The organism is Bacillus sp. GbtcB14 (assembly GCF_019091205.1).
In the GTDB taxonomy this organism is placed as follows: domain Bacteria; phylum Bacillota; class Bacilli; order Bacillales; family Bacillaceae_G; genus Bacillus_A; species Bacillus_A cereus_AG.
Map to the genome: position 1 here is coordinate 346029 of NZ_JAGXJT010000002.1, position 57671 is coordinate 403699.

A 57671-nucleotide genomic window follows, 5' to 3' on the forward strand; every position below is an offset into this window, starting at 1 on the left:
ATTATTTATAAATTTTCACACGGTTTTCTAAAGGTTGGTATTCTTTTTCACCTGCAGTTACCACCGGTTTACCAAACGGCATTTGCGCAGTGAGATTCCAGCTTTCTGGAATCTCCCATTCTTTTCTCACTTCTTCATCAATTAATGGATTGTAATGCTGCAATGTAGCACCAAATCCTTCAATTTCTAAAGCTGTCCAAATTGCAAATTGTAACATTCCTGAAGATTGCTGAGACCAAATTGGAAAATTCTCTTTATATAATGCAAAGTTTTCTTGCAGTTCTTCCACCACTTGACTATCTTCAAAATATAAAACCGTTCCATAACCACTTTTAAATGCATTCATTTTTTCTTCAGTAGATGCAAAGTTATTTTCAGGTACAATTTTTCGTAACGTTTCTTTCGTAATATCCCATAACTTATCATGTTGTTCTCCTAGCAAAACGACAACGCGAGCGCTCTGAGAGTTAAAAGCTGAAGGTGTATGTTTTACGGCATGATAAATCACTTCTTGAATTTTCTCATCAGAAACTACTTGCTCTTTACTAATCGCATAAATAGATCTTCGGTCTTCAATTGCTGAGTAAAAATCTTTTGCCATCTTAATTCCCTCCAATTTTCATTTGAGGCTTTTTCATATGTATACATCATGTTCGCCTCTCGAAACTTATCATTAATAAGTCTCTAACTTTATACTATCAACAAACAATACTAAACTCAAATAATAACACTCACATTTTTTACCTTTTTATTTCCTAATGCTAAAAATAAAAAGACAATTTATTGTTACCTATAATAAGTAACAACAAACTGCCTTTCTTATATGATGATCTAACTCAGTATTTCACTTAATTAACTAAGCCAAATGCATAAGACATTAGCTTATTTGTCTCTGTAAAACGCTTCGTTTTACCTTTCGTACCCATTACAACTGTAATAATACGAGTATCGCCTTGTTTTGCTGTACCCGTAAAACAATACCCTGCGCTATCTGTGAATCCTGTCTTTAATCCGTCTATTCCTTCTATATATAAAGCTTTATTATTTTTGTTTAACATATCATTTGTACTTATAACATTAATATTATTAAATGCTAACTGACTTTGACGTAAATGAGTCACTTCTAATATTTCTGGATAATCTTTTATAAGATGATACGCCAAGTTTGCTACATCAGCAGCTGTCATCTTCGTCTCACTTCCATCAGGTTCTTGTAGTCCTGATGCATTTGCGAATTTAGCATACTCCGACATTTTTAACTGCTTCGCTTTTGCATTCATAAGCTGAACGAAATCTTTCTCCGTTTTTGCCATATGTTCTGCTAAAGCTACAGCCGAATTATTTGCTGATTCAATCATTAATGCATGGTACAAGTCTTTAACAGTCAATACGTCATTAACTTGGACTGGGATTCTCGCACCCTCTGTTTGTGCCGCTTTCGCACTCATTTTCACCGGATCTTCCCAGCGAACTTTCCCATTATGTACATTTTCTAATAGAAGATATGCTGTCATCATCTTAGACATACTTGCTGGCGCAAAGGCTTCATTTTCATTATGTTGATAAATAATATCTCCATTACTCGCATCGATAATCATAGCTGCTTTTGCATCAATTTCCGGTGGTATGTACTTTGGTGGCACTACTTTTTCAGTTAATCCTGTTTTAGGTAGTTCTGCCACTTGTAAAGGTTGTCCCTCTACCTTTGTTGCACTCTTTTGAGTTCCTTGGAATAAGAACCAACATATCCCTAAAATAATGACTACTAGGATCGTCAGCCTTCCCCATTTTAACCGCTTCATTTCAAAACTCCTTTAGCAAACCTTTTATACACTCACATTTAACCATAACAATAATTACTTTATATCGTCAAGGTAAAAAGCATATTTATTCATCTAATACATTTATGATACACTGAAAATATCGAAATATAAGAATATTGATTGATAAATCATCGTAAATTGACTATTTAATAGAAAGGATTCTTACAATGTTACTTCCAAAACCTTTAAAATACGGAGACACAATCGGTATCTATTCACCCTCTTCACCAGCAACCTACACTTCTCCAAAAAGATTTGAACGAGCGAAATCTTACTTACAACAGAAAGGATTTCACATATTAGAAGGTTCACTAACAGGGCGATATGATTATTATCGTTCTGGCAGTATACAAGAGCGTGCTGAGGAACTGAATGCTTTAATAAGAAATCCTAATGTAACTTGTATTATGTCAACAATTGGCGGTATGAATTCTAATTCATTATTACCCTATATTGATTATGATGCTTTTCAAAACAACCCTAAAATAATGATTGGCTATTCAGACGCAACAGCTTTATTACTAGGGATTTATGCAAAAACAGGAATCCCTACATTTTACGGTCCGGCACTCGTTCCCTCCTTTGGAGAATTTGAGCCTTTTGTAGATTATACATACAAATATTTTGCAGAGATATTACTACATGATCAAGTGCTTCCTTACAACATAAAACAACCTTTATTTTGGTCAGATGAATTTATTAATTGGGAAGAGAAAACGAGAGAAAAAGAACTTAGACCAAATAATTGGATTTCTGTAACAAATGGACAAGCTACTGGACGTATTATTGGCGGAAACTTAAATACAATGCAAGGAATTTGGGGTAGCTCTTATATGCCAAGCATTCAAGAAGGAGATATTCTATTTATTGAGGATAGCTCAAAAGATGCAGCTACTATTGAAAGGAGCTTTTCATTACTTAAGGTCAACGGTGTATTTGAAAAAGTTTCAGGTATTATTCTTGGAAAACATGAGCAATTTGATGATTGTGGTACAAATCGCAAACCTTACGAAATATTATTAGAAGTATTGCAAAATCAAAGAATTCCTTTACTAGCTGACTTTGATTGTTGTCATACCCATCCAATGATCACTATGCCTATAGGTGTTCAAGTGAACATGGATGTAACCAATAAAACAATACATATTTTAGAAAAATGGAAGATATAAAAAAACGCCTATATTATAGGAAGAAAATATTATAAACTTTCCATTAGAAAACATAAAAAAGCTCCGTTCATCACAAACGGAGCTTTTTTATTATTGTCCTAAATTTTGGACCTTGTCTTTCAATTCACGAACTTGATCTACCGTCTGCATAAGCTCAGAGTTTTTAAATTGCTCTACATCCACTTTCCCTTCTTCTATCTTTGTCATCGCCGTATCAATTAATGTATTTAACTTTTCATTATATCCGACGATTTGCTGATGAAGATCCTTCGCTACATCCGGTGGCGTTAATTCATTGAATGCGGGTATATCTTGTTTAATTTCACTAAGCTTCGTTTCTAATTCGTTTCGAGCTTCGCTATCATTAACGGCCTTTTCAGCTAATGCTGGCGCATCATTTGCAAATGCACTTATTTCATTTACATAGTCTGTCGCTTTTTGAGCATAATCTATGGAATTCTTTCCTTGTTCAACTAGTGAACATCCCATTAAACCAATTGAAACTATACATACTAATAAAATTGATTTGATTTTCATTTTAAACTCCCTTCGTCATTATACTTGTCTGTAATCTTCTTTATCATAACTTCTAGCTAAATCACCTACAACCTTTTTCAAATAGCTATTTAACCACTCACATGCCCTATTATCGTTACAACATCTATTTCTATATGTACGCTAATAATATCTTCAATTATATCCATATATCCTTGTCCTATAGCTGCTCCATAGTGTAATGTAAGCCCCTTCTTTTCATACACTGACTTTGGCACTGAAAAAATAAATCTCCTCAAGTTTCTTTCATCAGCAGGCTCCATAATTAAAACAATTCCATCCTCTTCAAACATATACACTCGCCCTCCAACTTTACATTCACTATGGCTCAGTATTGCCTTTGTCAGCTAAATTTAAAACCAAAAAATAAGTTGCACATCGCTCTATAATTAAAATAAGAAGCATTAATTTTTTTTAAAAGGTTTAATGCTTCTTCAAAACTTTGATTTAACTGTCCATAATCCGTATTATGCGAATTATTTCAATTCCCCTCAATTCTTCATTTCTGGACAATATAGAGTACATCAGTTTCAGATAAACCAAATTTCCTAGCACTTCTCATTCCTTGTTTTTCAGCTATGTTATACAATTCCACCTTAAATCCTACATTCATTAATCGGTGTATAAATCCTAATCGATTATAAATTCTTACATGTTCTTCATGACCAAAAGCTAATCTTCTCAATTTTGGCGTTACAATTAATTCATTCTCTATAATACTATCTACATTCATTACGATTGGCGCTTGAATAATTCCCCATCCATTTGTCTTTAATACTCTATATAACTCTCTCATCGCTTTTTCATCATCTTGAACGTGCTGTAATACATGACCACATAAAATCACATCAAATGTATCATTTTCATATGGAATTGTAGTAACATCAATTTCCTGCATTAATGGATCATTCGGTTCAATATCTCCACATACATATGTAATGTTTTTATATTGCCCAAGCCAGCCTCTTAATTTCTCTTCTGGTGCAATATGAAGCATAGTAGCATTTTCACCTAATAAATTTGTTTCCATTTCAATATATTCACGATATAACCTTTCACGATCCATCGAATCACATACCGGACAAATCCCCGTATCTTTATTCCACATTTCAAATTTATATTTCGGAAAATCGTAATGTGCTGGCCAAGGAGAAAATTTTTCAAATTGTTGATTGCAAAATTGACAATAACATACATCTTTCTCAAATATACGATTAACTAGCTTATTTAGTCCTTTATCTATCTTTTCATTATAAATTTGATTTAATTGTCCATTTTTTACTGCATCCTTCATTAGGAACGCTGTATTTTCCAGACAATGAATTAAGCACTCTTTATAATCTTGCTCACAATTTAAAAACCCACTATTATACGCATCTATTATTAATTCCATCCATTCTTCCATTGCTCTTAACTTACATTGCATTTCACTTTGATTTTGCCCACCATATTGTCTAAAATAACTAAGAGGTTCCTCTATATAAACTACTTTTCCTTTCTTCATCATATCTAGCCATGTGGCAATATCATGAATAGCAGAATAAGCCTTCCCCTTAAAACAACCAAAATCCCCTCCAAAAAACTTCCGATTAAACAGAACTGTTGTAGGCCCCCCAACTACATTTTTTAAACTTTTCAACATATAATTCCCTAATTCTTCCCCTTCAAAAAGTGTAGTTTCTTTGGCGATTTTCATATTCAGTGCTGACGGTGGCAATACTTCTCCATTCTCATCGATTCGTTCCCGATATGACGTCACAAATGAAATATTTTCTATTCTAAAAAAACAATTCATCATTTTTTTAATCTTTTCCGGATGAAATAAGTCATCATCTAATAAAAAATTAATATAATTTCCATTTGCAAGTTCTATACATTTATTAAAGCTCTCAATTTCTAATGAAGTTTCATTTTTAACATAAGTAATACATTCATATTCACTTAAATATGGTTGAATCATCGCGTGAACTTCACCGTTCGTACTTTCGTCAGAGATTATTATTTCAATATTTTCATATGTTTGATTCAATGCACTTTTTAGAGCTAATTCTAAGTAATGAAGTTTATTGGAGGTAGGAATAAGTATACTAACTTTCGGTAAATGAGAGTTGTTATTTCTATACTGTTTTTTCTTTTCTATATTTATTTCCTTTAGCTTAATTTTTCGATAGTAGTCTAATGTATATAATGTTGATGGTGGAACAAATTTTCTTGCATAATCTAGAAAATTTGTTATTGCTTTATATAATTCTTTTTCCGTAGATAAAAAACCATACTTTTCTCCCATTATAATACTATGTGAAAAATCTTCTAATCCATCCATAAGTTTATTGGATTCATTCAACTGTTGACCTGAATGTAATCGGAAGTAACTAAGTGTCTCCGCTATATACACTGCTTTTCCCTTACTTAATAAAGATAACCATGAGGCAATATCCACGTTGCATAAATACCTCCTGTTATCAAACATACCATACGCTTCTTTCAAATCACTCTTTCGAAATAACACCGTCGTAGGTTCTCCTATATAATTCTTTTGATTTACAATTACCCTATTTCCTAATTCTGTCCCGTCTAAAATCGTATCATTTTCAAATAGACGTATAGTTGAATAAATATGTCGTAATTCTTTTCCTTTATCATCAATTACTTGACGATGGGATGTCACAAGTTTAATTTCATTATTCAAATCATTAACATAATATTTCATCATTTTTTCAATTTTATCTACATGAAACATATCATCATCCATTAAAAAGTTAATATACGCGCCGTTTGACTCGTTAAATAACATAAGTGCATTTTCGAATTGTCCAAGGGTTGACCTATTTTTTATATAAATAATATTTGAATGATTACACATATATTTTTGTATAACCTTTTCTGTTTCGTCATTCGTACTATCATCCCCAATGATGATTTCTATATTAGAATATGTTTGTTCTAACACACTACATAATGCTTGTTCAAAGTAGCATGGACGATTATAAGTAGGAATTAATACACTTACCAACGGAATTTGATCTATCGCCTCTTCACTTTTTCCAAAACGATTTCTCATCTTATTCCTCCACCTTTTCGCATAATATTTATATACGTACGCGACACAAAGTCACATGACTAAAACCATATAGAACTTTTATGCAAGTCTGAAATAAAATATCCTACTTTTTACTCCTATATATAAACATTCAATAATACAGTCCATTGATTAGCTATTTATTATCCATATAATTACTATTATAAAATAATGTAGAGCCAAATATTTAATCAGAGGGGCTTACCATCCGCAAATGGCGGGATAAATCTATACCTTAAAAAGAATAATATATATTTCTTAACAAAAAAATAGCTACACCATTAGGCATAGCTATTTTTACAATTATTACTTATTCAAACTATATTCCTTTATCTAACTCATAAAGTTTACGATACTTTTCATTTTCTTTCAGAAGTTGTTCGTGACTACCTTGCATCACAATTTGACCACGATCAAGGAATATTACTTCATCAACATGCTCAATTCCTACAAGATGGTGCGTAATCCAAATAACAGTCTTTTCTTCTGTTGCAGAAAACATCGTTTCTATTAAAGATAATTCTGTCTTTGGATCTAAGCCGATCGTAGGTTCATCCAGTACAATAATTGGAGCCTCTTGCATTAACGTTCTAGCAAAAGCAACCCGTTGTCTTTCTCCACCAGAAAACCTTTTTCCCATTTCATGCATTTTTGTTTGCAATCCATCTGGAAGAGAAGCTATATGCGAAGCTAATTGTGCTTTCTCTAAAGCTGTCCATATCTCTTCATCCGTAGCCTCTGGTTTACCGATTCGCACATTATTTCCAATTGTCGTATCGAATAAATGCGGCTTTTGATTCAATACAGAAATATATTTTGATAAAAGATTCGTATGAGCATGTTCACCATTCAATAAAACTTCACCATGTAACGGGTTTAGCGCACCTGCTAACAATTTTAACAAAGTAGATTTTCCTGTTCCACTTCTTCCTAAAATGGCGATTTTCTTTCCTGCCTTTATTTGCAGTGATACTTCTTTCAATACAAAGTCATTACTATCTGGGTAACGATACGATACATTATTTAATTCAATGTCTATATGTTTTGATGCAACATAATCTTTATCCTCATGTAATTCCTTTTCATCCTGTAAAACATCATTACCTTCTACTTTATTTAGACGATGAGCAGATTCTACATATGATGGAATTCGATCGATAGCATCTGAAAGAGGAATAAGCGCGTTTGTGACTGATAACGTCATTAAGACGAAAGCCGCAATAACGGTAGGTGCAATCTGTTCACTTGCCGCCTCATTTCCAGTCCATATAATCATTGAAATAACCACAATTCCCACTACTAATTGAATGATACTGTCCCGAATATGATTCCAGCGTTTCATTCTTTTTTCCGTTTTTAACAACTGATTATTTTGCTCTACATACTTTTCAATGAATTCATCTTTTCTACCACTTGCTTGCCAATCAGATAATCCAAAAACAGCGTCTGTTAATTGTTGGTACAAACGGCTTCTTCCTTGTTTTAAAGTAACATGATGTCGCTTCATTAAAAGTAATGATACAAACGGAAGCAGAAAGACAATAATAGCCAACATACATGCTGCAATAAGTGCAAATACTATATCAAATGCACCGATAACAAGTACGAATATGCTATATACAACTAATGCTAATAAACTAGGAAATATTGTGCGTAAATATAGGTTTTGCAAATGCTCTATATCTTCGGATAATATACCTAACATATCGCCCGTTTGAAATCGTGAACGGAAAAATAATGCCTGCGGTTCTACTATTCTGTATAGTTTTGTTCTCATCTTTTCTAATATGCGTAGTACGACATCGTGTCCAACTAAACGCTCTAAATAATGAAATACCGCTTGTCCTATACTAAACGCACGTGTTGCAACGATAGGAACATATACAGCCATTACATTTTCTGGTCTAAGAGCAGATTTAGAGATTAAATAACCTGAAATGAAAAGTAACATCGCACCTGAACTAACTCCAAGAAGACCAAGGAAAATAGTTAAAGTCATTCTACCTTTATTTTGTTGTATATAAGGTTTAATCCAGTTACTCATCTCTATCCCCTCTCTTTCCGGTGAAAATGTAATGCCTCATTCTTTAAAAGTTCTTCATACGTTCCGCTTTCTATCATTTCCCCTTTATTTAAAATAAGAATATAATCCATCTGTTTCATCCAGTGAAGACGATGTGTTGCAAGAAATACTAGCTTACCTTCAAACAGACGTAACATCGCTTGCTTTATTTCAAATTCAGTTTCAATATCAAGATGTGCTGTAGGCTCGTCTAATAAAATAATTGGCTTTTTACTTACAAGTGCACGCGCCATAGCGACACGTTGTTCTTGCCCGCCACTAAGCATACGTCCACCTTCTCCAATTCTTTCGTACATCCCATTCGGAAGCGATGTAACGAGCGAACGAAGACCAACTTCATTAATCACTCTTTCCACTTCTTCATTAGTTGTATTTGTCTCATAGAAACAAATGTTATCTTTTAATGAAAGCGGGAAAATATAAGGTTGCTGCGGAATATAAGCAATATTCTTTTGCCAATCTTCACGAGTAGACCCGTTAATTTCCACACCATTTACGATCATCTTTCCACCCGAAGGAGTTAAAAACCCTGCTAATACGTCGATTAACGTCGATTTCCCTGCCCCACTTTCACCAATTACACCTATAGCGCCGGTGCCTTTCCAAGTAAAATCAATTCCCTCTAATATAGCTTTTTCAGATTCATCACTCTTTACTTTTACATCTTGTAATTTCAAGTTACTAGAGGAATTCCATATTAAATCTACATTTGATTCTTTTTTTCCTATTTCTTTTTGTTGCTGTAAAATCTCTTCTATTTGCTCCATTGCAAGTTGTCCATCTAGCGTAGCATGATAATTCGCTCCAACTTGTTTAATCGGCAGAAAATATTCCGGAGCTAATATTAAAATCGTAAGGGCTGGCAATAGTACAATTGTCCCATCTATTAAACGTATCCCTAATCCGACTGCCACAAATGCGATTGATAAACTCGTAAAGAAATCTAATGCAAAAGAAGAAAGAAAAGCAACTCGCAAAGTACGCATCGTTGCTTTTCTATACCTTTTACTTACTTTTTCAATCTTTCCTTCGTGCTGTTTACTTTTACCTAAATACTTTAATGTTTCTAATCCTTTTAACGTATCTACAAAGTGATTAGAAAGAACACGATATGTTTCATATTGGCTATCCGCCATTTTCTGCGCTGCTAATCCTAGTAGGATCATAAATATTATTACGATAGGAATCGTTACAACTAAAATGATTCCAGATTCAATATCTTGCGTAAAAACATATAGTACAATTAGCCCCGGTACGATACTACTTCTAATCATTTTAGGAATTGTTAATTCAATATATGTTTTAAATTTCTCAATACCTTCTATCGATAAGGTAACCAAATGACCTGTTCCAGCAGTTTGAACATACCGTGGACCTAATGTGAAATATGCCTCTATTAATTGTTTTCGCAGTAGCGATCCTGTTTTTTCAGCGAAACGTTCCACTAATATTTGTGATACTCGAACTAGCATGTGACGTACTGCAAACGCGATTCCAAAATAAATCGTTTCATTTAACACAGATTGCACAGTTTCTCCTTGAAATAAAAACGTAATAGCCCGTGCTAAAAACACTGTTTGTGCAATAATACTTAAAGCTTCTAAAATGCTAATGATTGTTAACACTACATATAAAACTCGGCTACCAGGATACGATGGAAGTCCTCTTTTTCTTTTCATTAGTACTCCAAATCTTTATCTGACTTAACAGGTTGTCTAAACACATAGAAACTCCATATTTGACTTCCCAAAACAAATGGCAATATAGCAATTGAAAAATACGTCATCAGTTTTAGTGCATAATCTCCTGATGCTGCATTATAAATTGTTAAATCGTATATTGACCCTAACGAGCTAATTAAGACACGTGGGAACATGCCGGCAAACACACTCGCACTTAGTAAAATGATTGTTAAACTCGTCATAACGAAAGCCCAACCATCTCTTCTTCTTTTATTTAATACTGTTGACACACATAATGCTACAAAAGCTCCAATCGGAACCATAATCCACTCTGTACCATGACCAGTGAAAATATCTGTTTTCCATAACCCTACACCGGCAAAAATAAGAAGTGCTATAATTGCAAGTGGTGCAATTTTCAACGCGGCAATACGTGCACGTTCTCTTAACTTACCTGTTGTACGTATAGTAAGGAATTGTAAGCCATGAACAATACATAACAGAAGGAACATAACTCCTCCAAGTAATGCAAATGGATGAAGTAAATGTAAGAATCCACCTACAGCATTTTTCGTCTCATCAATTGGAATACCTACCATAAAGTTAGCAATCGCAACTCCCCAAAGGATCGGCGGTAGCAAACTTCCTAAAAACATACCCCAATCCCAAAAACCTTTCCATTTATGATTATCTATTTTCGCACGGAATTTAAAGGAAACACCTCTAATAATTAAAGCAAGAAGCATAAATACAAACGGAATGTAAAACCCGCTAAATAAAGTTGCATACCAGTGCGGGAATGCTGCGAACATTGCTCCACCTGCACAAACAAGCCATACTTCATTCGCGTGCCAAAATGGACCAATTGTATTTAAATATATTCTTTTCTCTAAATCGTTTTCCCCTAAAAACCTTGAAACTATACCTACACCGAAATCGAAACCTTCAAGTACAAAGAAGCCTACGAATAAAACTGCAATAATGATAAACCACAACTCATTAAGAGATAACATACTCTTCCTCCTTATCAAATGGATCATGGCTTTGAGAATCCTGTTTCGTTTTCTTATTTTCATGTCCTTTAATGACACGAACGAATAAGTAAACAGTAATTCCTCCTATAATTAAATATAGTGATGTGAATGAAACTAAAGAGAATAATACTTCTCCGAACGTAACATTTGGAGATACAGCATCTTCCGTTTTCATAACACCGAAAACTACCCAAGGCTGACGTCCCATTTCAGTCATAATCCATCCTACTGTATTACCGATAAACGGTAGTGCAATTGCATACACCATTAATTTTAAATACCAAGTTTTTTCAGCTAAACGATCTTTTCTTGATAAGAACCATCCGTATGCTCCTAGAAGAAGCATAAATGTTCCACTGATTACCATCGCTCTAAAACTCCAGAACATAGTGTGTACTGGCGGTATATAATCTCCAGGCCCATATTTTTCTTCATATTGTTTTTGAATTTGATTCATTCCTTCTACTTGACCACTAAATTTATCATATGATAATAGACTTAGCATATAAGGGATTTGAATTTCAAACGAATTTTCTTGCTTCTCTGCATCAATTTTCGCAAATACTGTAAATGGCGCTGGATCTTCACTCGTATTCCATAACGCTTCAGCTGCTGCCATTTTCATTGGATGTGTCTTAATTAATTGTTGTGCTTGCGCATGACCGAAGAATAATACTAGCGCAGTTGTAAGTGTTCCAACAATGATAGAAATGCGGAACGATTTTTTAAACACTTCAGTTTCTTGAGCTTTCGTTATTTTCCATGCACTCACACCTGCAATAAAGAATGCACCAGTTGCAATCGCCGCTGTAATTGTATGCGGGAATTGTACCCATAATTGTGGATTTTGAATAATTGCTAAGAAATCATTCATTTGTGCACGTCCATCTGCTGCCATTTCATATCCTACTGGCGATTGCATAAATGCACTTGCAGTTAAAATCCAAAATGCTGATAACATTGTTCCAATTGAAAGGAGCCAAATACATAAAAGGTGAACGCGCTTCGGCAATTTATCCTCACCGAATACCCATAAACCTAGGAATGTAGACTCAATAAAAAATGCTAATAAACCTTCAATCGCAAGTGATGGACCAAACACATCACCTACGAAACGTGAATAGGTTGACCAGTTCATACCAAACTGGAATTCTTGTAGAATACCCGTTACTACACCTACCGCAAAGTTTACAAGGAATATTTGTGTCCAAAACTTCGTCATCTTCTTATAAATTTCTTGTCCCTTTACCACATATAACGTTTGCATTAATGCAATGATAAAAGCTAAACCAATAGACAGTGGAACAAAAAAGTAATGGAAAATCGTTGTTGATGCGAATTGTATTCGTGCCAATTCGAGCGTTTCCATACTACAATCACTTCCTTCATAATTTTTTATATCGTATTTTCGATTGAGTTGTAAGAATAAAACAACTCAAATCTTAGAAATATAGAAAGATAAATTTGTTTATGTACTTTTAGAAAATATAAATTTTCAGTTTTCAAGATCATTACAAAAGAACTTTCTCATAAAATTTACCTTTTCACTATTTCAGTAGTGTTTTATCCGTTAATCGAATTGTATAATATACCTGCATAGTAAATTCAGCTGATTTTTGACGTATTATTGACATCATTTTGTCTGAAATATGTCTTTTGTCATTTTTTTGAATTAAATTTTTTTCATTAATAAAATGTATTTTTTTAATATAAGACTTACCTTCGTATCAATAAAATAATCATTTTTCTCTTCATACACTTGACTTTCGCGCGAAAAAATGTCCTCTAAATCAACGGAGAAATCAGTTAGTTTTTTGTCAAGAGAAAAATATATTTCTAAAATTCAAACACAAAATAATGTTATTCAAAAATAGAAAATCCCCTCCCTCTTTCTAGACTAAAAATTCATTTTTTCGCCATTTTTTCAAACCAAATTCATACATAAAAAAATACCGAGAATCGATTAGACTCTCGGTATTTTTCAAATTATTTTACTGTATGTTTTCTAATAGCCGGTAAAATTTCAGTAGCAATTAATTCGATGTTTTTCTCAATTTCATTAAGTGGTACGCCACCAAAATCAATTTGTGCCATAAAACGTTGTTGCCCAAATAATTCATATTGGTAAAGCATTTTTTCAATAATTTGTTGCGGGCTACCAACCATTAATGCGTCACGGTAATCTACTGCATTTGTGAATTGCTCTTTCGGATACCCACCACCGCGCAGTGTAAGCATACCAGCATTAATATGAGGATAGTATTCACTAAATGCATCTTGTGAATTTTTTGCTGTATAAAATAAACTCGTTGTTGCAACTGGCAAACTTGCTGGATTAAATCCACTTTGCGCCGCAGCCTCACGGTAAGCATCTACTGACCCTTTAAAGTTAATAGCTGGACCACCTAGTGTTGTTATCATCATTGGCACACCTGCGCGTCCTGCTTTAATCGCACTAGCTGGTGGACCACCAACCGCACGCCAAATTGGCAAGTTATTATTTTTAGCTCTCGGAATAACCGATGCATGTGCAAGTGGTGCTCTGAACTGTCCATTCCAAGTTACATGTTCCTCTTTATTAATTTTTAATAAAAGATCCATCTTCTCTTCAAATAATTCTTCATAATCATTCACGTCATAACCAAGTAAACTATATCCCCCAATACGAGACCCACGACCAGCCACGATTTCTGCACGTCCATTAGAAATCAAGTCAATTGTAGCAAAATCCTCATACACTCGTACCGGATCAGATGTACTTATTATCGTTGCTGAACTTGCAATTTTTATATTTTTCGTAGCTTGTGCAATAGCTCCTAAAATAACTGTATGAGCTTGCGTTGTAAAATGTGTTTGATGACTTTCACCGACAGCAAATACATCAAGTCCAGCTTCATCCGCTAACTTAGCTGTTTTAATTAATTCATGAATTCTTTGTTCTGCACTAATTTTCTCTCCGTTATGTGGATTTAAAACATGATCCCCAATTGAATATAATCCAAACTCTATTCCTTTACTTGTATCCATACGGTATTTTTCCATAGTTGCTCTCTCCTTTAATGAAGTAATATTAGTTTCTCTTCTAAAAATGTTTGTAAGTCAAGTGTATCTCCCTATTACTTACACCATCACTTGATTAGTCAATTGATGGTGTAAAAAAAAATTACTCTTGCGGCAATTCTTTTTTTTCACTATGCTTATGAACTTTCGTCATCAGCTCGTATAATATTTTCTGCTCTTCTTCATTTAATACATCATCAAAAAACGATGATTGAAATGCAAGTTGCTCTGGCAACGCTCTCTCTAAAGCTGCTTCCCCTTGCTCTGTCAGACTAATTGTTTTCGTTTTCCAGTCTTGTTTTCGTACTATATATCCTTCTTTTTCAAGACGAGTTAACATTCGAGAAATACCACCTTGTGTAACAGTTACCTTTTCAGCTAATTCCATTTGCGTTAGTGGTTGATACGTACGTATTTGTAAAAGCACATCAAATTGAGCTGTCGTTAAATCAAAACGTTTTAAAAACTCATTTGACATCTGATTACTTTGGTTCGTAAATCGTATTAAACGTAACCATATTAATGACCCTATCGTATTATCACGCATGTTTGATCACTTCCTATCGTGAATCCTACTATCACTTTACCACTCAAGTGATAGTAATGCAAGAGAAAATCACATTTTTTATATAACTCAACTTACTTTTACTTAACTAAAGGCATCACTCGTGTAGTATTAGGTCTACTTGCCATTCTCTACATCTCCATAAAAAAAGGATTAAGCTCCAACGCCAATCCTTATCATGCATTTATTTTTTGTTTTCAAAACAGTTTGTTTGAAATTCACACCATCTAATCTATTATTTTCTTTTATCGTACCGTAAATTCATTTGAGCATACCGTCTTCATGTAAAACCTGTATAAGTTTGCATAAAAAAACCTTGTTTACACCAATTGGGCTTTTACGGGATAAATCATTTAAGTTCTACTTTTACTTCCTCTTTAGACATAACATCAGGTCTATAAATTAATTCAAGATTAGAATCCCCTTTTTTCGCTTCAAACGTTATGGCTCCTGTTATCTTACCGTTTGGATCTACATCTTTAATTTTAAAAACGTTTTTATTACTAGTTGAAAATGTATGGTCAACAATACTTCCATCGCCTCTTTCAAGGTAAAAATCTAATGGGTTAATTCTAACTTTTTGATTACCAATATTCTCTACTGTAACATGAACAATAACAAACTCATTACCTTTTTCCAGCTTATCATATTCTGCTACTTGTGCTATTTGTACTTTATGGATTGTTAATTTTTGATTTCTAATTTGAGTAGTTTTTTCAACATTATATTCTCTTGTATCTTCATTCTTCGTATTTTCTTTTTTGGCACTACTTTGCTCTTCCTTCGTATTATTTGATACAGTTTTAGCTACTTCTTTCTTCTCATCACATGCCGATAAACTGAAAGCTAACGTCCCTGCTAAAGTGACTGTCGCGATTTTTTTAAACATAAATTCCCTTCCCCCAATGTGAAAATGATAAAAATCCCCAAGAACTATATATTATACTAACAGATAAATGAACAGTATATTGTCGCTATGTGTCGAATGTAGTAAGGCTACGTATAAGTATGAAATCTTACTTAGCTTCATCTCTCAACTGTTCGACATATGATAAAATCTTAACAATAATAAGATATCTACCTTACTTACGAACTCTTTATTCCCATAACTATGAGTATCATAAATTTTTAAATAAGAAAAAATTCAAATAAAATGATAAAATTAAACAAATCACTAATATAAAGGTGGGCAGAACATGCATATTTCTAAACAATTTATAAAACCATTCCCTGAATATGAAGACATATTTTATGATAGTTTGGAACAACATAAAAAGCACTTTTTACCCATTTGTTCTATAAACTTACAATGTATTGAACCGGAATTGGACGAATGGTTACATATTGTGTCAGCAAAAGAAATCCATGATGGTTGCGTGGGTGATTTCACCAAACCATTTCACACAAATTTTACGAAAGCAGATACATTAGGATTCGATGTCATTAATGGAAAATATAAATTTGAAGCGGATTGGAATTATTTCGAAATCGAACAAAATAATTCTGACATAATAGAACAAGCCTATGAGAGTAATGAAAGAGATTATCAAATCCGTAAAGAGTATTTTCAACGTAATCAAAAAATTTATCCTTATTCTAGCTTTGGAAAAGAAATAACATCTGTTGAAGTATTAGAACAAGAGTTTGCTGAAAAACAAACAAATGGCTGGGGATTAAATTATCCTGTTGTAAACGGTATCTTAGATGATGTTCGTTTTATGACAGAAGAAGGTGAAGAATTATTAGAAGACTGCGATAACGAAGACGAAATTTTTGACTTTACGAATCTTCTATATGTACCAAAAGATGAATATGGACATCCCTTTACATATGTTGGATTTGTTACAGGATATTATTTTCAAGCTTATGGTGCCGATCGTATTTACTTATTCTTTAATAAAGAATTAAGAAAAGCAGTAATTTGTTTTGAATATACATAAGATAATTAAGAAAAGTCCATTTTGAACATTATTACTTGAATCAAAATGGACTTTTTATAAATAATTTATTTCTATTTCAATTCTGCATCTACTGTGAAATGTGTAAAACCTCATATAATGTAATATCCTCTATCTCTTCAATTTCAGGCTTTACTTCATAAAATTCAAACTGACTATATCCCCACTTATCTGGGTTATACACTATTACATTCCCTTTACAATTTTCTGTATTCTGGACATTCTTATTAAAAAAGTTAAATTGAGTTTCAATCAATGAATTCTTTTGAGAAATACTCCCCACGTATTCAACAACATACTTACATTTCTTAAAATCATCACTTAAATTAACAACTAATGGAATACCTATATTTATTTGTTGCCACCCAAAAGATTGTAAAATATTATCGTAGTACCCTTCAAAGATAAATTTGTTCATTCCTTCATGGCCATTCCAAATATATAAAGGTGCATAACAGTTATAGAAATTCCCTTCCTTACCTGCTTCAGTAATTAAATATGCTTTGAAATTCAATTCTTGAAACCCATCCGTTTTATGCCCATTATCCTTTACCCTTTTTTTTATAATTTCCATGTCATAATCCTTTGGCAAAATGACCTTATATTGCATTCCAATCATGTTTATCACTCACTTTCTATCTTATATACACAATGATAAACCGATGATTGACTACCGTAAAATAGGTATAAATTATGTTTGATATCATTTATAATGATACCGTATAAGGGGCTGAGATATATGGAAATAAATGATCTTATTATATTCAAAACTGTAGCTAGCGAAGGTTCTATTAGTAAAGCTGCTAAAGAGTTAGGATATGTTCAACCGAACATATCTGAGCGTATCAAAAAATTAGAACAAGAATTAGAAACACCTTTACTACATAGAGATAACAAAGGCGTTTCCTTATTACCTTCTGGTGACATTTTATTAGACTACACGAATCAAATATTAACTCTCGTAGAAGAAGCGAAAGATAAAATTAAAACGAGTGGTTCTTCTTATATAATCGCGACGTCACAATCTATTTTGACTAATTATGTAAGTAAGCGTATTAAAGAAAATCTCCGAAATTATCAAATATATGTAGAAAATAGTAGTCATTTGCAAAAATTACTGCAACAACAAAAAGTTGATATGGTCATTACTTATGAGGATGATCCCAATGCTGCTTTTAAAAAAGTAGTTACTGCTTCAATTTCTGTAGGCTTATTAAAAGCGAAAGAAACACGAACCATTGACTATTCGCATGAACTCTTCTTCGTTAGTAATGACAAAAAGTGTCCTTTTAGAAATAAGACGATACAATTTCTAAAAGAAAATAATTTATCTCAGCGTCAACTTCAACAATTAGATTCTTATTCGCTTATAGAAGAGTTTATTCAGGACGGAAAAGGAATAGCCTTTTTACCGATTAATAATGATAAATTGGTACCAATTGAAGGTGTTCCAATTGAGAAATTAGCTATCCATTTTTTTATAAATCAAAACTCTTTAAAACAAATCCCTGATGAACTATTTGATTAATATAATAGCTGTAAACTAACTAAAATTGCATATACCAATAAAGTGAAACTTTAATCAGTGGGGGTTTTGTTCATCCCCCACTGATTATTAGTTGAACCAATCGGGATTTTAGGGGCAGTTGATCCCCCATCTAACTTCTTTGATTCCGCTGAATTTTGAGGTAGGGGTCTTACTGCCCGTTAATGCGGGATAAAAATCCCTCCTTTACAAATCTAAAAGAGGGATTTTCATATTCTATACAATTGATTTTTCACACGTTTTGCTCCACTTCTGCACTTTTCTCCTTCTTACTCCGTTTCATATTCTTCAGGCTCTTTACCGTTCCAACTAATCCTTTCGGGAAAACTAGCAATACGATAATGTACAATAAACCAAGAATAATCGTCCATCGTTCAAAAATCGGATACGCTGTAGCTAGTTCTGATAAATAATATTTCAGTGATTCAATAATGCCAGCTCCCGCAATTGCTCCAATTAGCGTTCCAACGCCTCCAATCATCGTCATCAATAATGCATTTAATGTCATTTCAATTGAAAATACAGTTGTATTTACAAAGCGTAGTGTGATAACAAATAAACCACCACTAATCGCAGCTACTACTCCTGCCACAATACTAGCAATAATTTTATAATGAAGAACTTTATACCCTAGCGCTTCAACACGTTGCTCATTTTGTGAAATTGCCTTTAATACTTTTCCAATAGAAGATTTTGTGAAAAGACGTAACAGAATAAAAATGACAATTAAACATATAAGCGTTACATAATAAAACGTAAAACGGTCACGGAATAAATCTGGTACACCAAATGTAAAACCATCTCCCCCATGAGTAAGCCCACGCCATTTTTCAGCAAGTACGAAAAACAACTGTGAAATAGCAAGTGTTAACATTGCATAAAAATGACTTTTCAGCCGCAAAGAAAGCAAGCCGATTATATAACTAACAATTGCTGAAATGATAATTGCAACTACTAGCCCTATAAAAAAGTTCGTTATAGATACTCCTTGCCGATCAAATAAAAGCGCTACACCATATGCTCCTATCCCAAAGAACATACAATGACCGAACGATACAATTCCTGTATATCCAAGCAATACATCAAAACTCATTGCAAAAATAGCAAAGATGAAGATTTGAGTGAACAAAATTAACAAACTTCGTGAATCATTTACGAATGGAAATACACTTAAACAAATGAGCATACATACTCCGAAGTATACTTTAATTCGATTTGATGTGTTGTTCACCATTTCACCCCTTTTCACCAACAAGTCCGTTTGGCTTTACTATTAAGAAAAATAGTAACATTAACATATTAATTGCAAGTGATAAATCCGGTATAAAATACGCTGTAAAAGCACCAGCTAATCCGACAATTAAAGAAGCGATTGCCGAACCTTGTACGCTTCCTAGCCCTCCAATAATTACTACTATAAAAGCTAAAATCGCATACTGCATACCCATCTCGGCAAAAATAACGCCTGAATAAGGTGCTAGTAGAAATCCTCCCAACGCTGCCATCCCTGCTCCTAATAAAAAGACGAAAGAAAATATCGCTTTTACGTTAATACCGAGCGCTTGAACCATCTCTTTATCCATTACACCTGCACGTATCATAAGACCTATCTTTGTTTTTTTGAGCAATAATAGTAAGGCAATGTAAATGATGATCCCAATTAAAATAACGAATAGACGATATTTAATTAATATAACGCCGTCAAATGTAAAGCTTCCTTGTAACCACAACGGTAATTTCGCACCAATTGGATTCGGTCCCCAAAATACTTTAATACATTCACTAAGTACAAGCATTCCTCCAAGCGTCACAAGAAGCTGGCGAACATGATTTCCATATACCGGTCTGATAAGGAACCTTTCTAAAATGAATCCAAGAAACATACCCATTGCAATTGCTCCAATTAACGCTAATACATAACTACCTGTCATATTAAATAGCCAAACTCCTGTAAATGCTCCCCACGCAAATAAACCACCATGTGCGAAGTTTAGAACGCTCATTAAACCGAAAATAAGTGAAAGACCTGATGCTAATAAAAAAATGAGCATCCCAGTTGAAATCCCATTTACAAATAAATTGATTAACACATCCATCCTTTTCACCCCGGATTCATGTTAAGAGATTCCTAAATATTTGTGACACATTTCCTTATCCTCTTTTAGTTCATGCATAAAACCGTTATGAACAATTTTTCCGTTATCCATAATATAAAAATAATCACCAATTTGACTAGCCATCATAAAATTTTGTTCAACGAGTAAAACTGTTGTTTTCTTCTTCATTTTCAAAATGGCTATCATTAATTTTTCTATCATAATGGGGGACAAGCCTTTACTCGGCTCATCAATAAGTAATAAACCATCACTATTTATAAATGCCCTTGAAATTGCTAGCATTTGCTTTTGCCCTCCGCTTAAGAGCCCACTTTTTTTGTGCCAAAACTGCTTTAAATCTGGAAATAATTCAAGCATCCACTCGATTTTCTCTTCTGCTTCTTCTCCCTTCCCTCTAGCAAGAGCGAATGTTTCTTCTACTGTCAGGTCGTGAAAAATGCCTTGATTTTCTGGTACATACCCTATTCCTTTCCTTGAAATTAAATGTGTAGATAATCCATTTACTTGTGTACTATCATAATAAATTTCACCATGTGCGATATGGTGAAAACCCATAACCGAACGTAATGTCGTAGTCTTCCCTGCCCCATTTCTTCCAAACAGTACAGTAATCGTTCCTTTCTCAACAGCAAGAGATACCCCTTGCAAAATATGAAACTGATCTAAGTACGTCTCTATATTATTCACTTGTAATAGTGCCACTATATAATCCCCCTAAATAAGCACTTTGTACACGCTCATCTTTCATAATTTCTTCGGGTAAACCTTCAGCCAATAACTCTCCATGGAACAAAACGATAAGATGGTCTGACAAACCTAGTACCATATCCATTTTGTGTTCAATCAGTACAATTGTACTCTCTGGATGTTTCTTAATATTTTCAATCACTTGTAAAATTGCCGGTACCTCCTCGACTGATATACCTGCCGTCGGCTCATCAAGTAGTAACACATTCGTTTTTAAAGCTAATAACATCGCAAGCTCTAACTTTCGTTTTTCTCCATGCGCTAAATCTTTCGCTAATACATGTTCTTTTTCCTGAAGTAATACCGTTTTTAAGAACCGTCTCGCCTCTCCTACTTGTTGTTTAAATTTTGCCGAACTCGGAAAAAAACTATAGTAATCTTGAACAAATGATTGAACACTTAAACGAACATTTTCAAGTACCGTTAACTCTGGGAATATATTTGTAAGCTGAAAGGAACGGCCAATTCCTAATCGAGTTCGATCTGAAATTGATAATTTTGTAATCTCTTGTCCTTTAAAATATACTTCACCCTTCGTTGGAGAAATTTGTCCACTTAGTAAATTAAATAACGTTGTCTTTCCTGCACCGTTTGGTCCAATAATGGAAATGAGCTTTCCTTTTTGTACTGTCAAATTCACATCCTTAATAACATGATGCTCTCCAAAAGATACACTAAGATTTTTCGTTTCAAGCAAATGTGTCACGAAATCCCTCCCTTTATAGCTTTAAGTATGAAAGAAATACGTATAAAGAGGGTATTCCCTCTTTATACAAAAACAACAGAAAATTCAGTCTATTTATTTTGAACTGGTGGTTCTGTCTCTTTCATCGTTAATTCTCGCTCTAATACTGGCACCGGATAGTCAACACCATCTTGCTTTTTCAATGTGATAGAATACAGTGTCTGCATCGCTTGGTGATCCTTTTCTCTAAACTTCATCTTTCCTTTCGGTGTCTCAAATTCCATTCCTTCCATTTTCTTAATCAGTGTATCTACATCTGTATCACCTTTTGTTTTCTTTAAAGCTTCTACAATAGAAATTGCCGCTGACATTCCACCTGCTGTAAATAAATCTGGCACCGCACCATTAAATCGTTTTTTATGTTCTTCCACTAACCAATCATTCACCTTATTTTTCGGGAGTGTATGATAATAAACAGAAAAACCTTGCATTCCTACTAACGCATCCATCGTTTTTAATGCCGGTATATCTGGTGCACCGGTAGAAATTTTAATACCTTGCGCTTCCACATTCATATCTTTCAACTGTTTCCAAGGTGAATTTGCACCTGCCCAAACGATAAATAAATAATCCGGTTTTGAGCTAATGATATTTTGAATATTAGCAGTGAAGTCAGTCGAATTTGTATCAGCATATTGCTCGTTTACAATATTTGCACCTAACTTCTTCGCTCCAGCTTTAAATGCCGCAATTCCTTCACGGCCGTAAGCATTATCTTGTGCTAACGTTGCTATTTTTACATCTTTTTTAGCAATTGCTGCAGCACCAGCGACTGCATCTTGAGATGAATTTCTTCCTGTTCTAAAAATATATTTATTCCAGTTCTTACCGGTAATACTATCAGCTACCGCCGGTTCTACAACCATTATTTTTTCATATTCTTCAGCTAATGGTAAAACCGCTAATGTATCACTCGAACTAGACGATCCGACTAAAAAATCAACTTTCTCTTCTTCTAATAATTTCGTAGCTTTCTTCACCGCTACATCTGCTTTCGTTTCCGTATCTTCTACAACAAACTTAATCTTCTTCCCTTCCACTTTCCCAGTTCCACCCGTTGCATAGTCTAACCCTAATTCAAATCCGTTCATTGTTTGTTTTCCATACGATTCTAATGGACCTGTTAATGATGCAAGAACCCCTACCTTAATCGTCTTTTCATCCTCTGTACTTGTTTTCTTTCCTGAACAAGCGGCCGTTATTAATAACGAACCTAAAACACAACCAGTAGCCATCATTCTTAGCCATTTACGTTTTTTCATCGACATTGTGATCCTCCCCATACTTTTCTTTCTGATAGAGTCAAACACGCCAAAGTTATCCATCCGTAATTATGACTTTTTCTTTGAATCATACAAACAAATCTGTTAAAAAATTTAATGAAGTACCTTTACATTCGCCACCTCTTTCCAAATACCTCCATTTAACATATATTCATCTAGTATTTTTCACCACCTAATTACAGTCGCTGCCCACGTATACCCAGTCCCTGCACTAACTACTACTGCAATATCTCCAGGCTGTAATTTTCCCTGTTCATTTGCAAAGTGAAGACCAATGCAAGGATCAAGCGCTGACATATGTCCATAATGATCTAAATATACAACTTGTTCTTCTTCTAGCCCTAGTCCCTGTATCAATTCTATTAACATAGAACGTTTTGTATGCAGTGGTAACAATACTTTAATATCTTTAGGAGTAAATCCACTTTTTCTTAAAGCCTCCCTAATAACCTTGTCAAAATTAGGGATTGAAACCCGGTCTAGACGTTCTTTCATACTATTAGGATCTATTACATCAATATAATGTTGTCGATTCTCAACTGTATCATAGCTCGCAACCTGCTTTGATCCACCTGCTGGAATACGTACATCTTCATGAAATGAACCATCTGTTATAATCGCACTTCCTAATATTTCACCATTGCTAGCATCTTTTTTCACTAAGGCTGCGCTTCCACCATCAGCGAAATTAAACATAAAACGTGAGCGTGGATTATCATAATCTACAATTTGAGATTCTTTACATCCACCTACTAATAATATATTTTCAATTGAGTTATCGGAGTAAAGCATATCTTTTGCGACTTTGAGAGCAATAGGAAAGCAAGAACTAACATTCATAATTTCAAAAGCATAAGCATTTTTCAATCCAAGTTCATGCTGAATTTTTGGGGCACTTGACCATACGTGGTAATCTTTATGTGGACTGCCAAAATAAATGACCACATCAATAGATTGAGGATCTACTTGTAATAATATTGGCTTTGCAGCAGCAATAGCTAAATCTGATGCATGCATCATTTCGTCTGCGACATGTTTTTCATATAAGCCAAACTTTTCTATAATAATTTTCTCAGGGATACCTGTTTTCTTAGATAGATCTGCAGCCGTCTCTACGCCTTTTGGGAAGAAAACACCAGTCGTTTCAACCCCAATATTCATTAGACCACTCCCCCTTCTTTTGGCACCATCATAGTCGCTACACCTGTCAATACTAAATCTCCTTTTTGATTATGACATTCAGTTATCAATTTCAAAACTCTCTTTTCTTTCATAAATTCTTGCACTGTAGCCGTAGCTGTAATTGTATCTCCTATAAAAACTGGTGCTGTAAATTTAATAGTTTGTTCCATATAAACGGATCCTTTTCCAGGTAAATGAATCCCAAGCAATTGTGATAATAGACTAGAAGTTAGTAAACCATGTGCTATTCTTTGATTAAATCTAGTTTGTTTCGCATACTCATGATCAATATGAATTGGATTAAAATCCCCACTCAAACCTGCAAATAATACAAAATCTGTTTCTGTTATTGTTTTACTACATGATGCCTGTTGACCAGTGCTATACATCGTCATCTCTTCACCTGCTTTTCAATTGATTTGCTAACTGTACTTTTTGAATTTTACCAGTTGCATTTTTGGGCAATTCCTCTAGAAATACAATTTCTTTTGGAATTTTATATTTTGCTAGAAATAAACAACAATGTTCAATGACTTCCTTTTCAGTTAATTCACTGCTACTCTTTTTCACAATAAAGGCGATTGGAATCTCTCCCCACTTTACATGTTGCCTACCAACGACCGCTACCTCATATACCTCCGAAATCTTATTAATGACCTGCTCTACTTCAAGTGGATAAATATTTTCACCACCGGAAATTATCATTTCTTTTTTTCTACCGACAATGTATACAAAACCATCTTCATCAACTTTAGCTAAATCTCCCGTATATAACCAACCATCTTGAATCGTTTCTTTTGTTGCATCTGGTCGATTCCAATATTCTTTCATTACATTCGGTCCTCTTATAAGTAACTCTCCAACTTCACCGATTTCAATCTTATTTTTGTCTTCATCAATAAGTACATAATCACAAAACAGAACAGGCTTTCCAATTGAACCTACTTTATGTCTTGCATCTTCTTCTGAAAGCATAAATACGGTTGGTGATGTTTCAGTCATACCAAAGCCTTGACCAAATAAAAATCCTCTATCTATAAATTCTCTCATCAACTCTTCGGGACATGGAGCACCACCATTATAAAACCAGCGAACTGATTGTAAATTTGTAGTTTCAAACTTTGGGGAATTAATTAATGCTTGATGAATTGTAGGTACTCCCATCACTACAGTCACTTTATGTTTTTCTATCATGGAAAGAGCTGTGGTTGGTTCGAATTTTCTTGGAATAATGATTACGCCACCTGCAAATAAAGTTGGAAATGCGAATAAACCAATTCCACCAATATGAAATAAAGGTAATAATACAATAGAGCGGTCGTGCATAGTTAAGTCAATCGCAAATGTATTGTTAAGCGCATTCCAAAACATATTTTTTTGTGTAAGTACGGCTCCTTTCGGTTTTCCTGTTGTACCTGATGTATAACATATAATAAAGGATGCGCTTTCATTTATCTCTTCAAAGTTGTCACTTTTTCTATCTTCTATTTCTTTTAAAGTTTTAATCGAAATAACTCTTTGTACGTACGATACCTTATGCATTGACAGTGCCATATTTTGAAATGTTTCCTCTACAAATAAAACTGTAGTTCCACTATCTTTTAACTGAAATATAAGTTCATTTTCTGTTAATCGTATATTCAATGGAACAGCAATACATTCTACTTTTGCTATAGCAAACAAAAGTACAATATATTCCAAGCTGTTCTGTGATAAAATAGCTATCCTTTCTCCTTTTTGCACATTTACCTCGTAAATTAAATATGCTGCTACTTTACTTACATACTCATGTAACTGTTTATATGTCATTTCCTCCTCTTCTGTAATAATGGCAATGCGATCTGGATGTAAATAGGACCGTTTTTCAATCCAATAAGCAATGCCTTGCATATTTCCCCACTCCTTTATCTCTGTCTCAATCCTTCAAATATTAATGACATCGCTGCTTCAAATACATCTTCTGGAACATCTTTCTCTTCCCAATAACCCCATCGCATTCCTAGAAATTGCCCAATTGACATAAGACAATACGCAATTGTTTCTTTATCAAGTTGCTTAAACTCTCCCGCTTCCATACCAGCCGATAAACTTTTTAAAAACCCATTTGCGAGCTTTGCATAGTACCATCTATATAAGTTGTCATCAACAACTACTGCCTGTTGTACAATGTTATATAGATTAGGTCGATCCTTCACCCACCGAAAAAAAGCCTGAAAACCTCTTCTTTGTGCCTCTTCATAACTTGATATTCCCTTCATTTCTTCTTTAATAATTAAGCGTAACTCACGGTTCAATCTGCGAATCAATTCATCAAATATATCTTTTTTAGATGGAAAGTAATTATAGAAAGTTCCGTGCGCTACCTTTGCTTCTTGTGTAATATTCACGATAGAAGCCTCGTAATATCCTTTATTACCAAACACCTCTTCTGCAGCACACAATAATTTCTCTCTCGTTTCTAATCCTTTTGTTGTTAAGTTTTTTACATCCATTATTATTTTTTCTGACACCTGAATCACCTCTTAGATTTGATTATAAATAAATTTCCGAATTTTACAATTGTTATTGTTAGACAAAATCTGCAAGTGTTTTTCTACACACAAAAAGGCCTAACTTAAAAATAAGTTAGACCTTTAATCTTAATTAGAATTATTTTCTACTTTCTCTAACCCTTCAGCCAATTGTTTCTTATCTAGCCCTTCCCCTATTACTACCAAGTTCGTCGGGAAACCGAAGTCTTGTTCCAGTAAAGTTGGTACCCCAAATGAATATTGGAATAGGTGCGGGTATTTATCTCCATGGAATTTCACAAATCCTTTTACACGATAAATACTATCTGGTAAATTCGAAAGCCATTCATATAATTTGTCTTGATCAATCGATTTCGTAAATTGGTATGTCATCGTTTGTATATGTAAATGCTGTTTTACATGTAGTGTCTCATGTTCCCCATCATTCGTAAATTCAGCTTCTTCTATATCTTCTAAAGATATATTACAATATTTTGTTTCAAAAAATCTCGCATGATTATTTATTACTTTCACTTCTTCAATTACTTTGTTCTTATCCGCATCTGTTAGTAAATCTGATTTATTAATTAAAATGTGGCTACCAAACTTCAATTGCTCATGCAATAATTGCTGAACGTTTGCACTTAATACATTTCGATTTAACCATCTTACTGCATCTAACACGACTACAATTGATTTCACTTCTAAGAAAGGTGCTAAAATTGGTGATACACACGCATCTAACACTTCAATTGGATGCGCAACACCTGTCGTTTCTATATATATTACATCCGGCCTTTCTTGCTGATATAACGAATGCAATTGTATTTCAAGCTCTTCTTTCAACGTACAACAAATACATCCTTTCAGAAGCTCTCTTAAAACATTCTCTTTTCCAATAATATCTGTATCTACCGAGTATTCACCAATTTCATTCATTAATACTGCAACTTTTCTATTCTTCTTTTTCTCTGCTAACAATAAATTTTGTAATAATGTTGATTTTCCACTACCTAAAAAACCACCTAATATATGAATTTCTACTTTATTCATGTGATCGACCATCCATTTCTTTATTTCAAACGTATTCAAAGCGTAATAATTACGATTTATATTTATTATTTTATTAAAAGAATAGTGATTTGTAAATATATCTTCACTGTTCGTTTACTTCATAAGCAACTCTAATTCCAGACTCTATCGCTCCTTGCATCCACCCATGTGTTAATGTCGTATGCTCTCCTGCAAAGTGTACTTTTCCAGCTGGTGGTGTAATACACGGAAATAACTCAAGCTCTTGGCCCGGTTCGAAAGCTGTAAATGCGCCGCAAGAATACGGGTTTTTACTCCAACTAAAAGAGGTTCCGGTAACAAACTCACTATAGACGATGTCACCATATATTTCCGCTAAATTTTTTAATGCGTAACGAACGCGATCTCTTTGCAGGAGACTATCCCACGTTAACGCCTCATCTGCCCACGTATAACTTGCTAAAACGATAGCTGCCCCTGGTGTATGAATACCATAACTCGGATAATATGTAAACCGTATAGGTAAATCTGTAATAGATTTACCGCCACACTGTCCCGCTTTCTCCCAAAATCTACTTTTAAACTCTATCGCAATTTTAGTTGCAGCAATATAATTTAATTCACGAATTGCTCGTCTTTTAAAATAAGAGAATAAATGGTATGGCTGAACTTCTACAAACCGTAACGCTGAAAATGGAATTGTAATTATAGCACTGTCTCCTGTTACGATAAATGACTGTAATGTTTTTTCATGTATTACTTGCATCATTACTTTATTATCTTCCTGTATAATTTTTTCTACTTTATACGACATAAAAATATTATCTTTTAACTCCGGTAAAAATGAATTTGGTAATGCGTCCATCCCGCCCGTTATCTCATAATATTTTGTTGTTGAGGTAAAAAAGATCATTTCACGTAATACTTCAATTAAAGACATTCCCATATATGCTTCCATATCAAGAAGTACCCCAATCATATCGATTGCACCATCTGAATAATATTCAGTTAAAAATGAGCCGAGCGAATATGTTTTATACTTTTTTTCAACGATGATCCAGTTTTTATTAGGATCTTTTTTTATAAAATTAAGTATTGGCTCTAATACTACTAACATTAACTCTTCTGCCGTTTTTCCTTTTTCCTTCTCTACAATTGGATATCCAAGTATACTTGGATTTTTTTCGAATATGCTCAATCTCGTTTTAATATGATTCGTATAAATAATATCTGAAGCAGTTTTATTTATAAACAAATTTAACGGTAATTTAAATTTACGAATATAAGCTAAAGTTAACTCGTGTGTTTCAGGAATTCGCATCGGTCCTGCATTAAAATATAAACCAGAGCTAAATGGTTCACGGATTGTATATATTCTTCCACCTATTCGATTATTCGCTTCTAAAATTGTTATGTTATGCCCTGCTTCTTTCAATAACGATGCTGCAACTAAGCCCGAAATCCCTGCACCAGCAATAATAATCTGCTTTGGATTCTTCGTTTTAACGAGCCCCACATTAATAATATGAAGCATTCTTTCCATCGTTAATGGCTGCATCATACCCTTTTCCCCTTCAATAAAGGATTTTATTGCATTATATTCGGTTCACTTACTTCCTATGTTTCATGCAAAGAATTGCACGGATACATTTTCAAATACTTGAATATCTTTTATAAAATGTAATAAACTAGATATGACTCTATAGAAGTAAGACGTATTATCTTACATAATAAAATCAATGAAATTGCGAGGAATTTTGAAATGAAAAAAGGTATTAACCGTGTTGTATTAGTAGGAACAGGGGCAGTTGGATGTAGTTATGCTTACTGTATGATTAACCAAGCTGTGGCTGAAGAATTTGTTTTAGTTGATGTAAACGAGGCAAAAGCTGAGGGAGAAGCAATGGATTTAAGTCATGCTGTTCCATTCGCTCCAGCTCCAACTAGAGTATGGAAAGGCAGCTATGAAGATTGTAAAGATGCTGATCTAGTAGTCATTACAGCTGGATTACCACAAAAACCAGGCGAAACACGTTTAGATTTAGTTGAGAAAAACGCAAAAATCTTTAAACAAATCGTTCGTAGTATTATGGATAGCGGATTTGATGGTATTTTCTTAATCGCAACAAACCCTGTCGATATTTTAACTTACGTAACTTGGAAAGAATCTGGTTTACCAAAAGAACGCGTAATTGGTTCTGGTACAACACTTGATTCTGCTCGTTTCCGCTATATGTTAGGTGAGTACTTCAATATTGGTCCACACAACATTCATGCTTATATTATCGGAGAACATGGTGATACGGAACTTCCTGTTTGGAGTCACGTATCAATTGGTATTCAAAAACTACAAACGCTTCTTGATAAAGACAACACATACACGCAAGAAGATTTAGACAAAATCTTCATAAATGTTCGTGATGCAGCTTACCATATTATTGAGCGAAAAGGTGCAACTTACTATGGTATTGGTATGTCACTTCTACGTGTTACAAAGGCGATTTTAAACGACGAAAATAGTGTATTAACAGTATCAGCTTACTTAGAAGGTCAATACGGTCAAAAGGATGTTTATATCGGCGTACCTGCTGTTTTAAACCGCGGCGGTGTTCGTGAAATTTTAGAAGTAGAATTAAGTGAAGACGAAGAATTAAAATTCGATCACTCTGTCCAAGTATTAAAAGAAACGATGGCTCCAGTTCTTTAATATGTATAGTAAAAAGCAATCCAATTTATCTTGGATTGCTTTTTCATTTTGATTGTTCACTCATTGAAAACATCAGTTATTTTCTACTTTTTAATCGATTCCTCATTGTTTACATCAAGTACATCTAATAAAAAGATAAAGATTGGTATCCCGATAATAAGTCCCCATATTCCAAGGAAATGTTCTGAAAAGATGAGAATCATAAATGTATAAAAGATTGGTAAATTTGTTTTCGCAGACATGAATTTCGGGTTTAAAAAATAACTTTCAAGAGCGTGGATTACTGTAATGAACACAAGTATGTATACAACGTACATTACTCCGCCTACGTTATAAGCAATAATACAAAGTGGAAACAAGGAAATAATTACACCGGCAACAGGAATTAAACCTAGTAGAAAGACCATGACAGCCAATACAAGCAGCTGCGGAAAGCCTAAAATCACAAGCGCAATGACAGTAAGGATACAATTCACAACTGCAATTAAAAACTGTGCTTCAATTACTTTACCGAACGATCTTGCAAACCTTTCGCCAAAATATGCAATCTCCTCATAAAAAACCTTTAGACTACTATCTTTAAATTTCGAAGTAAATGATATTATGCGTTCTTTTTCTAACAAGAAAAATAAACTTAAAATAAGAGAGAGTAGTATTTGCAAACTGACTTTTCCTATATTTGCAATCGATTGATATATAACATCTACACCTTGTTCTATATATTTTGATACTTCCATCCCATTAATTGTTGAAAGTGCATATTTAATGATCTCATTATCCGGTGGATTTTGAAAAAACAACCTAAACTGATAAATCAATTGGGAAATTTGTATCGTTAGCACAGGTAAATATTTATATAATGTTGTACCGATAAAAGTAACTAATATTATATACAAACATGCGATAACAATTTTTCGATTCACTTTCAATTTATTTGAAATAAAACGTTGAAATCGATCCATTAAAAATGTCAGTATAAACGTAATTAATATTAAATTGATCATACTTTTTAAGCCATATAATACAAGCGCTACTATTATTAAAACGAGAAACCGTTGGAACCCTCTACTTCGAAAGAAATTTTTCACTTCATTCATTAAGATTTAACCTCCCCCTTCAATGGATGGAAATTGAATATATTACATTTTATGAACTTCTATAGACAATCTTTCTTACTAATTGAGAAGAATCCTTTTTTTCTTTTTATATTGTTAGATTCTTTTCATATTAGCCACCAACATATTTCATTGGAGCTCTTTTTTCGTTTATCCTTTTACAGTTTTGGTGATTTTCTATTTTTAGACTGTTGCTCATACGCATATCCAATATTGAGCAGTTCCTTTTCACCAAATTGTTTCCCGACAAACACTACACCTACTGGCTCTCCATTGTTATCATATCCTGCTGGCACCGCTAATTCTGGATAACCAGCTACAGCTGATAGAAGAACTTCTTCGTTATTAATCATAACTAAAGCATCCAAACCTTTTTCTACTAAATATCTATCTAGCTCTTTTTTTGCATTTTCTTGACTCGTTTGCACTATTTTTTCAAACTCATCTTTCGTTATAGAAGATTTTTCAGATCCCTCAATTAATGTTTGTCCATACTTTATTCGTCTAGTATTATCATTTTTATTAAACGCTATAATTTCTTCTAACGATTTTACCGGTACATTTTTTTGCTGTGAAAGATAATCGTTAACATTATGTTTGAACTCATATTCTAATGTTTGCAGATTATCTACCCCCTCTGCATTTAACTGAATATTATCAGTCAAGATCGCACCTGCATCTTGAAGGTCTTTTCTAATCTTTTCTGCTACTTCTTTTCTATTTTCATCTTGTCGATTTATTGAAAAAAGAACTCCTACTTTTTTCCCTTTCAATCCGTCTATTGATAAGTCCTTCGTATAATCAATTCTTTCTTTATCTTTCATTTTTTCTGTCATAGCATCTTTTTCATCAAAACCTACCATTATGTTAAATAACGTTGCGGCATCCTTTACCGTTCTTGCCATCGGTCCTGCTGTATCAAGTGTTTCAGCTAACGGAATAATGCCTGATCTACTCACCAAACCTAGTGACGGACGTAATCCAACTACTGATTGCTGCGTCGCTGGTGCTACAATTGACCCAGTCGTTTCCGTTCCAATTGCAAGTGGGGCAAAATCTGCTGCAACTACTGTCGCAGATCCAGAGCTTGACCCTGATGTATCAAACGTAATCGGACCGTATGGATTCAAATTTTGTCCTTTTTTCCCGCTATATCCGCTAGGCATTGTAAAGGATAAATAATTTGCCCACTCAGACATATTCGCTTTCCCTAAAACAAAAGCACCTTCTTCTTTCAACTTCTTCACAATCGTCGCATCTTCATCTGCAATCCAATCTTTTAGCACATAAGTTCCTGCACTTGTCGGCATCACCTTTTCCGTTTGTACATTATCTTTTACGATAACCGGGATACCGTATAAATTCGTCTTCTTCTTTAAAGACCTTTCTTTATCTAACTTTCGCGCTTCTTCCATTGCATTTGGATTAATCTCTGTAACAGCATTTAATGATATTCCATTTTGGTCATGTTCTTGTATTCTAAAAAGGTAAATACTCGTTAATTCTTCATATGATAATTTCCCATCATCAATCATTTTTTGAAGCTCATCTACAGTCGCATTTACGACTTCTTTTTCTTTTATCTTTATATTTTCTATGTTAATGCCTTTCAATTGATTATGTATCGGTTTTAACACTCTATCTTTATCATATACGATACGCTCCGGTTCCTTTGGAAAATAATTTTTATACATGTAATACCCTCCGGCACATGCCAGCAGGACAATACCTCCAGCGATCGACAACGTTATCTTTACCCACCTTTTCATGTTGTTACCTCCACTCTAAAAGTTGCTAAATTGTATTGAAAAAGAGAGTTATCCTTGTAACTCTCTCTAATTAAAATGCTACATGAAAAAATGAAGAATTTCAATTTCATTACTTCTTTTTTTGCATTTGCTTCGCTAATAATTCTTTCACCTGATTATATGTTAATCCTGAATTCTTATTTAAACGTTTTACTTCCTCAACATCAGTACCCACTACTGTATATTGTTTCTCATCATTCATCTTTCCACTTCCCTTTCTATAGCATTATTTCTAATATTTTTCCCCTAAACTCATATAAATTAATACAAATAAGGAAACTATACGAAATTCGATAGCTAAAGGGAATTCAGTTACATAAGAGGAAAAGATAAAAAAATGTCGAATGTATATATTTGTTGAATTTAAGGGCTTGGAGGGTACATTTTGAAAACATATGAGTTTAAACATAACATTCCAACATTGGAAGAGTATAAATATTTATGTGATTCTGTTGGATGGACTAATTATATGAATTTTGAAGTGGCGGAAACTTCACTGAAACATTCTATTCACTGCATCACAGTCAATGATAATGAAAAAATTATCGGCATGGGGAGAATTGTTGGTGATGGATCTATCTATTTCTATATTCAAGATATAGTAGTCCATCCGGATTATCAGAAACATGGTATCGGGAAAGAAATCATGCATCGTTTAGTTACATACTTACATGAAAATGCCCCTGATAAGGCGTTTGTCGGTTTGTTTGCATCAGAAGGTAAAGAATCGTTCTATGAGAAATTTGATTTTAAAGATTTTTCACCAAATATGACGGGGATGTTTACTGTCATTTCAAAAACATAATAGATTTTTAATTGTAAGGAAAGACTTCGGTTCATATAAAGGAATTTGTTCTTGCAGTAAAAGTTTACTATTACATACGAAAGGAGAGTACATATATGGCTCATATGTACTCTCCTTTTATTTCACTCTTTACATATTAAATTTCTTAATAAAATTTCACTACATCTTCAGTAGGTAAAAATGCTCTTTCTCCCGGTTGCTCATTTGGCTCACCAAATGGCATTTGTCCTACTAAACTCCACTCGGCTGGAATGTTCCAAGTTTCTTTAACTTCAGCATCTACAATTGGATTGTAGTGTTGCAGGGATGCGCCAATTCCTTCAGCTGCTAATAACATCCATACAGTATGTTGTAACATTGCATTTCCTTGATGAGACCAGAATGGGAACTGATCTTTATATAATGGTGCATTTTCTTGCATTTTTTCTACTGTTGCTTGATCTTCAAAGAATAACACAGTCCCAGCACCTGTATGGAAACCTTTTAATCTTTCTACAGTCGCTTCAAAGTTTTCTGCTGGTACGCGGGCTCTTAGTGTTTCTTTAACAATATCCCAAAACTTTTCATGCTCTCCATCCATTAATACAACCATACGGCCACTTTGCATATTGAAAGATGTTGGTGCGTGTAAAGCTGTTTTTAAAACTTCTTCAATTCTTTCTTTCGTAATTGCATCGTTTTTTGTTACTTTACGAATAGAACGACGGTTCACGATTGCTTCTTTTAAGTTTGTTGTAGTTGCTGACATGTTAATTCCTCCAAATATTTGTTTTATAATTTATTTTGTTATTTCATAACAAGCGAATTAGCAATATCCATCTGTATTACACTGCATACCTTCAAATGAATTTGTTTTTTCCTTTTCAATTTCTTTATCAATTACTCTTTGTAGCGTTTCTTTACTAGCAAGTCCTTGAATGACTTCATCTCCAATCATGACAGTTGGAACAGCCATAATATTTGCCTCATCATATGCGTGCTGAATTGCTTCTTGATGCTTTTCTTTATATTTTCGATTTACTAAAGCATCTTTAAATTCGGCTTCAGGAAGACCTACTTCTACCGCTAATTTTGTTAAAACATCAATATCTTCAATGTTTTGCTCCTCTTGGAAAAATGCTGTGAATACGCGGTGATGATACTCATTTCCAAGTCCACGTTCTTTCGCAAATTGACATCCTTCAAAAGCTAAATGTGTATATGGATGCGGAGAAACACGTGGCAAACGCATATCGATTCCTAACTTCTTCGCGGTTGGAAGAATGAAAGCATCCCATGAACCTAATTTTTCTGGCTCATTCCATGGATCTATTTTTGAATATGGACTTGGACGTAATTCAAATGGCATCCATTCAATCTCTACATCATTCTCTTTCGCTACCTCATCTAATGGACCTTTTGCTAAAAAACAAAATGGACATATAAAATCTGAGTATACTTTCATTTTTACAGTCATAATTTTTACACCTTACCTTTATAGTTGTAATCAAAATAGTTACATTAATGACAAAAAAATATAAATATGATTTAAGCATTCATTTTTTCTTGCAAAGCTTCAAACAACTGCCCCATTGTAATATTTCTTAAAACTTCTTCCATCGCAGATTGCGCTTGTATTAATATAACTTCTAATACAGCTTGAATATTCGCTCCAATTGGACAATCTGGATTTGGTTGCTCGTGAATATGAAATAGCTTGTCTTCTTCGACTACATTTACTGCATGATACACATCCAACAATGTGATTTCATGTAAATCCTTTAATAATCCCGCACCACCTGGGCCGCGATTTACATATACAACTCCAGCTTGCTTCAAGTACGACATCATTTTACGAATGACTACTGGATTCGTATTTACACTTTCAGCCATATAGTCTGAAGTACAAAGTGAAGATGGATTGTTTTTCAAAATAGATAAAATATGAACAGCTATAGAAAAGCGGCTACTAATTTTCATAATGATCACCACCTCGATGTAATCATTATAGTTACAACGAAAAGATAAGTCAATCCTTTTCATAAATTTTTTATAAGCAAATTAAAAAGTATCCCATTAAGATATATGGGACACCTCTTTTCATTCTGCAAATAGTGCTTGAAATTCTTCAATAAATAGCTGCACAGCGATTGAAGAATCCTTTAATGAAGGAACAGCTAAAGCGATTTCTCTCCATACTTGCGGTTCCAATTCTCTCGTTTGCACATTCTGTGGTAAATTCGTTAAAGATAATTCAGCTAATATTGCAATACCTAGCCCTTCCTGAATCATATTTAAAGCTGTAGTAACGGTCGATATTACATATTCAGCCCGAAGTGGTACGTTAGCTTGTTTAAACATATCAATAATGGGTGGTTCGTATCCACCCTTACATAATATGATCGGTTCATTCTCTAAATCACTAATTGTAATAGAGTCCTTCTTACAAAGAGGATGATCCTCTCTTAAGATAGCAACCATTTTTCCCTTCGTTAACGGGACAATCTCCATCTCTTTATTAGGCAAAATAACAATTCCTATATCAACAACCCTTGATACTAACCAATCTTCAACTTCTTTAATTGTTCCTTCACAAAGAACGACTTCTAAGTTCGGATACTTCTCCTTAAAGAGATTTATCATTTTGGGTAAGAAATGTGCAGAAGCACTCGGAAAACTCCCAATTCGAATCGTCCCAACTTCGTGCCCTTTCTCCATCGCAACTTCTTGCTCAATCTTCTCTACGCCGTTCAAAATCTCTCTAATATGTACAAGAATTCTGTTTCCTACATCCGTAACGATTAATCCTTTTCGTTTATCACGTATAAGAATCGTAACTCCTAACTCTGACTCAATACTTGAAATGGCGTGACTTACAGCTGGCTGCGTCATATTTAACACCCGAGCAGCCTTCGTAAAACTACCTAGCTCAACAGTTTTTATTAATACTTGCAGTTGTGTAATGGTCATAACTAATCACTTATACTCCTTATAAAAAAGATTCATTTTATTTATTACAGTCGATATCATATCATAGTGAAATGAATAACAACAAGGAGGTCTTACCGTGACACAGCTTTCTCGAACTAAAACGGCCATAATCCTTACCTTTCTCGTTTTCATGTGGGGAATCAATTGGCCTTTATCTAAGTTTGCCCTGCATTATACACCACCCGTTTTATTTGCAGGCGTTCGAACTTTAATTGGAGGATTCATTTTACTCCTTTTCGCATTACCGAAATACAAAGAGTTACACTTAAAAGAAACTTGGCATTTATACGTTATTTCTTCTTTACTTAACATCATTATATTTTACGGATTACAAACTGTTGGCCTTCAATATATGCCTGCTGGTTTATTTTCCGCCATTGTATTTCTACAACCTGTTTTACTCGGCATTTTCTCATGGATTTGGCTTGAAGAATCTATGCATGGCTTAAAAATTTTCGGGCTTGTTCTTGGATTTATTGGCGTAGGTGTTATTAGCTCTAGTAGTTTAACTGGACATATTTCTATTGTCGGAATCCTCCTCGCGTTAGGATGTGCGATTGGCTGGGCACTAGGTACAGTATTTATTAAGAAAACTGGTCACCGTGTGAATGCTATTTGGATGGTAACACTACAGCTTATTATTGGCGGTTTTTGCTTAATTGGATTTGGATCAGAGTTTGAAAGCTGGTCTAGTATCGCTTGGAGTATACCGTTTGTTAGCGTACTTCTCTTTATTTCATTCTTTGTTATTGCAATGGGATGGCTTGCATACTTTACTCTTGTTGGAGCTGGTGAAGCAAGTAAAGTTGGGGCTTATACATTTCTTATTCCACTAATCGCTATTATTGTAAGTTCAATTTTCTTACATGAGGCCATTACTATTAGCTTATTCATCGGACTATTATTTATTGTGGTGAGTATTTGTTTCGTCAACATAAAGCCGAAAACAATTGCTGTAAGGCAGCAGGTTGAAGTGAAATAAATATGAGAAAGAGCCTACTGTTTGTAGGCTCTTTTTTATTGTATGATTATATTTAAGTAGTAAGAATATTTTTCTAATATATGCGAATAGACTAACAATTCTAATCATAAGGAGGAATTATATGGTTTTACAATATAAAGAGTTTGGAGATTCAAGCTCTCCACTTATGGTTTTTATTCATGGGGGTGGAGTCAGTGGTTGGATGTGGGACAAACAAATTAAACATTTTACTAACTTTCACTGCCTTGTTCCTGATTTACCTGAGCAAGGAAAAAACAGAAGTAAAGATCATTTCTCAATAAACTTTAGTGCTGAAAAAATCATAGAGCTTATTGAAGAAAAAGGACAAGGTAAAACAGTTATAGTAATTGGTTTTTCATTAGGCGCTCAAGTATTAATTGCCATGCTCAGCATGAAGCCACACTTAATTCAATATGCTATGATCAATAGCGCATTAGTTAAATCCATTCCTTTCGCTAAAATATTAAGTAGCTCCCTCGGCTTAACCTACTTCCTAGTAAAGTGTAAGGCATTCTCCAAAATACAAGCAAAATCAATGTACATAGATGAAACACAATTTGATAACTATTATCATGACAGTTGTCAAATAAGTAAAAATACATTTGTAAGGATATTAGAAGAAAACATCTCGTTTACAATACCAAAAGGTTTCAAGGATGCTAGTAGTAATATATTAGTAACTGTTGGAGACAAAGAAAAAAGAATTATGAAAGACTCGATGCATGAAATCCTTGAAAGTAATACGAATTGTACAGGTATTATCATTCCTGAAATTGGTCATGGAATCTCTTTGGCAAATCCTATACTATTTAATACTTTAATTGAAAACTGGCTCGAACATGATATTTTGCTGGAAGACTTTATAATTGTCAATTAATTTCCATACATTAATAATTTTCATTATATAGTGACTATAATAGTGCCACTATCCTCATTCTTACTAATCCGTAGACCTAATAAAAAAAGGTCTCATTATTTACGATGAGACCTTTCAATCTTACTTATTTTTTACGACGTACTACAAAAGCACACGCACCTACTGACGATATAATCGCCAAAATAGATAAAACAATCGCTAGCATTTGCATATTACTTGTACCTTCATTCTTTTCTGCACTAGACACTTCACCATGTTCTCCTGTTAATGACGTACCTTTTGCAATTGTAGTAAGTGAATGTGGTTTTTCAGCTTTTTCATCGCCTGTCCATTCAACAATTTCTCCGTCTTTATATTGTTGGTATGCATCCCAAGCTATTTTTTGTTCTTTATCCGGATTTTTAGCGACGAAAGTAAATCGCTGGAACTGGCCGGGTAAAATCCCTTCTCCCGTTGCTTCCCACACTACAGTTTTAACTTTTCCAGCATTATCTTTCTGCTCTTCCACTTTCCATCCTAGCACGGGTTCATACTGTTGAAACTCCACTCCAGATGGTATTTTCAGTGTAACTTTTGTCGTTGCTACATTCTTTTCAACCGGTACTTTTATCGTGTAAGTCTCCCAAGAATTAACGTCCGAAGTCGCTGGCTTCACAGTGACGTGCGCACTAACCGGTAACGAAAAAATGCCCATTGCAATAATTGTTGCGATCATTGTTGTGCCAATTTTTTTTATACGTTTCATTTTCTATTAACTCCTTTTTATTTATACCTTCTCTTTATCTGCCGCCTACTATAAATTTATAATCCATATCAAAACTATCAAGAGATTCTGTTAATCCGTGCACTTGTATATTCCAGTTTCCTGTCATGTTAATATACATACCTTCCGCTTCATATTCTCCTGGTGACACGGCCGAAACTTTAAATGAACCTTTTCCCATGTTCATATCCAATGATTGCGTTGTTAAAATGATTTGCTCCATATCAGTAACAGGTTGTCCATTCTCATCCTTTAAAGTAATATGGAATGTATTTTGTCCTACTTTATTAGGACTTACATGTAACGTAAGTTCATATCCATTATCTAATTGCTTACTCTCTGTAAAAGGTCCAGTAGGTGGCATCGGCGGTGTTTGTACGTTTGTCATAAAAGCTACGATTATGAAAATAATAATCCCAATGATAAACTCTACTTTCACCGTAGCGCCTAATCCTTGCTGCGCTCTCATTTTCCCTTTCACATAATGAACAATTCCCAATATCCCCATGCAAATGAATAAAAGTATCTTTGCTAATAAAGCTAATCCATACTTCGTATCAAATAACGAGTGGATTGTTGGAATAAAGAATGTACTGTTAAAAAGACCTGTTATTAAAATCACGATAACAGCACCTGTCGCCCACGGTGAAAAGCGCTTAATCATATCCCAATACATACTCCACTTATCATCCTCTTTACGTAAGAGAAGAACAATAGATGATAGACCACCAATCCATAATGAAGCTGCGAATAAATGTAGAAAGTCCATAACGACAGCAATGTCTTTAAACTTTAAACCATATGCGTGACTATTAAAGGCTTTCATAACAAGTATCCCGATAAACAATACTATCGGAATGCTCCAAACTTTAAACGACGATAGCTTCTCACACTTCATCGCAAAATACGTAACGATTATAAGCAAACTAATAAGAGTCATTTGAGTGAGCCATACGTAACTAAAAACAGAGAGCTGTAATGTTTCTTTTAATAGTAAAGGATCGAATGCTTCTAGCCATGAAACATCCGCATTTATTTTCGCTTGCAATGGTAGATTGAATAGTAAACTACTGAATATACCAATTAATGAGATCCACATTATTTTTTTGCTTCTTGATCGAACCGAGATTGCATTCCCTTTGTACATAATAAGATTAAAGAATAGCACTCCGATAAATAGTGAGAAACTTGTATATAGAACGCCACGTTCCATAATCATATCTATTTGCGGGACATATCCCATCTCTTCTACTTGTACATCGTCCGCTCCCGCTTCTGCTGATCCAATTCGGAACGGAATCACTCCTTGAATGGGATGCCCGTCAGCTGAAATCACTTTCCACTGAATAGAGTAGAGTCCGTTTTTCAAATTTTCTTTTAACCCTGCTTCTAATAATTTTTTATTTTTCTTATCGATATGAGCATCTTTTAAATCTACTCTTGTACCTGATGTATCTCTTACAAACAATGTATTAAAATGCGAAACTTGTATATCCTCATCGAATTCAATTTTCACAACAGCTGGTGCTTTCTTTAACGTTTCATTTTCAGCAGGGTTTGATTTCACAATGTACGCATGAGCAGATGCACTTTTTGGTATCGATATAATAAGCACACATGCAATTAATAGCCATGCCCCTAACCTTTGCATTACTTTCACAATCATTTCACTTCTTTCTTACTCATCGCTATACTTCCATTCCTTTAACTTCCCAAGTTCAATTCTCTGGAGAAATATTAACCTGATTAAATATAAATTTCTATACAGTGTAACTCTTTATTTCTCTCTCACCTCTTAGCTTCCAATACAATAGTAACTACCTTCAGTGATACAACTTACATTTTTAAAGTCGATTGTTATTATATCATAAAATATATTTATGTAAGTTCCTGAAGAAGAAAAGTTATCGTGAATCATTTGTGAAGAAAGTGTGAAATGCATAAATAAAAAAGGCATTACGTTATTACGTAATGCCCTTCTTCCATCATAAAATTTCTCTACTTCTCTTCCGGATAATCACAATACTCAATGATTGTTCCCTCTGTATCCGCTGGGTTAAGATAAATTAACCTTCTACCGTGCTTATTAATCCGAAGTGTATGCTCTAACGTTCGAATACCTTGTTCTTTTAATTCTTCTAAAGCTACATCTAAATCATCGACACGATATGCAACGTGATGAACACCTTTACCTTTTTGCTTTATAAATCTGGCAATTGGTGAAGTCGTATTATTCGTTGGTGCGAGTAATTCAATTCTATCTCCATCCACTTCAAGAATGGCTACTTCACTTTCAACACCAGGAGCTTCACTTACGTAGCGATCTATTAAAGTTCCTAACAACACCTTTTCATAAAAACGTATCGTACTATCTATATCTCGAACTGCGATGCCGATATGATCAATTGTTTTTTTCATTTTATTTCCCCTACTACTTTATTTTTTCTATCCCTATCAATAGTAACAAAAAAAGTTATAGAAACAAGTTCTATAACTTTTTTATTTAACTTATTTTCTTATTCGCACTAGCTGTTGGTTGAACTTCATTTTTTACTTTCACAATGCTAATGCCGTATCCGATTAGTCCGCCAATAAGTGCCGGTAAAATCCAACCTAATCCAACTTCATGCATTGGAAGTAACTTAGTAAGAATATCGTTCACTACCGCTAATTTCATACCAGCTGCATTTAATCCATCAAACATACTTACAATAAATGTTACTAATAAGCTGCCTTGATACACTTCTGCTCGTCCTTTAAACAATGGATGAAGGAGTGTTAGGAAAATTAATACGATTGCTAATGGATAAATTGCGATCAATACTGGAACAGAAATTGCGATTAATTGTGTTAAACCTACATTCGCAACAACTGCACTGAACACTGATAATACAATTGCAATCTTTTTATACGAAACGTTCGGGAATAACTTATGGAAAAATGAAGAACACGCTGAGACTAGTCCAACACTAGTAGTTAAACATGCTGCTATAACCATAATACCTAATATAATTCCGCCGTATGACCCGAAATAATAGTTTGAAACTTTTGCTAATACTGCACCACCGTTATCTAAATGACCAAGTTTTGCAACACTTGAAGCTCCCATAAATGAAAGTGCTGAATAGATCATTGCTAAAATAGATGCAGCAATCAACGTTGCTTTTGCACAAACAATCATAATATCTTTTTTTGTTTTTGCGCCCTTTTCTTTAATTGCATTTATGATGATGATACCAAATACGAATGATGCTAACGTATCCATTGTTAAGTAACCTTCTTGGAACCCTTTAAAGAACGCATGTGATGTATACGCCTCTGCAGGTGCTTGCATTTCTCCCATTGGATGAATAAAAGCAACTACTACTAAAATTCCAATGAACGTTAATTTAATTGGAGTTAAGATTTTCCCTACAATATCGACAATTTTCGCGGGATTTAGCGAAAAAAAACAAGTAATGCTAAAGAATACAATTGTAAAAAGAATAAGTGCTGTAGAACTGAAACCTTCTGGTACGAAAGGTCTAATACCAATTTCATAAGAAACGCTTCCTGTTCTCGGAATAGCGAATAACGGACCAATTGCTAAATATAAAACTGTCGTAAATACAATTCCGAATACTGGATGCACGCGACCTGCTAACGATTGTAAATCTTCTTTACCTGAAATACCAAATGCTAATACTCCAAGTAACGGTAAACCTACACCTGTTACTAAAAATCCAGCGTTTGCAATCCATACATTCTCACCTGCCGATTGACCAAGCATTGCCGGGAATATTAAATTTCCTGCTCCAAAAAATAGTGCGAATAACATTAATCCAATAACTACTATGAACGAAAACGGTACTTTGTTCGTCATAATATAACCTCCATTCCAATCCTTTTATCTCATTTCCATTTTTAACTAATTGAATTTTCTGAATATTTAATTTAAGTATCAACTATTCTTGAACTCATTATAGTTTGAAATATAATATTTTGCAATACTATTTTCAAACTTTTCTTTTATTTTATAAATATACATTTTTTAACATAGAAATAGACTAAAAAACCAACATGGTCATCCATGTTGGTTTTTTACATTTACTATCAATTAAAATTTTGCCGCTACTTTTTTAACGTTCTCTAAACCTTCTTCAACAATTTGTTGTGAACGATCTGGATATTGATTGTGCCCTTCAATTACAACAGTCTCTGGATTTGTAATTCCCCAGAACCCAAGCACATTCGTTACATAATTAACGGCCATTTCCATAGGAGCCATTTGTTCTGAAGAGTAATCTGAACCACGTGCACCTAATACAACGACTTTCTTATCACCAGCTAAACCTTCTGGGCCATTTGCTGTATATTTAAACGTTTTTCCAGCTTGAGATAAATATGAAATATACGTAATTAATGGCGCTGGGACTGTGAAGTTCCATAGTGGAAAGGCAAATACAACTTTATCAGCTTCTAAAAATTGATTTAAATATTGATCTACCGTAGCTACAGCCTTCTCTTCTTCTGCTGTTAACCCCATTCCTTGACTACGTTTGTATCCACCTGAAATAGCGATATTTCCGTAATACGGAAGATCTAATGCGAATAAATCTAACTCCGTAATTTCTGTATTTGGATTCGCTTCTCTATAAGCACTTACAAATGTTTCATACATTCTTGAACTAACTGCTTGCTCCGCTGGACGATCGTTTGCTTTTACAAATAATACTTTTGACATTGTTTTATTCCCCTCTACTTTTGTATTTTCTTCTTTTTTACCAAATAACGAGCTAAATAATCCCATTTTATTCACCTAAACTTTCTTATCATATTCATTATTCATCATCATAAAAATTCTTATTCTAATAAAAAGTTCCAATAGATACCTTAAGTACAAACATAAAAAAACTTTTTGTTATTTAATTACCTTATGTAAGTGATTGTAATACAGTTACTTACTTTAGTCAAGTAACTTTAAATAAAAAATAATATCTCGAATTAAAAACAAAAACTGCAATACAATTAAAATACCCATTGTAACTTTATTGTTTGTATAATGGATGTAGAGAGGGCAATTCATATTTAGAAAGGATTTACTCATGAGCACTATAGAAAAAATTCAAACTTTTATTATTCTTTTTGCTGTTACATGCGGCATCGTACTCGGACAATTTAATTTGATACATATGTATTCAGAGCACTTTATTGTCCCATTCTTATTTTTCATGCTGTATGGATTATTCCTCAGCATTCCATTGAAAGAAATAAAAAATGGATTCCGTAATTTAAAATTCGCTGGGACGAGCCTTACTATTAATTTTGTATGGACACCTTTACTCGCTTGGGGGTTAGGAGCACTATTTCTTTCAGATCACCCAGCACTTTGGGTTGGATTTATTATGTTAATGGTTACTCCATGTACAGATTGGTACTTAATCTTTACTGAAATAGCGAAAGGAAATGTAGCACTTTCTACTGCTATTTTGCCTGTAAATTTAATATTGCAAGTACTACTCCTTCCCATTTATTTATTTTTATTTGCTGGTGTCATGAAGACTGTAGCGGTTTCTGTTTTAGTAGAAAGCATTGTTATCGTAATCGTCTTACCATTTGTACTTGCACACGCTACAAAGTTCATTATGAATAAACTGAAAAAAACTGAAACACTCGAGAATAAACTCATTCCATTTTTCAGCTCTGCTCAAATTGTATTTTTAAGTTTAGCAATCGTAGCGATGTTTGCATCACAAGGTAAATATTTACTACAAAATATGAATGTCGTTTTACTATTACTCATTCCTGTTCTATTGTTTTTCATCATTAATTTTGTACTAGGACAATTTATCGGACGCATGATGCGTTTATCTTATAACGATACAGTAAGCCTAAACTTAACAACATTAGCCAGAAACTCTCCTGTTGCACTCGCTATCGCTGTAACAGCTTTTCCTGACGAGCCTCTTATTGCACTTGCACTCGTTATTGGACCATTGATTGAACTGCCAGTACTTGCTTGTGTTTCACAAGTGTTGTTACTTATTAAGAAAAAACAGCAATATACATAAAAAAACGTCCTACTTTAGGACGTTTTTTATTTTTGAAAAATCTCATACAACACTTATTTCTTATTTATCATTACAAATGAAATAACCGAAACTAAAAACGTAATAATACCAATTATAATAAATAGAATAGAAGCTGAAATTGACTCTAATGAATATCCTGTTATTGCAATTCCAACTGGAGTTGATACTAATAATAACGAACTTAAAAAACCAAAAAATCTCCCTTGCACTTCATTTGGAATTAATTTTCTATACAGTACTCCAAAATATACATTACTCACTCCAAATGCAATTCCTGATAAAAAATAATAAACTGAAAATAATACCGGATTTAACGTCGTACCCATTGCAGCATTAAAAATCCCCATGATAGCAGTACATATAAAAGCAGTCGTAATCGTTTTATATTTACGAATCTTTTTAGTAATAAATGCTCCTATTAAAATCCCTATCGGTGATGCCGCAAAAACTATACTATACCATCCCGTAGAAAGGTCCATTTCTCTAACAACTATTACTTGTAGTGAAAGCATACACGCCGCTCCAAGTAAATTAATAACCGCAGCGCTCATAAGCAATGTTTTCAATGATTGATTACTATTAAATATGGAGAAACCCTCTTTAAAGTCTTCGTAAAAAGGCTTTTTCTTTTCTACTTTCAATTCACGTGGAAATTTGATGTTCATTAAAATTAAAAAAGATATAAAGAATGTGAGTGAATCTAATACAAATACTCCATGAAAACTAAAAATACTAATTAAAAAACTCGCTATTAAAGGAATGGTAACCGATATGATTTGTATTGATATTTGCCTCAGCGTAATCGCTTGTTGAACATGCTTTTCTTCCACATATGTTACTAATGCTGCATTTGAAGCTGGTGTAAATAAGGAACTCCCCATTGAACGTATTATAAGTAAAATTAGTAACGGAATGTATAGCATTTTATTATAAAATGCTATAACTGCAATTAAAATCATAACGATACATCTCATAACATCCGCAATTATCATAAGCTTTCTTCTCGACATTCGATCTGCTAACGTTCCTGTCACAGGCGCAAACAGAATCGTAGTCGTTGCTATTGCAATGTTTACTCCAGAAACAAGTATTGGAGAATTCGTTAATTTCATTACCCATAACGGTAAAACGAGCGTAACCATTGAATTGCCTATCAAAGAAGTGCAACTTGCTAAGAAAAAATACGAAAAAACTTTATTGCTCCAAATACTATCACTAGTGCTATCCTCTTTTAAACTTTCAACTTGATTATTCACTACGCCCTCCGGTTTCTTCTTCTATATTTTCTTTAATTCTTTCGCTTCTGTATCACCACCTTTCTAATTCTCTATTTATATGACAAAAAACCTTCTTCAAAATAAGAAGAAGGTTTTCTTATAACCGAATTCTTATCTATTAGGACTTTTAGATCCTACAGGATTTAGCACCTTTATTTAACATTAGGTTGCTGAGGCTTCGAAGGGCCAGTCCCTCCACCTCTCTTAATAAGAAGTTTTTATTTAATTATCTAAATTTCTTGTATTTTACATCAAAATAATTTCAATATGTTTTTCTATACAGTTAAAAGAAGATGACACCTATCATCCTCTTTTAACAATTTTGTCGTTACGTTAATAAAACCTTTCTAATTAAAAATTATAGGAAAAGTAAATATAACAACCGCTGCCCAAAGTCCGTAGATTGGCAAATACTTCGTAACGGCATCTTGAATAGCTGTCGGTCCTGATTTGTTTTGCAAGAAACGCATATAAGAAAACATAATCCAAATGAGATTTGCCCAGATCAGTATGTTTACGCCTAAAACAGCAAGTCTATTAGGTGTAATCCCGTAAGAAGAAAGTCTGAATACGATGGCTGACAATGCGACAGTGTCAATAATAAGTGCCAGAACAATTAAGGCAAAATTTATATAATCTGAAATGCTCTTTTTCTCGTCTGAATCACTCTCAACGATAGAAAATATAGTAACAGCCAATACACCAAGGAGTATTCCGTTGAAGGCCATTAAGAAATTGCGGTCCAAGAATGGATTTTTCCCGACCCACATTACCGTTATAAGATAGATAAACAATGTGATTAAGACAAGTGGACTAAAAATTTTAGATATGTATGGTGTAATATTTTTAGCAAGTTTAAGATTTAATGATACTAAGTATGCAGCCACTACAGCGAGAGCGGCAGCTCCAAATAAAACAACATTACTAAAATAGAACTCTCCTATATCCAAGTCAACAAAGCTAAATAAACGCATGGTTAATACTGCTAGTATCATTCCGCTCACTGCCATACTCGCGTAGAGAAGACCATATTCTAAATTAAACTTAATATACGCTAATCTTGTACTACCTTTTGAATATTCATTTCCCGTAAACGCAAGTCCCAATAAGAGCCATAACAATATAGGAAGATGTAAATACGCAAGGATACTGCTGTCTTTATAATTTAATGGCAACATATTAAGATACAACCCGGCAATTAGGAACAACGCTGCCAGGAAATAAATAATACTTTTTTTCGGAGTATTATTGTAAATAAAATAAGCAGCGATAAAGGGCATTACACCAAAAGCTATGTTAATTGGAGCAATTGCTTCCTGCTCGACAAAGTGGAAAATGATTCTAGTGCTTAGCCCAGCTAAAATAGCTAACATGCCCATGAATAAGAAACCTTTTTGAAACAGTGATATTTTTTCTGCATTTGTCTTTCCCTTGAAATGCAACCTTTCATACCAAGCAGCTAGCACCTGAGAATCAGGGTTTTCATCCCATGCTTGTGAGAATGACTTTTTAAAAGCTTTCGGGTCTTTTCTATACATTCTCTCCAACTCATGAGGGTTATCCATATTTTCAATAATCAAATTGTGATTGTTCATAGTTTTACCTCCTCTAATAAAAAACAGCGTTGTTACCTTTCTATAAAAAGCATCTCACTGATTTATTATGATATTGATTTTAATACAAAATTTATTGTTTTACAATAAAAAATTATCAATTATAAAGATTTTTTTATTGTATATTTCATTTCAAATAAAAATATATAGTACTACTTATTCAAAAAAAATATCCTATAGTATAGACTTTTTTAAGTGTCTATTCTATAGGATACAGTTTAATTATCATATTTTTTTTATTTGTTGAAACAACTTAATTCTCAAACACAAAATTCATCTTATTATCTTTCCACTCTAACTTCGCATCAAACGTTTTCTCGCCCTTTTTAAAACCTTTAATTAAATCGGTCTTTTCACCTTTTAAGAGCTTTGTCATATTCTTTTGCGAAATTGTTTTGCTTAATATCTTCTTTGAGATGGTAAAATCACATTGTGTCGTGTTGTAGTTGGAACAACCGTAAAACGTTGACTTATCAATCACATCTCCATCACATTTTTTACAACTACCAACCTTTTTACCTGTTGTAAATTTCGATCCTTTTCGCTCAATCGATTCAACATGTAATCCAGTGAAATCCCATTTCTCCGACATTTCCACTGCATCTTCAATAATTTTAGCTGATAGCTTTTTCGTTTGTTCCATAAATGTAGCTGGGGATGCTGTGCCTTCCCCGATTTCTGCAAGGCGCTGCTCCCATTTCGCTGTCATTTCTGGTGAAGCTAGTATTTTGTCTCCGATTGCGGTAATTAATACTTTTCCTTTATCGGTTGCGTACACTTGGTTCTTCTGCACATCTATATATTTACGGTCTTTCAGCATCGTAATAATACCTGCACGCGTTGCCTCAGTACCTAGTCCTTCTGTTTTCTTTAATACTTTCTCCAGCTCTTCATTCTCTAAATACTTACCCGCTGTTTTCATTAACGTAATAAGTTGTCCTTCTGTATAACGCTTCGGCGGCTGTGTTTTTCCTTCTTTCACTTTCACCTTTACAACTTTTCCTTGTTCACCTTCTGCGACAATTGGAAGAATTGTTTCGTCATCTTTATCATCTTGGAAAATAACTTTACGCCAACCTTCTTGAATTTGCTGTTTTCCTTTTGAAATGAATTCAGCACGTTCATCTACAAGAGTTGTAATCGTTGTGTAGTCAAAGATTGCTACTTCATAATGCGCCGCAATCAGTCTTCTTACGATCATATCGTAAATTTTCTTTTCATCACCTGATAGTTTGCTTGGATTTGTAACTTGCTCTGTCGGTATAATTGCGTAGTGATCTGTAACTTTTTTTTCATTCACATAACGCTTATTGTTCATAATCGATTCAACTGGAGCTGGTAATAAACCTTTATATTCATCAAACTGACTTAACTTCTGTAAAATATCAGGGAACGTCGCTGCTTCTCCTTGAGTAACATAGTTTGAATCTGAACGAGGATAAGAGACAATTCCTTTTTGATATAATGCTTGTGTTATATCAAGCGTCTTTTTCGGTGAAAATTTAAAAGCTTTATTCGCTGTCGCTTGCAGTGCTGATAAATTAAATAAAAACGGTGGCTGAAACTCTTTACGCTCCGTTTTCATTTCTTTTACTACAGCCGGTTTCCCTTGGCAAAATGCCGCAATTTTATTTGCCATATCAGAGTCTTGTAAGCGGGATTCACTATCCTTCTCCCATTTCCCCTCATACTTCTTTCCTTCTATATTAAAGGTTGCGAACACTTCCCAAAACGGCTCAGACTTAAAGTTTTCAATTTCTTTCTCACGCTTTACGATTAATGCAAGTGTCGGTGTTTGTACACGACCAGCTGAAAATACATCGTTCATTCCTTTTTTCTTTAGCAAAATACTAAAGACACGCGATGCATTCATACCAACGACCCAGTCCGCACATGACCTTGTATATGCCTCATAGTACGTATTGATTGTATCTGCTTCATCTAGTAAATTTTTAAACCCTTGGTATATAGCTTGTTTCGTTAAAGATGAAATCCAAAGACGCTTCATCGGCTTTTGCACGTTACAAAGATTAATAATGTTTCGTACGATTAATTCCCCTTCACGCCCAGCATCGCCCGCGTGAATAATTTCTGTTACCCCCGGATTATGTAACAGCTGTTTCACAACGTTAAATTGCTTATACTTTGATTTTGTTACTTCAAATTGAAAACGCTCTGGAATCATCGGTAACGTATTAAGTGACCATTTTTTCCACTCCGCGTGATAATGCTCTGGATTACATAACTGCGTCAAATGACCAATTGCCCATGTACAGTACGCTCCATTTGGAAATAACTCATTCGCTTCCACTTCTAAATAGCCATCTTTCCGGCGATATTTAAATTGTGAAACAAGAGCCAAACCTTGATCTGGTTTCTCGGCAATAATTAATTTCATTTTATAACTCCCTATCTGTATTCCAGTGTTACTTTCATTGTCTATCTGTTTAGAGGCGATGATAAAACAACAATCTTATTTATCATTCGCGGTTTGTCTCGCAAATGGGAGACCTATAATATTATACGCTTATTCTTTATGGCTTCACAATAGGTTGAGTTATATATTACTTAATCCAGATTAAAACTTTACACTTGGTATAACTCTAATTATCACTTTAAAGATTATCCACCTTTTAGTTCTTAATCTATCATTTCTAAATTCGATGAATTCATACTTATAACATCCTTTCAAACAATGCAGTGCGCCCTGAAAAACATACATAGATTAAAATACCTAAATTAACTGTTAACCATCTTCTTTTAGAGACAGAAACTTTAATTACCATTGTAATAATGAATAGTATAGTTTTAACGTGTTATCTTTTATTTCAAATTCTCTAAATGTATTTTCAAGAAATTTACTTATATCTAATTCTCCTTTAAATTCCGTACATTAATTTAAAATACCCTTTAAATCTTTTACATCTTCAAAACTTAATAATTTTTCATTGACCACGAATATTATATAACAAAAATTCAGGCCACTCTTTTATTACCAAAGGTATGACCCTAGATTGCTATAATTAAAAAGGATAATAATTCATACCATAAATAAACAAAAACGAAGCCTAGTTACAAACTTCGTTTTTTTCACCCTATCATATATTATTGGTGGTTGCCTAAAAGTACATTATTCAGTCACAGTTGTTTACACTTTTATTAACTTTATAAAAAAAACAAACATCTTACTTTGCTAATATGCAATTGGCTTTTTCTAATTTTTTTTCAGAACTTTTGGCATCCTTTTGTACATAAACTAGATATTTTGTATACAAATATAATTCAGGAATCATCAAATCTACATACTTCATTTAACATTTCCCTCCTTTGTTATTATAGCTAACTCTTCAATTTGATTCAAATGATGCTGTTCATGTAACGCTAGAACTTCTGCCATGTATTTAATAGATATCTTACCCTCTTCTTTATGCATCGCCACTTTATCCCAATTATCTAGTTCATCTAACAAAGAAATTGTTTTTTCTCTTAATACTTTAAATCTAGAAATTAAACACAATATCTCTTCTCTTTTATATTCTTTGTAATTTCTCACTAATACGTATTCTTCTGGATTATAAGATTCTAAAATAGGAACATTTTGAGAAAAGGTATCTTTAATTCTCTTCCCCCACACCTCTTCAGTATCATATAAGTGACCGATAATTTCAGAGGTATTCCAACCTCCTACTAAACGTGTTTTGAGTAAAACTTGTTCAGGCATTCCTTGAACCAATTCATCTAAATTCTTCAAAGTTGTTTGCAATGATGTAATTATTTCTCTTCGCGTAAGATTCTGTAATTTCATATTCAACCTCCAAACTAACTATGATGTAGATGTTACCTCTGATCTTTGTTGTTCATTTTCAAATCGGGTCCTAGATAAAATTTTATTATTTATAAGACTTGCAATAATTATAAAGCCTCCTATTCCAAAAGCAATCGTAGGAATAGAAACTAAATCTCCTATAAACATCATTAAAATAAACGCTAAAATATACGAAATTCTTGATAAAGCAATCGATGATGCAAAAACTCGCCCTCGAACTTCAGGGTTTACGTAAGTCATAATACTAGTTGAACTTAAAACTTCGATAGGCCCATACCATAAATTAGCTAATACAACTACAATCAAAAATAATATAAAGTTATCTTGTTGATAAGAAAGACAATGTAATCCACCCAAAATTAATAAAGCTAAAGTAATCCATTTACGGTAATATACTAAAGTAAATTCTTTTTTCTTAAAAAAAGCTACTAGCGTCGCACCACCAATGATTTGTCCTAAACCGCTAGCCATGTGTCCAAGACCTAATCCAAAATTACCTGCATTAAAAAATTCTAAGATATATAAACTAAAAATAACGTATACGATCCCTAATGCAAATTCTCTTGCAACTAGTACCCATATTGCACTTTTTAATACAGGCATGTTTTTAATTTCTAATAGTCCTTCAGAGACTTGTTTAAAGTAAGAATCTTTGACCTTACTTGACTCAATTTTTTCACTAATCTTTATAAACATAAGACAAACTGCAGAGATTAAAAATGTAAATGCATCAATAAAATAAATCATTTTAATAGATAATATCTCTGTAACGAGTCCACCGACTCCCGTAGAAATAAGCATAACTGCGCTAAAACTTGTAGTAAGGATACTATTTGCGCGCGTTAAACTTTGTTGAGGTATCACTTCAGGAATAAACGATGAACGTGCTGGTAAGTACAAGCCTGAAAATGATCCATTAATAATAAGAAGTAAATATAAAAAATATGGAGACACATTAGTCGAAACAACTATTACAAACCCAATTCCAATACATAAACGAGCAATATCTGCAATAATCATAAGTAAACGTCGGGAAAATCTGTCAATAATCGGACTGAAAACCATTGAAACAACTATTGTAGGCAGAATTGAACAAATAAATAATAAACTTATATGTGTAGCGTCTCCTGTTAATTTATAAATTAAACCAATTGTCGCAACTGTGCGGAACCAGTCTCCAAAGGCTGATAAATTTTGTCCAAATAGTAATAGTAGGAAATTCTTGTCCCTCCACAATACATATTTATCAACTTTATTTGTATTCACTAAACTTCCACTCCAACTGGTTCGTACCAATTCAATTGTTTCTGTAGTCCATTTACACTTTTATCAAAATATACTTTTTCGTTTGCAGGAATTAAATCTACTAGTATAGCAGGATACCAAGGTTTTGCTTCCTCTTTCAAAATATAACAATCTTTCTCTTCAATGACTACCTCTAAGTGTACGAGAGAATTTAATTTAGCAATTATTTTATCTTTTTCTGGCATTTCCTCTATATAATGTTTCTCTAATCTCATTGTTTTCGGGAAAAATATAAATCTTCTATCATACGCATGATATAAACGTGATTTTGCAACGGCTAATCCTTGCTCCTTGATTTGTTCTATATATTTTTGTGTGTTCCCCTCATTTGCCCATGTAATACCTTGCATATATGTCACGGCTCCAGTTCCTAATCCTATACACTGGTCCTCATATCCACCATAAATAATCTCTCCATATTTAAACCTCTTTTCTTCATGTCCAGGTGCCATAAATGTATATACATACTTTTGATTCCAACCACTATTTCTAAAATGATTATATGTTATACGATTATATTTAATTTTTTCTGCAGGAGTAGGAGGCCTTGGAATACTACCTTTTGTTATTTTGTTTAACCACCCTTTTGAACATGCAATGTATTCTAAAGGATAGGCATCTATACTAGTTGTTCCCAATTCCATTACTGCATTTAAGTCATCTATAAGTTCTTTTTCACTCTGTCCGGGTAACTGATATAACAAATCTAAATTATAGCTTTTAAAATATCGCTTCATTGTCTCAACAGTATGTTGTATCTGTTCATAACTTGAAGTTAAATTAAATAACTTTCTATATTTAGGGTTCAAAGTTTGTACTCCAAAACTTCCACGATTTGCTCCCCCAGCTGCCATTGCTGCAATTCTTTCTTCATCTGCTGTTTTTGCCTCACATTCAAACGTCCACTCATAGTCAGGTGACAACCTGAAATTTTTATTAATTGCTGTTGTTAACTTTTCTATTAAAGTAGGAGTAAGTACAGAGGGCGTTCCTCCACCAACAAAAATAACATCGAATGTTAAAGCTTGAATGACAGGAGATGAGGATAATAATTCCATCTCTTTAATAAGACATTCTACATACTCTCCAATTATAGGTTCATACTTTGTAGATTTAATAAATGGACAAAATGAGCAAATAGTATCACAAAAAGGTATATGAAGGTATAATGCTGTTTTTCCTTTTTTCTGACTTACCTCTGTTTTCCGCAACATATTTTCAACTCTACTTTGAGCATTTTCAACACTATCCTCCCCAAAAAAAGGGTATAAAAAATTCCATAACATAGGATGTTCTGGATAAATTTTTTGCATTATATTCATATCATTTTTTCCTACCTTTCAGTTCATTTTTTATAAATCATAGGGGAGTTAAAATAACTCCCCTATGATTTATCCATTAAAGTGCAATCCATTCAGTTTTTAAAGCAATCCACTCTTTTTTCATAATTATAGTTCCCCCTTCATTTTTATTAGACGTTTTATTCTGAAATTTCAGTTTACTACGCCTGTTTTTTATTATAATTCTTATTTTCCGAGTATTCTATATCTATCTTTTTTCTCAATAATTGTCTTATGTATTTATAAAATTTAATAATAATAAAATGATACTACGAGATTCCTATATATTTTGAAACTCCTTTGCATTATATAAAATTAGTTATTTTTTACATTAATGTTTTTCTATAGTATTTAATCATATAAAGTAAATCTTTAATCAACCCTCACCAATCAGGATTTTTCGGGATAAAATATTGAACTTCTCATAATCGTGAAACCTATAGTATTTTTGAGCATCACAATCGAAACCTCCACTGTTTTAGATCTTTAAAAAAAGAAAGACACTCAAAATTGAGTGCCTTTCCTTATCCACTGTTAGTTTGAAACACTATGGATTTCCTTTACATTTTCATTATATACGCTCATAAACCCTTCAATCTCTTCAACTTCTCTAATAATATCTTTCGATAAGTTTTCATACCCATCTTTCGTTACAAGAATGTCATCTTCAATACGAATTCCAATTGATTCTTCTTCAATATAAAGACCAGGTTCAATTGTTATAACCATACCTTCTTCTAACACTCTCTCTTTATATGTTCCTACATCATGCGTATCTAAACCAAGGAAATGGCTGACACCGTGATAATAGTATTTTGATAACTCTTCGTCTTCCTGAATTAAACCAATTGCTTTACACTCTTCTGCTAGTACCTTTTTTGTATGCTCATTTAATGCAGCAAACTTTACTCCTGGCTTAATGAGTTTCGTTGTTTCTTTCAATGCTTTTAATACAATATTATACATTTGTTTTTGGCGACTAGAGAATGTTCCATTTGCCGGGAAAGTATAACTAATATCAGCATTATAGTAGTCTTTTTGAGCGCCTAAATCTAGCAGTACTAAATCACCATTTTGAATTTGTGCATCATTATCTTCATAATGAAGAACTGTAGCATTTTTTCCACTTGCCAAAATTGTATTGAACGCATGATGCTTAATGCCAGATGATTTCAGTGTGAAATCAAACTGAGCTTCTAACTCATACTCCATCATGTCAGCTTTTGCATGCTTAAGTACGTTGTAAATACCCTCTTTCGTTACAGCAATTGCTTCTTTAATGATTTCAACTTCTTCTTCTGTTTTAAACACTCGTAATTCACAAATATTCGGATATACATTACCAATTAAAACGTGTGGATACTGTTCTCTTACATGTTTAGAAAATGCTAGCGTTTTTGTCTCCGTACCATTCCACTCACGACGCTCTAAATCTAAATATAGATGCTTCACATTTTCTGTAAAAAGTATATTTGACATTGTCTTTTCAAAGCTATCTAAATATACAACTTTCTTTATACCTGAAATTTTCTCTGCTTCTTCGTTAGAAACTGTTTTACCGACCCATTTTTCCATTACTGGATCTGATTTTTCAATAAAAAGTGTTTCTTCTACACTATTTCCAAACTTCTTCAACATGAAAATAATATTTGGTTCATCGATCCCTGTTACATAGTAAAAATTTCGATTCGGCACAAATTTATAATGTGCATCCGCTGACATATGAGGTGCTTGTCCAGCAAATAAAATAGTAATAGATTCATCCGGTAATGTGTTTACTAATCGTTCTCTATTTTGAGCAAAAAATGTTGATTTCATAATAATCCCCCTAGCGTTCTATGTATGCTTGTAAATCTAATTATCCAATACAATTCATTCTATTATTGTTATAATTTTTCGTCAATTAATAGTACTCATAGAGAAAGAAAAATTTTCATTATTAGGGCCCCTTTCAAACTTAATTATGCATACCACTCCACAATTTCTTGACATTTATTCCATATACTTAAAATCTCATATAT

General features: G+C 33.6%; 52 protein-coding genes and 1 riboswitch. Of the genes, 8 read left to right on the plus strand and 44 right to left on the minus strand.

The window, feature by feature from the left end; translation table 11 throughout:
* Position 1 precedes the first annotated feature (1 nt).
* The gene (locus KVT31_RS06755; protein ID WP_088096061.1) at positions 2-601 is read right to left on the minus strand and encodes a nitroreductase family protein; all 600 of its coding nucleotides are present in this window, start codon (positions 599-601) and stop codon (positions 2-4) included.
* A 247-nt stretch (positions 602-848) separates the two neighbouring features.
* Positions 849-1802, minus strand: coding sequence for a D-alanyl-D-alanine carboxypeptidase family protein (locus KVT31_RS06760; protein WP_088096060.1), 954 nt, complete (start codon positions 1800-1802; stop codon positions 849-851).
* A gap of 188 nt (positions 1803-1990) precedes the next feature.
* On the opposite strand from KVT31_RS06760, the gene KVT31_RS06765 reads away from it, so the two are divergent.
* The gene (locus KVT31_RS06765; protein WP_088096059.1) at positions 1991-2992 is read left to right on the plus strand and encodes a S66 family peptidase; all 1002 of its coding nucleotides are present in this window, start codon (positions 1991-1993) and stop codon (positions 2990-2992) included.
* 90 nt (positions 2993-3082) lie between these two features.
* On the opposite strand, the gene KVT31_RS06770 is transcribed toward KVT31_RS06765, so the two are convergent.
* The 10 genes from KVT31_RS06770 to KVT31_RS06815 all read right to left on the minus strand — a co-directional run bounded on the left by KVT31_RS06770 (position 3083) and on the right by KVT31_RS06815 (position 15939).
* Positions 3083-3529, minus strand: coding sequence for a DUF6376 family protein (locus KVT31_RS06770; protein WP_088096058.1), 447 nt, complete (start codon positions 3527-3529; stop codon positions 3083-3085).
* Between the two features lie 89 nt (positions 3530-3618).
* Complete coding sequence (locus KVT31_RS06775; protein WP_000461288.1) at positions 3619-3840, minus strand: hypothetical protein; 222 nt, start codon at positions 3838-3840, stop codon at positions 3619-3621.
* Positions 3841-4046: 206 nt separating this feature from the next.
* On the minus strand, positions 4047-6608 hold the full coding sequence (locus KVT31_RS06780; protein ID WP_088096057.1) for a glycosyltransferase: 2562 nt from the start codon (positions 6606-6608) through the stop codon (positions 4047-4049).
* Positions 6609-6945: 337 nt separating this feature from the next.
* Positions 6946-8670, minus strand: coding sequence for a thiol reductant ABC exporter subunit CydC (gene cydC, locus KVT31_RS06785; RefSeq protein ID WP_088096056.1), 1725 nt, complete (start codon positions 8668-8670; stop codon positions 6946-6948).
* 2 nt (positions 8671-8672) lie between these two features.
* Positions 8673-10388, minus strand: a complete 1716-nt coding sequence (gene cydD, locus KVT31_RS06790) for a thiol reductant ABC exporter subunit CydD (RefSeq protein WP_088096055.1) — start codon at positions 10386-10388, stop codon at positions 8673-8675.
* A complete protein-coding gene (gene cydB, locus KVT31_RS06795; RefSeq protein WP_088096054.1) occupies positions 10388-11404 on the minus strand; it encodes a cytochrome d ubiquinol oxidase subunit II in 1017 nt (338 codons plus the stop codon). The genes cydD and cydB overlap by 1 nt, the downstream gene beginning before the upstream one ends.
* Positions 11391-12794: a cytochrome ubiquinol oxidase subunit I gene (gene cydA / locus KVT31_RS06800; RefSeq protein ID WP_088096053.1), complete on the minus strand. Its 1404-nt coding sequence runs from the start codon at positions 12792-12794 to the stop codon at positions 11391-11393. The genes cydB and cydA overlap by 14 nt, the downstream gene beginning before the upstream one ends.
* 617 nt (positions 12795-13411) lie before the next feature.
* Positions 13412-14467, minus strand: a complete 1056-nt coding sequence (locus tag KVT31_RS06805) for an LLM class flavin-dependent oxidoreductase (RefSeq protein ID WP_088096052.1) — start codon at positions 14465-14467, stop codon at positions 13412-13414.
* 121 nt (positions 14468-14588) lie between these two features.
* Positions 14589-15032 carry a MarR family winged helix-turn-helix transcriptional regulator gene (locus KVT31_RS06810; RefSeq protein WP_001205523.1) on the minus strand — a complete coding sequence of 148 codons (444 nt, stop codon included), beginning with the start codon at positions 15030-15032 and terminating at the stop codon, positions 14589-14591.
* A 367-nt stretch (positions 15033-15399) separates the two neighbouring features.
* Positions 15400-15939: a DUF4352 domain-containing protein gene (locus KVT31_RS06815; RefSeq protein ID WP_088096051.1), complete on the minus strand. Its 540-nt coding sequence runs from the start codon at positions 15937-15939 to the stop codon at positions 15400-15402.
* A 307-nt stretch (positions 15940-16246) separates the two neighbouring features.
* Here KVT31_RS06815 and KVT31_RS06820 point away from each other — a divergent pair, with 307 nt between their 5' ends.
* The gene (locus tag KVT31_RS06820; RefSeq protein WP_088096050.1) at positions 16247-16990 is read left to right on the plus strand and encodes a siderophore biosynthesis protein; all 744 of its coding nucleotides are present in this window, start codon (positions 16247-16249) and stop codon (positions 16988-16990) included.
* 88 nt (positions 16991-17078) lie between these two features.
* Here KVT31_RS06820 and KVT31_RS06825 read toward each other — a convergent pair whose 3' ends face one another.
* Positions 17079-17627 carry a DUF4865 family protein gene (locus KVT31_RS06825; protein ID WP_088096049.1) on the minus strand — a complete coding sequence of 183 codons (549 nt, stop codon included), beginning with the start codon at positions 17625-17627 and terminating at the stop codon, positions 17079-17081.
* A 120-nt stretch (positions 17628-17747) separates the two neighbouring features.
* Between KVT31_RS06825 and KVT31_RS06830 the strand changes: the two genes are divergently transcribed.
* Complete coding sequence (locus tag KVT31_RS06830; RefSeq protein WP_088096048.1) at positions 17748-18536, plus strand: LysR family transcriptional regulator; 789 nt, start codon at positions 17748-17750, stop codon at positions 18534-18536.
* Positions 18537-18786: 250 nt separating this feature from the next.
* Here KVT31_RS06830 and KVT31_RS06835 read toward each other — a convergent pair whose 3' ends face one another.
* The 11 genes from KVT31_RS06835 to KVT31_RS06885 form a co-directional block, all read right to left on the minus strand.
* Entirely contained in the window at positions 18787-19740 is a 954-nt protein-coding gene (locus KVT31_RS06835) for a branched-chain amino acid ABC transporter permease (RefSeq protein ID WP_140392439.1), read from the minus strand.
* A 49-nt stretch (positions 19741-19789) separates the two neighbouring features.
* The gene (locus tag KVT31_RS06840; RefSeq protein ID WP_088096046.1) at positions 19790-20650 is read right to left on the minus strand and encodes a branched-chain amino acid ABC transporter permease; all 861 of its coding nucleotides are present in this window, start codon (positions 20648-20650) and stop codon (positions 19790-19792) included.
* 21 nt (positions 20651-20671) lie between these two features.
* Entirely contained in the window at positions 20672-21373 is a 702-nt protein-coding gene (locus KVT31_RS06845) for a branched-chain amino acid ABC transporter ATP-binding protein (protein ID WP_064476363.1), read from the minus strand.
* Complete coding sequence (locus tag KVT31_RS06850; RefSeq protein ID WP_088096045.1) at positions 21351-22124, minus strand: ABC transporter ATP-binding protein; 774 nt, start codon at positions 22122-22124, stop codon at positions 21351-21353. The genes KVT31_RS06845 and KVT31_RS06850 overlap by 23 nt, the downstream gene beginning before the upstream one ends.
* 89 nt (positions 22125-22213) lie before the next feature.
* Entirely contained in the window at positions 22214-23431 is a 1218-nt protein-coding gene (locus tag KVT31_RS06855) for a substrate-binding domain-containing protein (protein WP_000062016.1), read from the minus strand.
* A gap of 180 nt (positions 23432-23611) precedes the next feature.
* Positions 23612-24607 (minus strand): 3-oxoacyl-ACP synthase, encoded by a 996-nt coding sequence (locus tag KVT31_RS06860; protein ID WP_088096044.1) that lies wholly within the window; start codon positions 24605-24607, stop codon positions 23612-23614.
* On the minus strand, positions 24607-25023 hold the full coding sequence (locus KVT31_RS06865) for a MaoC family dehydratase (protein ID WP_063261802.1): 417 nt from the start codon (positions 25021-25023) through the stop codon (positions 24607-24609). The genes KVT31_RS06860 and KVT31_RS06865 overlap by 1 nt, the downstream gene beginning before the upstream one ends.
* A gap of 4 nt (positions 25024-25027) precedes the next feature.
* The gene (locus KVT31_RS06870) at positions 25028-26518 is read right to left on the minus strand and encodes an o-succinylbenzoate--CoA ligase (protein WP_088096043.1); all 1491 of its coding nucleotides are present in this window, start codon (positions 26516-26518) and stop codon (positions 25028-25030) included.
* A gap of 14 nt (positions 26519-26532) precedes the next feature.
* Positions 26533-27138 carry a TetR/AcrR family transcriptional regulator gene (locus tag KVT31_RS06875; RefSeq protein WP_140384314.1) on the minus strand — a complete coding sequence of 202 codons (606 nt, stop codon included), beginning with the start codon at positions 27136-27138 and terminating at the stop codon, positions 26533-26535.
* Between the two features lie 129 nt (positions 27139-27267).
* Complete coding sequence (locus tag KVT31_RS06880; protein ID WP_088096042.1) at positions 27268-28191, minus strand: CobW family GTP-binding protein; 924 nt, start codon at positions 28189-28191, stop codon at positions 27268-27270.
* A 103-nt stretch (positions 28192-28294) separates the two neighbouring features.
* Positions 28295-29731, minus strand: coding sequence for a flavin monoamine oxidase family protein (locus KVT31_RS06885; RefSeq protein ID WP_088096041.1), 1437 nt, complete (start codon positions 29729-29731; stop codon positions 28295-28297).
* A 201-nt stretch (positions 29732-29932) separates the two neighbouring features.
* Between KVT31_RS06885 and KVT31_RS06890 the strand changes: the two genes are divergently transcribed.
* Positions 29933-30877 carry an L-lactate dehydrogenase gene (locus KVT31_RS06890; protein WP_088096040.1) on the plus strand — a complete coding sequence of 315 codons (945 nt, stop codon included), beginning with the start codon at positions 29933-29935 and terminating at the stop codon, positions 30875-30877.
* Positions 30878-30960: 83 nt separating this feature from the next.
* Here KVT31_RS06890 and KVT31_RS06895 read toward each other — a convergent pair whose 3' ends face one another.
* From KVT31_RS06895 to KVT31_RS30570, 3 genes are all read right to left on the minus strand, one after another.
* Entirely contained in the window at positions 30961-31974 is a 1014-nt protein-coding gene (locus KVT31_RS06895) for an AI-2E family transporter (protein ID WP_088096039.1), read from the minus strand.
* A 176-nt stretch (positions 31975-32150) separates the two neighbouring features.
* Entirely contained in the window at positions 32151-33761 is a 1611-nt protein-coding gene (locus KVT31_RS06900) for an amidase family protein (RefSeq protein ID WP_088096038.1), read from the minus strand.
* A 109-nt stretch (positions 33762-33870) separates the two neighbouring features.
* Positions 33871-34002 (minus strand): hypothetical protein, encoded by a 132-nt coding sequence (locus KVT31_RS30570; protein WP_088096037.1) that lies wholly within the window; start codon positions 34000-34002, stop codon positions 33871-33873.
* A 183-nt stretch (positions 34003-34185) separates the two neighbouring features.
* On the opposite strand from KVT31_RS30570, the gene KVT31_RS06905 reads away from it, so the two are divergent.
* Positions 34186-34605: a GNAT family N-acetyltransferase gene (locus KVT31_RS06905; protein ID WP_088096036.1), complete on the plus strand. Its 420-nt coding sequence runs from the start codon at positions 34186-34188 to the stop codon at positions 34603-34605.
* A gap of 145 nt (positions 34606-34750) precedes the next feature.
* Here KVT31_RS06905 and KVT31_RS06910 read toward each other — a convergent pair whose 3' ends face one another.
* From KVT31_RS06910 to KVT31_RS06925, 4 genes are all read right to left on the minus strand, one after another.
* The gene (locus KVT31_RS06910) at positions 34751-35353 is read right to left on the minus strand and encodes a nitroreductase family protein (protein ID WP_088096035.1); all 603 of its coding nucleotides are present in this window, start codon (positions 35351-35353) and stop codon (positions 34751-34753) included.
* A 57-nt stretch (positions 35354-35410) separates the two neighbouring features.
* Positions 35411-36061 (minus strand): DsbA family oxidoreductase, encoded by a 651-nt coding sequence (locus tag KVT31_RS06915; protein ID WP_000216687.1) that lies wholly within the window; start codon positions 36059-36061, stop codon positions 35411-35413.
* A 71-nt stretch (positions 36062-36132) separates the two neighbouring features.
* Complete coding sequence (locus KVT31_RS06920; protein WP_088096034.1) at positions 36133-36564, minus strand: Rrf2 family transcriptional regulator; 432 nt, start codon at positions 36562-36564, stop codon at positions 36133-36135.
* Positions 36565-36684: 120 nt separating this feature from the next.
* Entirely contained in the window at positions 36685-37554 is an 870-nt protein-coding gene (locus KVT31_RS06925) for a LysR family transcriptional regulator (RefSeq protein WP_088096033.1), read from the minus strand.
* 97 nt (positions 37555-37651) lie between these two features.
* On the opposite strand from KVT31_RS06925, the gene KVT31_RS06930 reads away from it, so the two are divergent.
* Positions 37652-38557 carry a DMT family transporter gene (locus KVT31_RS06930; RefSeq protein ID WP_088096032.1) on the plus strand — a complete coding sequence of 302 codons (906 nt, stop codon included), beginning with the start codon at positions 37652-37654 and terminating at the stop codon, positions 38555-38557.
* A 121-nt stretch (positions 38558-38678) separates the two neighbouring features.
* A complete protein-coding gene (locus tag KVT31_RS06935) occupies positions 38679-39455 on the plus strand; it encodes an alpha/beta fold hydrolase (RefSeq protein WP_088096031.1) in 777 nt (258 codons plus the stop codon).
* Positions 39456-39579: 124 nt separating this feature from the next.
* Here KVT31_RS06935 and KVT31_RS06940 read toward each other — a convergent pair whose 3' ends face one another.
* From KVT31_RS06940 to KVT31_RS06960, 5 genes are all read right to left on the minus strand, one after another.
* Complete coding sequence (locus tag KVT31_RS06940; RefSeq protein WP_088096030.1) at positions 39580-40200, minus strand: YcnI family copper-binding membrane protein; 621 nt, start codon at positions 40198-40200, stop codon at positions 39580-39582.
* Positions 40201-40234: 34 nt separating this feature from the next.
* The gene (locus KVT31_RS06945; protein WP_140392422.1) at positions 40235-41884 is read right to left on the minus strand and encodes a copper resistance CopC/CopD family protein; all 1650 of its coding nucleotides are present in this window, start codon (positions 41882-41884) and stop codon (positions 40235-40237) included.
* 332 nt (positions 41885-42216) lie between these two features.
* Entirely contained in the window at positions 42217-42636 is a 420-nt protein-coding gene (locus KVT31_RS06950; RefSeq protein WP_000750833.1) for a VOC family protein, read from the minus strand.
* Positions 42637-42721: 85 nt separating this feature from the next.
* On the minus strand, positions 42722-44080 hold the full coding sequence (gene brnQ, locus KVT31_RS06955) for a branched-chain amino acid transport system II carrier protein (protein WP_088096029.1): 1359 nt from the start codon (positions 44078-44080) through the stop codon (positions 42722-42724).
* A 234-nt stretch (positions 44081-44314) separates the two neighbouring features.
* Entirely contained in the window at positions 44315-45007 is a 693-nt protein-coding gene (locus tag KVT31_RS06960; protein WP_088096028.1) for an FMN-dependent NADH-azoreductase, read from the minus strand.
* 295 nt (positions 45008-45302) lie between these two features.
* Between KVT31_RS06960 and KVT31_RS06965 the strand changes: the two genes are divergently transcribed.
* Entirely contained in the window at positions 45303-46268 is a 966-nt protein-coding gene (locus tag KVT31_RS06965; RefSeq protein ID WP_088096027.1) for an arsenic resistance protein, read from the plus strand.
* 53 nt (positions 46269-46321) lie between these two features.
* Here the strand turns inward: KVT31_RS06965 and KVT31_RS06970 are convergent, their stop codons facing one another.
* From KVT31_RS06970 to KVT31_RS07000, 8 genes are all read right to left on the minus strand, one after another.
* A complete protein-coding gene (locus KVT31_RS06970; protein ID WP_088096026.1) occupies positions 46322-47545 on the minus strand; it encodes an MFS transporter in 1224 nt (407 codons plus the stop codon).
* A gap of 129 nt (positions 47546-47674) precedes the next feature.
* Positions 47675-47780, minus strand: a riboswitch (SAM riboswitch).
* A gap of 133 nt (positions 47781-47913) precedes the next feature.
* Positions 47914-49161, minus strand: coding sequence for a DUF4153 domain-containing protein (locus KVT31_RS06975; protein ID WP_088096025.1), 1248 nt, complete (start codon positions 49159-49161; stop codon positions 47914-47916).
* A 271-nt stretch (positions 49162-49432) separates the two neighbouring features.
* Complete coding sequence (gene topB / locus KVT31_RS06980; protein ID WP_088096024.1) at positions 49433-51577, minus strand: DNA topoisomerase III; 2145 nt, start codon at positions 51575-51577, stop codon at positions 49433-49435.
* Positions 51578-52364: 787 nt separating this feature from the next.
* Complete coding sequence (locus tag KVT31_RS30575; protein WP_255260282.1) at positions 52365-52490, minus strand: hypothetical protein; 126 nt, start codon at positions 52488-52490, stop codon at positions 52365-52367.
* The gene (locus tag KVT31_RS06985) at positions 52487-52984 is read right to left on the minus strand and encodes a DinB family protein (protein WP_088096023.1); all 498 of its coding nucleotides are present in this window, start codon (positions 52982-52984) and stop codon (positions 52487-52489) included. The genes KVT31_RS30575 and KVT31_RS06985 overlap by 4 nt, the downstream gene beginning before the upstream one ends.
* An 18-nt stretch (positions 52985-53002) precedes the next feature.
* Complete coding sequence (locus KVT31_RS06990) at positions 53003-54301, minus strand: MFS transporter (RefSeq protein WP_226545427.1); 1299 nt, start codon at positions 54299-54301, stop codon at positions 53003-53005.
* Positions 54271-55632 carry a coproporphyrinogen-III oxidase family protein gene (locus KVT31_RS06995; protein ID WP_226545428.1) on the minus strand — a complete coding sequence of 454 codons (1362 nt, stop codon included), beginning with the start codon at positions 55630-55632 and terminating at the stop codon, positions 54271-54273. The genes KVT31_RS06990 and KVT31_RS06995 overlap by 31 nt, the downstream gene beginning before the upstream one ends.
* A gap of 552 nt (positions 55633-56184) precedes the next feature.
* Complete coding sequence (locus KVT31_RS07000; RefSeq protein WP_088096021.1) at positions 56185-57468, minus strand: aminopeptidase P family protein; 1284 nt, start codon at positions 57466-57468, stop codon at positions 56185-56187.
* Positions 57469-57671: the final 203 nt, after the last annotated feature.

Excerpts from the sequence above, each read along its gene's own strand:
- KVT31_RS06755 (WP_088096061.1), bottom strand. The coding sequence starts at position 601 with ATGGCAAAAGATTTTTACTCAGCAATTGAAGACCGAAGATCTATTTAT.
- KVT31_RS06760 (WP_088096060.1), bottom strand. The coding sequence starts at position 1,802 with ATGAAGCGGTTAAAATGGGGAAGGCTGACGATCCTAGTAGTCATTATT.
- KVT31_RS06765 (WP_088096059.1), top strand. The coding sequence starts at position 1,991 with ATGTTACTTCCAAAACCTTTAAAATACGGAGACACAATCGGTATCTAT.
- KVT31_RS06770 (WP_088096058.1), bottom strand. The coding sequence starts at position 3,529 with ATGAAAATCAAATCAATTTTATTAGTATGTATAGTTTCAATTGGTTTA.
- KVT31_RS06775 (WP_000461288.1), bottom strand. The coding sequence starts at position 3,840 with ATGTTTGAAGAGGATGGAATTGTTTTAATTATGGAGCCTGCTGATGAA.
- KVT31_RS06780 (WP_088096057.1), bottom strand. The coding sequence starts at position 6,608 with ATGAGAAATCGTTTTGGAAAAAGTGAAGAGGCGATAGATCAAATTCCG.
- cydC (WP_088096056.1), bottom strand. The coding sequence starts at position 8,670 with ATGAGTAACTGGATTAAACCTTATATACAACAAAATAAAGGTAGAATG.
- cydD (WP_088096055.1), bottom strand. The coding sequence starts at position 10,388 with ATGAAAAGAAAAAGAGGACTTCCATCGTATCCTGGTAGCCGAGTTTTA.
- cydB (WP_088096054.1), bottom strand. The coding sequence starts at position 11,404 with ATGTTATCTCTTAATGAGTTGTGGTTTATCATTATTGCAGTTTTATTC.
- cydA (WP_088096053.1), bottom strand. The coding sequence starts at position 12,794 with ATGGAAACGCTCGAATTGGCACGAATACAATTCGCATCAACAACGATT.
- KVT31_RS06805 (WP_088096052.1), bottom strand. The coding sequence starts at position 14,467 with ATGGAAAAATACCGTATGGATACAAGTAAAGGAATAGAGTTTGGATTA.
- KVT31_RS06810 (WP_001205523.1), bottom strand. The coding sequence starts at position 15,032 with ATGCGTGATAATACGATAGGGTCATTAATATGGTTACGTTTAATACGA.
- KVT31_RS06815 (WP_088096051.1), bottom strand. The coding sequence starts at position 15,939 with ATGTTTAAAAAAATCGCGACAGTCACTTTAGCAGGGACGTTAGCTTTC.
- KVT31_RS06820 (WP_088096050.1), top strand. The coding sequence starts at position 16,247 with ATGCATATTTCTAAACAATTTATAAAACCATTCCCTGAATATGAAGAC.
- KVT31_RS06825 (WP_088096049.1), bottom strand. The coding sequence starts at position 17,627 with ATGATTGGAATGCAATATAAGGTCATTTTGCCAAAGGATTATGACATG.
- KVT31_RS06830 (WP_088096048.1), top strand. The coding sequence starts at position 17,748 with ATGGAAATAAATGATCTTATTATATTCAAAACTGTAGCTAGCGAAGGT.
- KVT31_RS06835 (WP_140392439.1), bottom strand. The coding sequence starts at position 19,740 with ATGCTCATTTGTTTAAGTGTATTTCCATTCGTAAATGATTCACGAAGT.
- KVT31_RS06840 (WP_088096046.1), bottom strand. The coding sequence starts at position 20,650 with ATGGATGTGTTAATCAATTTATTTGTAAATGGGATTTCAACTGGGATG.
- KVT31_RS06855 (WP_000062016.1), bottom strand. The coding sequence starts at position 23,431 with ATGTCGATGAAAAAACGTAAATGGCTAAGAATGATGGCTACTGGTTGT.
- KVT31_RS06860 (WP_088096044.1), bottom strand. The coding sequence starts at position 24,607 with ATGAATATTGGGGTTGAAACGACTGGTGTTTTCTTCCCAAAAGGCGTA.
- KVT31_RS06865 (WP_063261802.1), bottom strand. The coding sequence starts at position 25,023 with ATGACGATGTATAGCACTGGTCAACAGGCATCATGTAGTAAAACAATA.
- KVT31_RS06870 (WP_088096043.1), bottom strand. The coding sequence starts at position 26,518 with ATGCAAGGCATTGCTTATTGGATTGAAAAACGGTCCTATTTACATCCA.
- KVT31_RS06880 (WP_088096042.1), bottom strand. The coding sequence starts at position 28,191 with ATGAATAAAGTAGAAATTCATATATTAGGTGGTTTTTTAGGTAGTGGA.
- KVT31_RS06885 (WP_088096041.1), bottom strand. The coding sequence starts at position 29,731 with ATGATGCAGCCATTAACGATGGAAAGAATGCTTCATATTATTAATGTG.
- KVT31_RS06890 (WP_088096040.1), top strand. The coding sequence starts at position 29,933 with ATGAAAAAAGGTATTAACCGTGTTGTATTAGTAGGAACAGGGGCAGTT.
- KVT31_RS06895 (WP_088096039.1), bottom strand. The coding sequence starts at position 31,974 with ATGAATGAAGTGAAAAATTTCTTTCGAAGTAGAGGGTTCCAACGGTTT.
- KVT31_RS06900 (WP_088096038.1), bottom strand. The coding sequence starts at position 33,761 with ATGAAAAGGTGGGTAAAGATAACGTTGTCGATCGCTGGAGGTATTGTC.
- KVT31_RS30570 (WP_088096037.1), bottom strand. The coding sequence starts at position 34,002 with ATGAATGATGAGAAACAATATACAGTAGTGGGTACTGATGTTGAGGAA.
- KVT31_RS06910 (WP_088096035.1), bottom strand. The coding sequence starts at position 35,353 with ATGTCAGCAACTACAACAAACTTAAAAGAAGCAATCGTGAACCGTCGT.
- KVT31_RS06915 (WP_000216687.1), bottom strand. The coding sequence starts at position 36,061 with ATGACTGTAAAAATGAAAGTATACTCAGATTTTATATGTCCATTTTGT.
- KVT31_RS06920 (WP_088096034.1), bottom strand. The coding sequence starts at position 36,564 with ATGAAAATTAGTAGCCGCTTTTCTATAGCTGTTCATATTTTATCTATT.
- KVT31_RS06925 (WP_088096033.1), bottom strand. The coding sequence starts at position 37,554 with ATGACCATTACACAACTGCAAGTATTAATAAAAACTGTTGAGCTAGGT.
- KVT31_RS06935 (WP_088096031.1), top strand. The coding sequence starts at position 38,679 with ATGGTTTTACAATATAAAGAGTTTGGAGATTCAAGCTCTCCACTTATG.
- KVT31_RS06940 (WP_088096030.1), bottom strand. The coding sequence starts at position 40,200 with ATGAAACGTATAAAAAAAATTGGCACAACAATGATCGCAACAATTATT.
- KVT31_RS06945 (WP_140392422.1), bottom strand. The coding sequence starts at position 41,884 with ATGATTGTGAAAGTAATGCAAAGGTTAGGGGCATGGCTATTAATTGCA.
- KVT31_RS06950 (WP_000750833.1), bottom strand. The coding sequence starts at position 42,636 with ATGAAAAAAACAATTGATCATATCGGCATCGCAGTTCGAGATATAGAT.
- brnQ (WP_088096029.1), bottom strand. The coding sequence starts at position 44,080 with ATGACGAACAAAGTACCGTTTTCGTTCATAGTAGTTATTGGATTAATG.
- KVT31_RS06960 (WP_088096028.1), bottom strand. The coding sequence starts at position 45,007 with ATGGGATTATTTAGCTCGTTATTTGGTAAAAAAGAAGAAAATACAAAA.
- KVT31_RS06965 (WP_088096027.1), top strand. The coding sequence starts at position 45,303 with ATGAGCACTATAGAAAAAATTCAAACTTTTATTATTCTTTTTGCTGTT.
- KVT31_RS06975 (WP_088096025.1), bottom strand. The coding sequence starts at position 49,161 with ATGAACAATCACAATTTGATTATTGAAAATATGGATAACCCTCATGAG.
- topB (WP_088096024.1), bottom strand. The coding sequence starts at position 51,577 with ATGAAATTAATTATTGCCGAGAAACCAGATCAAGGTTTGGCTCTTGTT.
- KVT31_RS30575 (WP_255260282.1), bottom strand. The coding sequence starts at position 52,490 with ATGAAGTATGTAGATTTGATGATTCCTGAATTATATTTGTATACAAAA.
- KVT31_RS06985 (WP_088096023.1), bottom strand. The coding sequence starts at position 52,984 with ATGAAATTACAGAATCTTACGCGAAGAGAAATAATTACATCATTGCAA.
- KVT31_RS06995 (WP_226545428.1), bottom strand. The coding sequence starts at position 55,632 with ATGAATATAATGCAAAAAATTTATCCAGAACATCCTATGTTATGGAAT.
- KVT31_RS07000 (WP_088096021.1), bottom strand. The coding sequence starts at position 57,468 with ATGAAATCAACATTTTTTGCTCAAAATAGAGAACGATTAGTAAACACA.